47 protein-coding genes, 3 pseudogenes and 1 riboswitch (1 of these 51 running past the window's edge) are annotated in these 56,885 nt (G+C 73.0%); of the genes and pseudogenes, 24 read left to right on the forward strand and 26 right to left on the reverse strand.

What is annotated here, in order from left to right; genetic code table 11:
- Positions 1-363 precede the first annotated feature (363 nt).
- The 3 genes from ABZX96_RS20140 to ABZX96_RS20150 all read left to right on the forward strand — a co-directional run bounded on the left by ABZX96_RS20140 (position 364) and on the right by ABZX96_RS20150 (position 2,517).
- Positions 364-1,170: a hypothetical protein gene (locus ABZX96_RS20140; protein ID WP_355546223.1), complete on the forward strand. Its 807-nt coding sequence runs from the start codon at positions 364-366 to the stop codon at positions 1,168-1,170.
- A gap of 5 nt (positions 1,171-1,175) precedes the next feature.
- Complete coding sequence (locus ABZX96_RS20145; RefSeq protein ID WP_355546225.1) at positions 1,176-1,790, forward strand: hypothetical protein; 615 nt, start codon at positions 1,176-1,178, stop codon at positions 1,788-1,790.
- 310 nt (positions 1,791-2,100) lie between these two features.
- Positions 2,101-2,517, forward strand: a complete 417-nt coding sequence (locus ABZX96_RS20150; RefSeq protein WP_355546227.1) for a MerR family transcriptional regulator — start codon at positions 2,101-2,103, stop codon at positions 2,515-2,517.
- On the opposite strand, the gene proP is transcribed toward ABZX96_RS20150, so the two are convergent.
- The 3 genes and pseudogenes from proP to ABZX96_RS20165 all read right to left on the reverse strand — a co-directional run.
- Entirely contained in the window at positions 2,504-3,991 is a 1,488-nt protein-coding gene (gene proP, locus ABZX96_RS20155) for a glycine betaine/L-proline transporter ProP (RefSeq protein WP_355546229.1), read from the reverse strand. The genes ABZX96_RS20150 and proP overlap by 14 nt on opposite strands.
- Before the next feature lie 421 nt (positions 3,992-4,412).
- Positions 4,413-5,516, reverse strand: a complete 1,104-nt coding sequence (locus ABZX96_RS20160; RefSeq protein ID WP_355546231.1) for a CU044_5270 family protein — start codon at positions 5,514-5,516, stop codon at positions 4,413-4,415.
- 263 nt (positions 5,517-5,779) lie between these two features.
- Positions 5,780-6,277 (reverse strand): annotated as a pseudogene (locus tag ABZX96_RS20165) (sigma-70 family RNA polymerase sigma factor); the annotation flags it as partial.
- Positions 6,278-6,396: 119 nt separating this feature from the next.
- Between ABZX96_RS20165 and ctaD the strand changes: the two are divergent.
- Both ctaD and ABZX96_RS20175 read left to right on the forward strand, forming a co-directional pair.
- Positions 6,397-8,016, forward strand: a pseudogene (ctaD, locus tag ABZX96_RS20170) (cytochrome c oxidase subunit I); the annotation flags it as partial.
- A complete protein-coding gene (locus tag ABZX96_RS20175; protein ID WP_355546233.1) occupies positions 8,013-8,360 on the forward strand; it encodes a hypothetical protein in 348 nt (115 codons plus the stop codon). The pseudogene ctaD and the gene ABZX96_RS20175, both read left to right, overlap by 4 nt.
- A gap of 171 nt (positions 8,361-8,531) precedes the next feature.
- On the opposite strand, the gene ABZX96_RS20180 is transcribed toward ABZX96_RS20175, so the two are convergent.
- The 3 genes from ABZX96_RS20180 to ABZX96_RS20190 all read right to left on the reverse strand — a co-directional run bounded on the left by ABZX96_RS20180 (position 8,532) and on the right by ABZX96_RS20190 (position 10,816).
- On the reverse strand, positions 8,532-9,212 hold the full coding sequence (locus tag ABZX96_RS20180) for a hypothetical protein (RefSeq protein ID WP_355546235.1): 681 nt from the start codon (positions 9,210-9,212) through the stop codon (positions 8,532-8,534).
- A gap of 217 nt (positions 9,213-9,429) precedes the next feature.
- Positions 9,430-10,116 (reverse strand): DUF6114 domain-containing protein, encoded by a 687-nt coding sequence (locus ABZX96_RS20185; RefSeq protein WP_355546237.1) that lies wholly within the window; start codon positions 10,114-10,116, stop codon positions 9,430-9,432.
- Between the two features lie 79 nt (positions 10,117-10,195).
- A complete protein-coding gene (locus tag ABZX96_RS20190) occupies positions 10,196-10,816 on the reverse strand; it encodes a DUF6230 family protein (RefSeq protein WP_355546239.1) in 621 nt (206 codons plus the stop codon).
- 814 nt (positions 10,817-11,630) lie between these two features.
- Between ABZX96_RS20190 and ABZX96_RS20195 the strand changes: the two genes are divergently transcribed.
- Both ABZX96_RS20195 and ABZX96_RS20200 read left to right on the forward strand, forming a co-directional pair.
- Positions 11,631-11,807 (forward strand): hypothetical protein, encoded by a 177-nt coding sequence (locus ABZX96_RS20195; RefSeq protein WP_355546241.1) that lies wholly within the window; start codon positions 11,631-11,633, stop codon positions 11,805-11,807.
- Position 11,808: 1 nt separating this feature from the next.
- Positions 11,809-12,360, forward strand: a complete 552-nt coding sequence (locus ABZX96_RS20200; protein WP_355546243.1) for a YdeI/OmpD-associated family protein — start codon at positions 11,809-11,811, stop codon at positions 12,358-12,360.
- Positions 12,361-12,584: 224 nt separating this feature from the next.
- Here ABZX96_RS20200 and ABZX96_RS20205 read toward each other — a convergent pair whose 3' ends face one another.
- Positions 12,585-13,817: a cytochrome P450 gene (locus tag ABZX96_RS20205; RefSeq protein ID WP_355546245.1), complete on the reverse strand. Its 1,233-nt coding sequence runs from the start codon at positions 13,815-13,817 to the stop codon at positions 12,585-12,587.
- 283 nt (positions 13,818-14,100) lie between these two features.
- Between ABZX96_RS20205 and ABZX96_RS20210 the strand changes: the two genes are divergently transcribed.
- Both ABZX96_RS20210 and ABZX96_RS20215 read left to right on the forward strand, forming a co-directional pair.
- Positions 14,101-14,655, forward strand: coding sequence for a DinB family protein (locus ABZX96_RS20210; protein ID WP_355546247.1), 555 nt, complete (start codon positions 14,101-14,103; stop codon positions 14,653-14,655).
- Between the two features lie 579 nt (positions 14,656-15,234).
- The gene (locus tag ABZX96_RS20215; RefSeq protein ID WP_355546249.1) at positions 15,235-16,728 is read left to right on the forward strand and encodes an alpha/beta hydrolase; all 1,494 of its coding nucleotides are present in this window, start codon (positions 15,235-15,237) and stop codon (positions 16,726-16,728) included.
- 313 nt (positions 16,729-17,041) lie between these two features.
- Here ABZX96_RS20215 and ABZX96_RS20220 read toward each other — a convergent pair whose 3' ends face one another.
- Entirely contained in the window at positions 17,042-17,500 is a 459-nt protein-coding gene (locus tag ABZX96_RS20220; RefSeq protein WP_355546369.1) for a transglycosylase SLT domain-containing protein, read from the reverse strand.
- Between the two features lie 354 nt (positions 17,501-17,854).
- Between ABZX96_RS20220 and ABZX96_RS20225 the strand changes: the two genes are divergently transcribed.
- Positions 17,855-18,304: a GNAT family N-acetyltransferase gene (locus ABZX96_RS20225; RefSeq protein WP_355546251.1), complete on the forward strand. Its 450-nt coding sequence runs from the start codon at positions 17,855-17,857 to the stop codon at positions 18,302-18,304.
- Here the strand turns inward: ABZX96_RS20225 and ABZX96_RS20230 are convergent.
- The 5 genes from ABZX96_RS20230 to ABZX96_RS20250 are packed head-to-tail and all read right to left on the reverse strand — an operon-like array spanning position 18,264 to position 24,686.
- A complete protein-coding gene (locus tag ABZX96_RS20230; RefSeq protein ID WP_355546253.1) occupies positions 18,264-19,262 on the reverse strand; it encodes an ECF transporter S component in 999 nt (332 codons plus the stop codon). The genes ABZX96_RS20225 and ABZX96_RS20230 overlap by 41 nt on opposite strands.
- Before the next feature lie 26 nt (positions 19,263-19,288).
- Positions 19,289-21,193, reverse strand: coding sequence for an ATP-binding cassette domain-containing protein (locus tag ABZX96_RS20235; RefSeq protein WP_355546255.1), 1,905 nt, complete (start codon positions 21,191-21,193; stop codon positions 19,289-19,291).
- Positions 21,194-21,205: 12 nt separating this feature from the next.
- Positions 21,206-22,609 carry a CbiQ family ECF transporter T component gene (locus ABZX96_RS20240; RefSeq protein ID WP_355546257.1) on the reverse strand — a complete coding sequence of 468 codons (1,404 nt, stop codon included), beginning with the start codon at positions 22,607-22,609 and terminating at the stop codon, positions 21,206-21,208.
- Between the two features lie 38 nt (positions 22,610-22,647).
- Positions 22,648-23,403: an SCO2322 family protein gene (locus ABZX96_RS20245; protein WP_355546259.1), complete on the reverse strand. Its 756-nt coding sequence runs from the start codon at positions 23,401-23,403 to the stop codon at positions 22,648-22,650.
- Entirely contained in the window at positions 23,403-24,686 is a 1,284-nt protein-coding gene (locus ABZX96_RS20250; RefSeq protein ID WP_355546261.1) for a prenyltransferase/squalene oxidase repeat-containing protein, read from the reverse strand. Before ABZX96_RS20250 ends, ABZX96_RS20245 begins: the two co-directional genes overlap by 1 nt.
- Before the next feature lie 181 nt (positions 24,687-24,867).
- Positions 24,868-25,021: riboswitch (cobalamin riboswitch) on the reverse strand.
- Positions 25,022-25,761: 740 nt separating this feature from the next.
- On the opposite strand from ABZX96_RS20250, the gene ABZX96_RS20255 reads away from it, so the two are divergent.
- Complete coding sequence (locus tag ABZX96_RS20255) at positions 25,762-26,028, forward strand: ferredoxin (RefSeq protein WP_355546263.1); 267 nt, start codon at positions 25,762-25,764, stop codon at positions 26,026-26,028.
- Here the strand turns inward: ABZX96_RS20255 and ABZX96_RS20260 are convergent.
- A complete protein-coding gene (locus ABZX96_RS20260) occupies positions 25,982-26,659 on the reverse strand; it encodes a TetR family transcriptional regulator (RefSeq protein WP_355546265.1) in 678 nt (225 codons plus the stop codon). The two genes, ABZX96_RS20255 and ABZX96_RS20260, sit on opposite strands and share 47 nt — an antisense overlap.
- A gap of 374 nt (positions 26,660-27,033) precedes the next feature.
- Between ABZX96_RS20260 and ABZX96_RS20265 the strand changes: the two genes are divergently transcribed.
- The 6 genes and pseudogenes from ABZX96_RS20265 to ABZX96_RS20290 all read left to right on the forward strand — a co-directional run bounded on the left by ABZX96_RS20265 (position 27,034) and on the right by ABZX96_RS20290 (position 34,736).
- Positions 27,034-28,419, forward strand: a complete 1,386-nt coding sequence (locus ABZX96_RS20265; RefSeq protein ID WP_355546267.1) for a glycosyltransferase family 4 protein — start codon at positions 27,034-27,036, stop codon at positions 28,417-28,419.
- Between the two features lie 204 nt (positions 28,420-28,623).
- Entirely contained in the window at positions 28,624-29,556 is a 933-nt protein-coding gene (locus ABZX96_RS20270; RefSeq protein WP_355546269.1) for a class I SAM-dependent methyltransferase, read from the forward strand.
- Positions 29,553-30,623 (forward strand): prenyltransferase, encoded by a 1,071-nt coding sequence (locus tag ABZX96_RS20275; RefSeq protein ID WP_355546271.1) that lies wholly within the window; start codon positions 29,553-29,555, stop codon positions 30,621-30,623. Before ABZX96_RS20270 ends, ABZX96_RS20275 begins: the two co-directional genes overlap by 4 nt.
- 159 nt (positions 30,624-30,782) lie before the next feature.
- Positions 30,783-31,715 (forward strand): annotated as a pseudogene (locus ABZX96_RS20280) (LysR family transcriptional regulator); the annotation flags it as partial.
- A 537-nt stretch (positions 31,716-32,252) separates the two neighbouring features.
- A complete protein-coding gene (locus tag ABZX96_RS20285; RefSeq protein WP_355546273.1) occupies positions 32,253-33,626 on the forward strand; it encodes a carbohydrate-binding protein in 1,374 nt (457 codons plus the stop codon).
- A gap of 309 nt (positions 33,627-33,935) precedes the next feature.
- Positions 33,936-34,736: a maleylpyruvate isomerase family mycothiol-dependent enzyme gene (locus tag ABZX96_RS20290; protein ID WP_355546275.1), complete on the forward strand. Its 801-nt coding sequence runs from the start codon at positions 33,936-33,938 to the stop codon at positions 34,734-34,736.
- A gap of 164 nt (positions 34,737-34,900) precedes the next feature.
- Here the strand turns inward: ABZX96_RS20290 and ABZX96_RS20295 are convergent, their stop codons facing one another.
- From ABZX96_RS20295 to ABZX96_RS20305, 3 genes are all read right to left on the reverse strand, one after another.
- Positions 34,901-35,779 carry a hypothetical protein gene (locus tag ABZX96_RS20295; protein ID WP_355546277.1) on the reverse strand — a complete coding sequence of 293 codons (879 nt, stop codon included), beginning with the start codon at positions 35,777-35,779 and terminating at the stop codon, positions 34,901-34,903.
- A gap of 362 nt (positions 35,780-36,141) precedes the next feature.
- Positions 36,142-37,299: an N-acetylmuramoyl-L-alanine amidase gene (locus ABZX96_RS20300; protein ID WP_355546279.1), complete on the reverse strand. Its 1,158-nt coding sequence runs from the start codon at positions 37,297-37,299 to the stop codon at positions 36,142-36,144.
- Between the two features lie 22 nt (positions 37,300-37,321).
- Entirely contained in the window at positions 37,322-38,080 is a 759-nt protein-coding gene (locus ABZX96_RS20305) for a class I SAM-dependent methyltransferase (protein ID WP_355546281.1), read from the reverse strand.
- Positions 38,081-38,624: 544 nt separating this feature from the next.
- On the opposite strand from ABZX96_RS20305, the gene ABZX96_RS20310 reads away from it, so the two are divergent.
- Positions 38,625-40,073: an MFS transporter gene (locus tag ABZX96_RS20310; RefSeq protein ID WP_355546283.1), complete on the forward strand. Its 1,449-nt coding sequence runs from the start codon at positions 38,625-38,627 to the stop codon at positions 40,071-40,073.
- Positions 40,074-40,139: 66 nt separating this feature from the next.
- A complete protein-coding gene (gene gcvH, locus ABZX96_RS20315; protein WP_355546285.1) occupies positions 40,140-40,535 on the forward strand; it encodes a glycine cleavage system protein GcvH in 396 nt (131 codons plus the stop codon).
- Between the two features lie 3 nt (positions 40,536-40,538).
- On the opposite strand, the gene ABZX96_RS20320 is transcribed toward gcvH, so the two are convergent.
- From ABZX96_RS20320 to ABZX96_RS20340, 5 genes are all read right to left on the reverse strand, one after another.
- Positions 40,539-40,751 (reverse strand): hypothetical protein, encoded by a 213-nt coding sequence (locus ABZX96_RS20320; protein ID WP_355546287.1) that lies wholly within the window; start codon positions 40,749-40,751, stop codon positions 40,539-40,541.
- Between the two features lie 75 nt (positions 40,752-40,826).
- Positions 40,827-41,480: a response regulator transcription factor gene (locus tag ABZX96_RS20325; protein ID WP_355546289.1), complete on the reverse strand. Its 654-nt coding sequence runs from the start codon at positions 41,478-41,480 to the stop codon at positions 40,827-40,829.
- 57 nt (positions 41,481-41,537) lie between these two features.
- Positions 41,538-42,719, reverse strand: coding sequence for a histidine kinase (locus ABZX96_RS20330; RefSeq protein ID WP_355546371.1), 1,182 nt, complete (start codon positions 42,717-42,719; stop codon positions 41,538-41,540).
- Positions 42,720-43,201: 482 nt separating this feature from the next.
- Positions 43,202-43,930 carry an ABC transporter permease gene (locus tag ABZX96_RS20335; RefSeq protein ID WP_355546291.1) on the reverse strand — a complete coding sequence of 243 codons (729 nt, stop codon included), beginning with the start codon at positions 43,928-43,930 and terminating at the stop codon, positions 43,202-43,204.
- Positions 43,930-44,820, reverse strand: a complete 891-nt coding sequence (locus tag ABZX96_RS20340) for an ABC transporter ATP-binding protein (RefSeq protein ID WP_355546373.1) — start codon at positions 44,818-44,820, stop codon at positions 43,930-43,932. The genes ABZX96_RS20335 and ABZX96_RS20340 overlap by 1 nt, the downstream gene beginning before the upstream one ends.
- A 682-nt stretch (positions 44,821-45,502) precedes the next feature.
- On the opposite strand from ABZX96_RS20340, the gene ABZX96_RS20345 reads away from it, so the two are divergent.
- Positions 45,503-46,366, forward strand: a complete 864-nt coding sequence (locus ABZX96_RS20345; RefSeq protein WP_355546293.1) for a MaoC/PaaZ C-terminal domain-containing protein — start codon at positions 45,503-45,505, stop codon at positions 46,364-46,366.
- A 158-nt stretch (positions 46,367-46,524) separates the two neighbouring features.
- On the opposite strand, the gene ABZX96_RS20350 is transcribed toward ABZX96_RS20345, so the two are convergent.
- Complete coding sequence (locus tag ABZX96_RS20350) at positions 46,525-46,740, reverse strand: hypothetical protein (protein WP_355546295.1); 216 nt, start codon at positions 46,738-46,740, stop codon at positions 46,525-46,527.
- A gap of 615 nt (positions 46,741-47,355) precedes the next feature.
- On the reverse strand, positions 47,356-49,002 hold the full coding sequence (locus tag ABZX96_RS20355) for a hypothetical protein (protein WP_355546297.1): 1,647 nt from the start codon (positions 49,000-49,002) through the stop codon (positions 47,356-47,358).
- Between the two features lie 306 nt (positions 49,003-49,308).
- Here ABZX96_RS20355 and ABZX96_RS20360 point away from each other — a divergent pair, with 306 nt between their 5' ends.
- From ABZX96_RS20360 to ABZX96_RS20375, 4 genes are all read left to right on the forward strand, one after another.
- On the forward strand, positions 49,309-50,217 hold the full coding sequence (locus ABZX96_RS20360; protein ID WP_355546299.1) for a Nif3-like dinuclear metal center hexameric protein: 909 nt from the start codon (positions 49,309-49,311) through the stop codon (positions 50,215-50,217).
- The gene (locus ABZX96_RS20365; protein ID WP_355546375.1) at positions 50,214-50,957 is read left to right on the forward strand and encodes a C4-type zinc ribbon domain-containing protein; all 744 of its coding nucleotides are present in this window, start codon (positions 50,214-50,216) and stop codon (positions 50,955-50,957) included. Before ABZX96_RS20360 ends, ABZX96_RS20365 begins: the two co-directional genes overlap by 4 nt.
- Positions 50,958-50,959: 2 nt before the next feature.
- Complete coding sequence (locus tag ABZX96_RS20370) at positions 50,960-52,255, forward strand: bifunctional RNase H/acid phosphatase (RefSeq protein ID WP_355546301.1); 1,296 nt, start codon at positions 50,960-50,962, stop codon at positions 52,253-52,255.
- A gap of 596 nt (positions 52,256-52,851) precedes the next feature.
- Positions 52,852-55,188 (forward strand): NACHT domain-containing protein, encoded by a 2,337-nt coding sequence (locus ABZX96_RS20375; RefSeq protein ID WP_355546303.1) that lies wholly within the window; start codon positions 52,852-52,854, stop codon positions 55,186-55,188.
- A gap of 83 nt (positions 55,189-55,271) precedes the next feature.
- On the opposite strand, the gene eda is transcribed toward ABZX96_RS20375, so the two are convergent.
- Positions 55,272-55,922: a bifunctional 4-hydroxy-2-oxoglutarate aldolase/2-dehydro-3-deoxy-phosphogluconate aldolase gene (gene eda / locus ABZX96_RS20380; RefSeq protein ID WP_355546305.1), complete on the reverse strand. Its 651-nt coding sequence runs from the start codon at positions 55,920-55,922 to the stop codon at positions 55,272-55,274.
- A 364-nt stretch (positions 55,923-56,286) separates the two neighbouring features.
- Positions 56,287-56,885, reverse strand: the 3' portion of a protein-coding gene (gene yaaA / locus ABZX96_RS20385) for a peroxide stress protein YaaA (RefSeq protein ID WP_355546307.1). 202 nt of this gene lie beyond the right edge of the window; 599 of the gene's 801 nt are visible here — the last part of the coding sequence; its start codon lies beyond the right edge, outside the window; it ends in the stop codon at positions 56,287-56,289.

Raw genomic sequence — 56,885 nt, forward strand, 5'->3', positions numbered from 1 at the left:
GAGGCGTCCGAGAGACCGCCTCGTCCGGACGGGATCTCCGAGAGACCGCTTCCCCCGGCGGACGGCCCGGTCCTCCGCCGTCGTGTCCTCTTCGCGCACCGCGCCTCCCCCATGCCTCACCCGTGCCTCGTCCGTAACCCTCGGCTCCGACGGCGAGAGCTTATTGATCTTCGTGCGGGCGCGCCCCTCTGCCGATCGGCGGAGCCGGACCGGTGGGGAGCGCGGGGATCTGCCGATCGGCGGATGTCCGCGGCACACCGCCGCGGCGGAAGCTGATCACGGAGCCGGTCAGGGAGCTGATCGGCCGTGATCCGAACACGGCGGCGCGCCTGGAAGGCGTCGCCTCCGGAATGGGAGTTCGTCATGTCTCGATCGCCTCGTACGCGCCGTGCGGCCCTCGCCACCGTGGCCGCGACCACCGTCCTGGCGGCCCTCGGCGGGTTCACCGCCACGGCCGGTGCCGCCGACGGCGCGGTTGAACGGCCCCGTCTCTCCGCCTCGGCGCACACCCCCGCGGGAAACGGCGTGGAGACCGTACGGAGCGGGAAGGGAGGGAAAGGCGCGGCCAAGGAGTCGAGCCTGACCGGGTCCGCCAAGATGTACCGGGAGGACGGGCAGCGCGTCCGGTTCTCCTTCGACGCCCACGGCTTCGCGCCCAAGGACCCCGAGCCCGGAACCCCGCCCGGCACCTCGCGCGGCACCTTCCGCTTCAGCCACTTCACGGCGGACGGCAAGCAGGGCGCGCACTTCGAGGGCCGCATCGACTGCCTGCTCACCGGGGGCCCCGTCGCCACGGCCACCGGTGTCATCCTCCGGTCCGACCACCCCGACCGCCGCGTGATAGGCAAGCGCGTCGGATTCACCGTCTACGACAACGGCAAGCACGACCGCCTCGGTTACAGCTGGGCGGTGGACGCCATCCCCACGATGAACGTGCCGAAGTGCCTGAGCGCCGCTCCGTACGAGACGGTGGAGAGCGGTGACTTCACGGTGCGTCACGTCATGCCGACGAACGAGGATGCCGGGAAGAGCGCCGAGAAGAACGCTGGGAAGAGCGCTGGGAAGAGCGCCGGGAAGAACGCCGTCCAGGGCGAGCACGCCGCAGGTGACGAGCGCGCGGTGAAGAACGGGCGCATGCCCGCCGACGGGCTGGAAGGGCACCGGAAGTGAGCAGCGTGACGACGCGGACGGTCAGGGCCGGGCGGGTCACCCGGGAGCCAACCCCGGGGGACGCGTACGCGCGCCGGGCGAACGGGGACGGGGCGCCGCCGCGCTGGGTGGTGCGGGCGGCCCATTTGGCGGCGCTCACTCCGCTGCCGTCCAGCCTGTGGCGGATCGCCGGGGCGGTCGGCGTCCCACTCGGCTTCACCGGGGATTCCGACCTCGCCCACGTCCGGTTCGGCAGTCCGTTCTCGCTCTACATGATCGCGTTGAGTCTGCTGGCCGACGGGCTGGGGCTGCTGACGCTGGGTCTCGTACGGCGCTGGGGCGAGGTGGTGCCGCGTTGGCTGCCGCTGATCGGCGGGCGCCGCGTACCGCCGTGGGCGGCCGTGGTCCCGGCCGGGCTCGGCGCGGCGGTTCTCACTTTCATGGGCGCGGCGGGCGTCTTCGGATGGAACGACCCGGGGAACATGGGCGCCCCGACGTCGCCCACGGGCACGGCCTACTGGGTCATGACGGCCTGTTACGCCCCACTGGTGGCCTGGGGGCCACTGCTCGGGATCGTGACCGTCGCGTACGGCGTGCGGCGCCGGGCGGCCGACGGCCGGAAGCCGGCTCCGGCGTGGTGAGCCGGACACGCTGAAGGTGCCGGGTCCTCGGGAAGAGGGCCCGGCACACCGTGCGTTCGGTCCCGAGCGGTCCGGGGGGAGGGAAGATCGGCGCCCGTCGGCTCATCACGCGCGCATCCCAGAGACGGGACGCCGGGCCGGACGCGAATGGCCGGACGGGAATCGCCGGATGGGAACGGCCGGACGGGAATCGCCGGACCGGGAGGAGGCGTTGCGCTGACGCGGGGCTGGTCCGTCGCGCGGAGGTTCGTCCGTCGCCGTCACCGCCCCAGAGAACAGAACAGAAGCAACGGGATACGAGGTCGACCGCATGCGGATCGGGGAGTTGGCGGAGCGGACGGGTACGTCGCGGCGGCTGTTGCGGTACTACGAGGAGCAAGGGCTGATCGCCGCGAGTCGGTCGGCGAACGGGTACCGGGAGTACGACGAGCGGTTCGTGGACCGGGTGTTGCAGATCAGGGGGCTGCTCGATGCCGGGCTGCCCACGCGGATCATCCGGCAGATCCTGCCCTGCCTCGACAAGCCGCGGGTCATCCACTTCTCCGACGCGACGCCGGAGATGATCGCCACGCTGGAGCAGGAACGCGACCGTATGACCGAACGGGTGGAGTGCCTGATCCGCAACCGGGACGCCATCGCCGAGTACCTGGATACGGTGCGCGGCGGCCTCCGTTCGGAGACCGCCGCCGAAACACCTGCGAGACCCGCGGTGGCTATCGCTTCGTGACGCGCGTCAGTTCGCGGGCCTCCGCCTCGGTCGCCACCGCCGGGGGCGAGCCGGGGAGCGGCTTGCGGGCGCTCTCGGACATCAGGAAGACGGCGATGCCGCCGACGATAGCCGCGGCCATCATGTAGTAGGCGGGCATCATGCGGTTGCCCGTGGCGCCGATCAGCGCGGTCACCACCAGCGGGGTCGTTCCGCCGAAGATGGACACGGAGACGTTGAAGGCGATCGAAAGCGATCCGTAACGGACCTTCGTCGGGAACAGGGCGGGCAGCGTGGACGGCATGGTGGAGGTGAAGCACACCAGCAGCAGTCCGAGCGCGGCCATGCCCAGCCCGATCGCCGCCAGCGAACCCTGACGGATCAGCAGCAGCGCGGGCACCGACAGCACCAGGAAACCGGCGCAGCCGGCGGCGATGACCGGGCGGCGGCCGAAGCGGTCGCTGAGCCGGCCGGCGAAGGGCTGCACGCACATCATCAGCACCATGACCGCCAGGACGACGAGCAGGCCGTGCGTCTCGTCGTACTTCAGCTCCGAGGTCAGGTAGCTCGGCATGTACGACAGGAGCATGTAGTCGGTGACGTTGAAGACGAGCACCAGGCCGACGCACAGCAGCATCGCCCGCCACTGACCGAAGATCATCTCGCGGACGCCGATCCGCTTCTCGGCCGCGCGCCGCTCCTTCTCCTGCGTCCGCGCCTCCTTCTCCATCTGCGCGAACGCCGGGGTCTCCTCCAGGCGCATCCGCAGGTAGAGGCCGATGATGCCCATCGGGCCCGCGATCAGGAACGGGATGCGCCAGCCCCAGGAGACCAGGTCGTCCGCGCTGAGCAGCCAGGTCATCAGCGTCACCAGGCCGGCGCCGCCGACGTAACCGGCCAGCGTGCCGAACTCCAGCCAGCTCCCGAAGAAGCCGCGCTTCTTGTCCGGCGCGTACTCGGCGATGAAGGTGGACGCGCCCCCGTACTCACCACCGGTCGAGAAGCCCTGCACGAGGCGGGCGACCAGCAGGAGGACGGGCGCCCAGACGCCGATGGTGGCGTAGGAGGGGATCAGGCCGATCGCGAAGGTGCCCGCCGCCATCATGATCATCGTGATGGCGAGGATCTTCTGCCGGCCGATGCGGTCGCCGAGCGGGCCGAAGACCATGCCGCCGATGGGGCGGACCAGGAACGCCGCGGCGAAGGCGCCGAACGTCGACAGCAACTGCGCGGTGTCGTTCCCGGACGGGAAGAAGACCTTGCCGAGCGTGACCGCGATGTAGCTGTAGACACCGAAGTCGAACCACTCCATCGCGTTGCCGAGCGCCGCCGCCGACACCGCGCGCTTGGCCATCGCCGGGTCGACGACGGTGACGTCACGCCGGTCCGCTCCTGCGGCCTCGCCGGACGCTGGGGCCGGGACGGGGGTGGGTGCGGAGGATGGTGCGGGGTCGTGGGTACGGGGTCTGGGGGCAACGGTCGATGGCGTCGGCACGTGCTCGCTCGCCTGCGCTCTCTGGGACGACTACAGGGTCACCACCCGCCATGGCGCGACGGGCGAATATCGACCATAGGGGCAGACTTGGGCATTACGGACAGTGCATGACTGACCGCGCACGAGGGCTTCTACCCGCTCTCCGCTGGGCAAACGTGCTTTCGCAAATAAATCTTCGTCAGGTGTGTTTGTGATCCTTATCGCGAAGATCCACCGGAACTGGGGGGTGTTTTGTGGTGTGGGTCACGTGTGTGTGGTCTGAGTGCCCACCGTTTTCGGTGACGGGTGACGGGTGACGGGTGACGGATGACGGATGACGGGTGAGGGGTGAGGGGTGAGGGGTGATGGTGACGGGCGGCCCGGAGGCTGAAGTCCCGGAGGCTGGGGTCCCGGGGGCTGGGGGCCCGGGCCGCCCCTCGCGTCACGTCATCCACGCCTCGTACGACAGCACCTGGCCCGCCTTGATCTTGAAGTCGGGCACGTCCTTGGTGAAGGTCGTCTCCAGGCCGAGCACCCGGCCGTCGTCCGGATCGAGGATGATCATGCTGCGGGTCGCATCCCCGGCGTCGTCCGGGCCGTCGTAGACGTACGCCTGCCCCTTGCGGCCGAGGCGGTCGGTCACCGCGCCCGCCGGGCGCAGACCGTCGGCGCCGAGCAGCATCTTGACCACGGCGGCCGTCTGGCCGGGGCCCGGGGTCCAGTCCTGGAGGAAGGACGAGAGCGCCCGCAGGAGCTGGGGGGTGCGGGTGGTGTTTCCGTACAGGTCGCGCAGGAACCGGCGCAGTTCCTCGGGGTCGGACGGCGGGATCTCGCCGACCAGGCCGTGGTGACCGGAGGTGCCGGGCGGATAGTCCTGGCGGCGCAGGACCTTGCCGTCGTTGACCGTGCGCCAGGGGCCGTGGTCGTCGTTGATCACCGGGCGGCCGGGGTGCAGCGGGTCGGTGGCCACCACCATCTCCGAGCCGCTGCCGTCGGGGTTCCAGCGGCTGATCCGCTCCTCGGGGACGGTGACCGGCGCCGCCGCGTCGGGGCCCGTCTCCATGCTGAGCGACCAGGTCTGCAGATGGCTGCCCCGGTGCCCGCCGTACCGGCCGCCCTCGGCGTCGGCGATCGCCTGGGCCCGGCGGGCGACCACGTCCAGGGGGACGGCGGCGGACGCGGAGTAGGGGTGGAGCGGGGCGGGGGCGGCGATCGCCGACGTCCCGCCCGCCGGCGAGAAGACGAGGACGAGCGCCGTGGCGGCGGCGACGGTGCCGACGGCGGCGCTCAGGATGAGGCGCCGCCGCCTCTTCGGGCGCTGCTTGCCGGGCTGGCTGTGCTGCTCGCTTGGTTCGCCGTGCTGCTTGCCGGGCTTGCCGTGCAGCAGCTCGCCATGCTGCTTGCCGGGCTTGCCGTGCGGCAGCTCGCCGTGCAGCAGGTCGTTCAGCCGCCGTTCGGCGCGGGCGTCCAGCGGCCGGTCGCGCCAGGGGCCGGCGTCCGCCCGCACCGGGTCGGCCGCGCGCAGCAGGTCGAGTTCGTCGGTCATCGCCGCATCCCCTTGTCGTTGCCGGTGGTGAGGGTGGTGAGGTGGGTGGGGGAAGGGGTGGCCGTGGCGGGAATCGGGGGAGTGGGGGTGGTCCTGGTGGCGGCCCGGCGGATGGCGCGGGTGACCGGGGTGGGGGTGGGGGCGCCGGTCGGGGTGCCGGGCGGGGCGGACGCGGCGCGGGCCCGGCGGGCGGTCGGGCGCCCGGCCGCCTCGGGGGGTTCCTTCTTCCTTGTGCCTGCTTCAGGCCCCGTTCCCGTCGTCGTCCGCATCCGGTCGATCTCCGCGCGCAGGCGCTGCCGGGCGCGGTGCAGCCGCATCGCCGCCGCGCTGCGGCTGCAGCCGAGGGCGACGGCCAGCTCGTCGAGGGTCAGCTCCTCCCAGGCCGTCAGGCGCAGCGCCTCTTGGTCGGTGGGGGAGAGGCGGGCCAGCGCTTCATGCACCCAGGAGCCGGGGCGCTCCGCGTCGGGGGAGGCGACCGTGCGGGGGCCGGCGGTGGCCTCCTGGTGGCCGAGCCGGAGCAGCAGGCGGCGGTAGCGGCCCAGGCCGCGCACCGTGTTGTTCAGGCAGTTCCGGGCGACCCCGTACAGCCACGGCAGCGGGGACTCGGGCAGCTCGGCGCGGCGTCTCCAGGCTATGGAGAAGACCTCCGCGACCACTTCTTCGACCTCGTGTGCCTGGCCGTCCAGTCTGCGGGCCACGAAGCGGCTGACCGCCCAGTAGTGCGCGCGATAGGCATCGGCGAAGGCGTCGTCCGTGCTCATGACTCGTTGGTGTCCGGCATACCGGGGATCTTCACACCCCGTCGCGGTGAGGTTCGTGACAGGGCTTGCCTGTGACGTTCCGGGGCGCTCCCGGACACGTACGGGGCATGAGGCTCCCTGTGAAGTGGCTGACGACCACCGACCACAAGACGATCGGCACGCTCTATCTGGTCACCGCGTTCGGATTCTTCTGCCTGGGCGGGCTGATGGCCCTGCTGATGCGCGCCGAGCTGGCGCGCCCGGGTACGCAGATCATGTCGAACGAGCAGTTCAACCAGGCGTTCACGATGCACGGCACGATCATGCTGCTGATGTTCGCGACGCCGCTGTTCTCCGGTTTCGCGAACTGGATCATGCCGCTCCAGATCGGCGCGCCGGATGTCGCCTTTCCCCGGCTCAACATGTTCGCCTATTGGCTCTATCTCTTCGGTTCGCTGATCGCGGTCGGTGGATTCCTGACACCGCAGGGCGCGGCGAGTTTCGGCTGGTTCGCCTACGCGCCGCTTTCCGGCGCCACGTATTCGCCGAGCATCGGCGCGGATATGTGGATCATGGGTCTGGCCTTCTCCGGCTTCGGCACGATCCTCGGCGCGGTCAATTTCATCACCACCATCATCTGCATGCGCGCGCCGGGCATGACGATGTTCCGGATGCCGATCTTCACCTGGAACGTGCTGCTGACCGGTGTGCTGGTCCTGCTGGCCTTCCCCGTGCTGGCCGCCGCGCTGTTCGCGCTGGAGGTGGACCGCAAATTCGGGGCGCACATCTTCGACGCCGCCAATGGTGGCGCTTTCCTGTGGCAGCACCTGTTCTGGTTCTTCGGGCACCCAGAGGTCTACATCATCGCGCTGCCGTTCTTCGGCATCATCTCCGAGGTCATCCCGGTCTTCTCGCGCAAGCCCATGTTCGGCTACTTCGGTCTGATCGCGGCGACGATCGCGATCGCGGGCCTGTCGGTGACGGTGTGGGCGCACCACATGTACGTCACGGGCGGCGTGCTGCTGCCGTTCTTCTCCTTCATGACGTTCCTGATCGCGGTGCCGACGGGCGTGAAGTTCTTCAACTGGCTCGGCACGATGTGGAAGGGCTCACTCTCCTTCGAGACGCCGATGCTCTGGGCGGTCGGCTTCCTGATCACCTTCGTCTTCGGCGGCCTGACGGGTGTCATCCTGGCCTCGCCGCCGCTGGACTTCCACGTTTCCGACTCGTACTTCGTGGTGGCGCACTTCCACTACGTCATTTTCGGCACGGTCGTCTTCGCGATGTTCTCCGGCTTCCATTTCTGGTGGCCGAAGTTCACCGGCAAGATGCTGGACGAGCGGCTCGGCAAAATCACCTTCTGGACGCTGTTCGTCGGATTCCACGGCACCTTCCTCGTCCAGCACTGGCTGGGTGCCGAGGGAATGCAGCGGCGCATCTCCGACTACCTGGACGCCGACGGCATCACGGCCCTGAACACCGTTTCCACGATCTTCTCCTTCCTCCTCGGCCTGTCGATCCTGCCGTTCCTCTACAACGTCTGGAAGACCGCCAAATACGGTGAGAAAATCGAGGCCGACGACCCGTGGGGCTACGGCCGTTCGCTGGAGTGGGCGACCTCCTGCCCGCCGCCGCGGCACAACTTCACCTCGCTGCCGCGCATCCGCTCCGAATCCCCGGCGTTCGACCTGCACCACCCCGACATCGCGCAGGAAGTCCACGCACTGGAGCAGGACGACAAGAAGGGCGCCCTCGTATGAGCGGTGGGACGAGCACGGCCCGGGCGATCAACGAGATCGAGGGATACCTGCTGTGGGAGGCCGAGAAGGAAAAGGTCCGGGCCCGCGCCCGCGACTTCAGCTCCGGCATGCCCTGGCTCACCGACTCCCAGCGGGAGGAGGTCGAGCGCCACTACGCGCGGGACCAGCTTGAGGTGTCCCGCTCCTACCTGCGGCGCATCGCCTCCCGCAGCGGGGAACTGCGCACGGAGTACGAGGAGGTCTACCGCTTCCTGCGCCGCCGCCTGATCGCCGCGTGCCTGGGCACGGTGGCCCTCGTGGTGCTCGTCGCTACGACGGTGGCCGTCGTCCTCGGTGGTGGATGAGGATGACGGTCGCCTTTGGTGGTGGATGAGGACGACGGTCGCCCTTGGTGGTGGATGAGGACGACGGCGGGGGCCGGGTCCGGTCCGGGTGGTCTCCCCTAGGGGGCGGCCCGGACCGGACCGGGCGCGGGATCGGCTTCCGAAGTGAGCTTCTGACGTGAGCTTCCGGCATCAGCCCCCGACGGTGATCTGGGACGCCGGGTCGGTGGTGTCGACGACCTGGTAGGTCGCGTTGAAGGTGGAGGTCGTGGCGCTCGTCGGGCAACCGAAGCCGCCCACCACCTTCACCGGCACCGACACATTGGTGAACTTGAGGGTGGACGGCGCGCCGTTGGTCCACGTACCGGTCGCGGTGGACGGCGAGGCGGTCACGGTGCAGGACGCCAGACCACTGGTCTTGACGACGAACCCGCCGGGCCCGAAGGACAGGGACCCGGTGGTCGGCGCGCCGTTCTGCATGGCGACGGTCCAGGGGGAACCCGTGGTGTCAACGGTGGCGCTGACGCCCGGCATGCTCGTGGAGCAGTTGGTGTAGGTCGGCGAGCTGATGCCGTTGCTGACCGCTCCGTCCGGGTTGTGGTTGTCCGGCGCCGCTGGGACTTTCCCGGACGCCTTGGAGACGGAGCAGGTGACGGTTACGGGACCGGCCTTGAACGTGGCCTTGGTGCCGCTGACCAGCGTGGCTTCGTACGAGTGACCGGCCGGGGCCACGGTGGTGGACCCCGCGGCGGGGGCCGGGGCCGGCTGGGCGGCGGTGGCCGAACCCGGAACGGCGAGCGACAACGCCGCGATCGCCAGGACTCCCGTGCCGGTGGCGAGCAGAGCGCGCGTGCGCGAGGCAGGATGCGTCATCTCGGATCTCTCCTTCTGCGATGCGAGTGCTTCTGCGGATGCGGATGCGGGTGCTTGCGCGGATCGGTGCGGTGGAAGCGCGGCGGGTGCGGTCGCTGCGTGGGTGGGTGCGCGCGGTGAGGACGGGCGGCGGTCACCGGACGTGCGCCAGGCGCTGTGGGCCGTGGGCCGTCCGGCGTAGGCCGTGCGCCAGGGTCCGTCCGGCATCGGCCGCCGGTCAGGTGGAGGTCGCGCCGGACGTGTCCTGCACGGTCGGGCCGGCCGCCTCCGGCGTGCTGGGACGCGGCTGCCAGGCGAAGATCAGGGCGCCGCCGATGATGCCGATGACGGTGCCGAACAGGAAGCCGCCGAGGTTGGACATGACCAGGGCCGCCATGGCCAGGAGCACGGTGACGACCCCCGCCAGTCCCCGGTAGTGCGGGGCGAACCACGCGGCCAGGCCCATCACGATCATCACCACGCCCACCAGGATGGACGGGATGCCGGCGATGCCCTGCTGGAGCATGACCTTCAGCGGAGCCAGCGGGATGGCGCAGATCTCGGCCCCGGCGACGCTGGCCGCCAGCCCGCCCCAGAAGGGTCGCCCCTTGCGCCATCGCCGCCACCGGGCCCACGGGCCCAGGCGGGTCTGGTTCTCCGTGCCGGACGTGCCGGACGTATCGGGTGTGCCGAGCGTGCCGGATGTACCGGGTGTGCCGGATGTACCGGGTGTGCCGGGCCCGGGGCGGGTTTCCGGCGCGCCCACCGAGGGGTCCTCCGTGCCCGGCGACCGGCTCTCCAAGGGGAGGGTGTCCTCGGAGTCGGAGGGGACCCCCTTGGGGAAGTCGTCCCCGGGGAGTGCGGGGGCGGCGGCCAGGTGGTTGTTCGCCCGGCGGCCCGGACGGTTCTCCGTACGGCGCTTCATACGGACGTCTCCCTGGGCATCCCCACGGCTCCGTGGAGGGCTCTGCGCGTGGCGGTCCGGGTCGGCGGCGGCCGTCATGTCAGAAGCATTCCTTCTTGCCCTTGGAGATGTTCATGCTCAGCCCGGTCAGCTTGAAGGTCCCGGCGTTGGTGGCCCAGGCCGTCTGCTTGACGTTGGTGATCACCGTGTCGTCGGCCTGCTGGGAGAACATGTCCTGCATGCCCTGGGCGCTGTCGGGGCCCTTGTCCAGCGTGGAGGCGTCGCGGCCGATCTCGATGTTGTTGAAGGACGCGTTGCCGGAGAGCTGGGTGGCGTCCACGAAGAGGTTGGTGGCCTCGACGGGCTTGCCGCCCTTGCCCGCGGTGAGGTTGAGCGAGATGTCACCGAGGACGGGCAGGCTGGTCACGACGGACTGGCACAGGTTGTGCAGTTCCGCCTTCTTGAACGCGGTGATGGCGACGGGCAGCAGGTCTCCCCGGGCATTGGTGTCCACGCCGCCGTACTGGGCGAAGCCCTCGCCCACAAGCCGCGAGGTGGAGACCTTGAACTGCTGGCCCGACACCGCGAACGACGCCGCCAGGGCGCCGTTGGCCAGGGCGATGCCGAGCGCCGCCGTGCCCGCGAGCGCGGGGACGGACAGTACGGCGAACTTCCGCCAACTGACACGCCCCGTCACATGTCTTCCGTGTGCGTCCTTCATGAGTGAGTCCCCTTCGTAAGCGGTGGGTCGCGCTGTCGACATGGGTGGGGGGAGTGTGGACATGAGGTGTTGCTACGGGGTGCGGGCGCCGGCCCCGGTGCCGGGGTGCCGAGGCCGACGGATCCGCTGCGTTCAGGTGCGCGGTGCGGCGGTGCGGGTGCGCGGTGCGGCGGTGCAGGGATGCGGTGAATTGCGCGAGTGAGCGGTGCCGTGCGTGAAGGTGCGGCGAAGTGCGTGCGCGCTTGTGGGGGAAGTGTGGGGGAACGTGCGCGCAAAGTGCGACTCCGCGATGAGCGGTGTGGGACGGTGCGCGATTGTGCCGAACTGCCAAGTGTTACTGGCGAGTTGACTTTAAGTCTGCCAGTGGCTGTTGGCAAGGACGGTGAAGCAGTGGTTTTGAGACGGCCGAGTGTCGACGGTGCGGGAACAGGGTGGAAGTAGCAGGTCACAACCTTGTGGGGCGCGTCGTACGGATCACCGCGCGGGTGCGGGAGGCGCCCTGGTTCGTCCGGAGGCGAGGGCTCCGTCCGGACGCGAGGACTCCGACCGGACGCGAGGACTCCGACCGGACGGAGGGGCATTCGTTGCGGCGCAAGGCCCGATTCGGTGGCCCGTCGGACTTGCCGCCGTCTGCGGTCTGGTCGTCTGCGGCTTTGTTGTTTTCGGCCTCGTCGTCTGCGGCCTCGTCGTTGTCTGTCGCTGCCGTCGTCTGCGGCCTCGTCGCCGGGCGGTGGCGGTGGCATCGTGGAACGGGCGCTGGGACGAGCCCACGACGGGGAACTGGGACGATCCCACGGCGGGGAGGGGGCGCGCGGTGAGCCTGCGAGGTTTCGGCACGATCGGCTGCCGGGCGGACGACGTGGCCGCAGCCGGGGCCTGGTACGCGGAGTTCCTGGGCGTGGAGCCCTCCTCCGAAGGTCCGGGACCGGGCGGGTGCCTGGCTTGCGCCGAGCCCTGCCTCGAAGTCCTCGCGGCCGGCCGGCGGCCGTAGCGTGGACGTGCTGGCGTTCCGCGACGCCGCCGCATGGGAGTCCTGGCTGCGGGCGCGGCACGCGGACCGGACGGAGGCCTGGCTGCGGATCGCCAAGCGGCACACGCGGATCGCCCTGCCCACGATCGGGGAAGCGCTCGACGTCGCCCTGTGTTACGGCTGGATCGACGGACAGCGCAAGGCGTACGACGCGGACTCCTACCTCCAGCGCTATGCGCCGCGCCGCCCGGGCAGTGCGTGGTCGCGGATCAACGTGGCGAAGGCGGAGGCGCTCATGGCGGCCGGCCGGATGAGCCCGCCCGGATACGCGCAGGTCGAGGCCGCCCGCGCGGACGGCCGGTGGGACGCGGCGTACGCGCCGCAGCGCACCGCCACGGTCCCGCCCGACCTCGCCGAGGCGCTGGCCGGCGACCCCCGCGCCCGCGCGGCCTTCGAGCGCCTCGGCCGCTCCGACCGGTACGCCGTGATCCTGCCCCTCCTCCGGGCCCGGACCCCGGAGGCCCGCGCGAGGCTCCTGGCCCGGGCGATCGCCAGACTGGCGGGTGGGGAGTAGGGCGGGCGGGCGTCCGTCACGGTGCCTTTGCCGAGGGCTTCCGCTGGACGCCTACACCGCGGGGGGACGCCTTCGCGGCCACGCGCCTCGTCACCGCATGACCACGCCGACCACCAACGGCGCGCCCGACCGGCTACCCGTACCGGACCGCCAACGGCGCGTCGACCACCAACGGCGCGCCCGATCCGCTGCCCATACCGAACCCCAACGGCGCGCCCGACCCGCTATCCGTACCGGACCTGCAACTCCTTCACCCCGTTCAGCCAGGACGACCGCAGGCGGCGCGGCGGGCCGGCGAGGGAGATGTCCGGGAGGGCGTCCGCGATGGCGCCGAAGATGAGGTCGATCTCCAGGACGGCCAGGGACTTTCCGAGGCAGAAGTGCGGACCGCCGCCGCCGAAGCCGAGGTGCGGGTTGGGGTCGCGGGTGATGTCGAAGTCCTCGGGGCGGTCGAAGACCTCGGGGTCGTGGTTGGCCGAGGCGTAGAACAGGCCGACCCGGTCACCCTTGCGGATGTGCGCGCCGCCGAGCGTGGTGTCCTGGGTGGCGGTGCGCTGGAAGGACACCACGGGCGTCGCCCAGCGGACGATCTCCTCGGCTGCCGTCTTGGGCCGCTCGCGTTTGAAGAGTTCCCACTGGTCGGGGTGGGTGAGGAAGGCGTGCATGCCGTGCGTGATGGCGTTGCGGGTGGTCTCGTTGCCCGCGACGGCCAGCAGGAGGACGAAGAACCCGAACTCGTCGGGCCGCAGGTTGCCCTCGTCCTCCGCCGCGACGAGCCGGGTGACGATGTCCTGGGCGGGGCACCCCTTGCGCGCCGTGGCCAGCGACATGGCGTACGAGATCAGCTCCACGGAGGCCTCGGCGCCGGCTTCCTCGGTGAGGGCCAGTTCCGGGTCCTCGTAACCGATCATCCGGTTCGACCAGTGGAAGATACGGGCGCGGTCCTCCTGGGGGATGCCGATCAGTTCGGCGATCGCCTGGAGCGGCAGTTCGGCGGCGATATCCGTGACGAAGTTCCCGGTGCCGCCGTCCCGCGCCGCGGCCACGATCCGGGTCGCCCGCTCGCGCAGGGCGCCCTCCAGCGCACGGATCGCCCGCGGGGTGAAACCGCGCTGCACGATCTGGCGGACGCGGGTGTGCTCGGGCGGGTCCATGTTGAGCATGATCAGGCGCTGTACCTCGATCTGGTCGCGCGGTGTGCCCGGGGAGAACCGGATGATCGAGGTGTTCTGACTGGCCGAGAATATGTCGGGCTTGGTGGACACCTCCTTGACGTCCTCATGGCGGGTCACGGCCCAGTAGCCCTCGTCGTCGAACCCGGCGGCGTCGCGCGGCTGGGCGATCCAGCTGACGGGAGCCGAGCGCCGCAACTGGGCGAACTCCGGCAAGGGAACGCGGCTTTCGTAGACATCGGGGTTCGTGGGGTCGAACCCGTCCGAGAGGGCGGGGCAGGGCATCGGCGACTCCAGGTCCGGCCGGGTCCGGGGAGTGCGGGCGGTCCGGACGGCCGGTCGCGATCGGCATGACCCCTGACGCGGCATCAGGTGCGGGTACGGCGTGACCGTAATGAGAAGTGCCTCCGGAAGGCAAGGGGCCGCAGGTCGCGGGGCGTTGGGGTACGGATGGGGCGTGTCCGGCGGAGGTGGGAGCGGGAGCCCGCGCGGACGGTGGGAAGGGTGCTGACCTGGGGTGATGGGCGGGTGCCGGGGCGTTGTCAGTGGTGGCTGCCACACTCGGCGCATGAGTGAATCGACTGCTGTTCCATCGGCCAACCTGGCGCCGAAATGGCCCGGGGACACCCGGGAGGCGCTTCCCCGCGTGGGGGACGAGCGCACGATCCTGACCGGCTATCTCGACTGGCAGCGCGCCACGTTCGAGCTGAAGTGCTCCGGCCTGTCGCCCGAGCAGCTCTCGCGGCGCGCCGTCGATCCCTCCAGGATGAGCCTGCACGGCCTGATCCGCCACCTCGCCGGCGTCGAGCGGTGGTGGTTCCGCGTGCAGTTCGCAGGCGAGAAGCTGCCGCTCCTCTACTACACGGACGACGACCCCGACCAGGACTTCGAGAAGCTCGACGGGGACCCTCAGGAGGCGCTCGCGGTCTGGCGTGAGGAGTGCGCGCGGTCCCGCGAAATCGTCGCGAACGCCCCTTCGTTGGATGCCACGGGCGTGCACGCGGCATCGGGTGAGCCGATCTCGCTGCGCCGGATAGTGGTCGGCCTGATAGGGGAGTACGCCCGTCACAACGGCCACGCGGACCTGCTGCGGGAGCGGACCGATGGGGTCACGGGGTTCTGAGGGGGGATGGGGTCACGGGGTTCTGAGGGGGGATGGGGTCACGGGGTTCTGAGGAGGTGGTGGACTCGCTGACTCGTGTGGAGTTGAGGGTGGGGTGGCCGACTCGGTGATGCCCGTCCGCTGAGTCGGTGCTCGTGCCGGTGGGCCGGTGGGCCGGTGCTCGTGCCGCTGGGGAGCCGGGAGGGGGAATACCCGCGCCGCCGAGGGGGATCGGGAGCGGTGATTCCTGTGCTGCCGTTGGGGGCCGGAGGCGATGAGGGCCGTTCCGCCGCCGAAGGGTTCTCCCCCGGTTGCGGGTGCGGCTTTCCGCAGGTGGAAGCGGAGGGGATCCGCATTACGGGGCGGCGGCTCGCGTCCTACGTTTCTACAGGCGGTCACCGAGGCGGCCGAACGGCACCGGTGACGGCACTGCTGACGGCCGCGCGGCACTGTGACGCGCAGGTCGCGCGGCGCTGCGGCGCGGCACTGCGACGCGCAGGCGATCAGCGCCAGGGGGACACCGCCGAGCACCACCGGGGCGTCCGCGACGGTTGTGAGCGACGGACGTGGGCGACGGACGAGGACAGGACGAGGCGAGGCATGAACGAGCACCGGAACGAGCACCGGAACGAGCACGGGGATGAGCGCGTGGAGGGGCAGGGGGACGAGCGCGGGGACGAGCACGTGAACAGGGCGCGGCAGCAGGCGCGTGGCGAGCGCGCCCCCTCCCGGCGGAGGCGGAGGGGAAGGGGGATGCGTACGGGCATGGCCGCCACTGCCGCCGTGCTGCTGGCGGCCTTGACCGCCGCACCCGCGGTGGCGGTGGGGGCTTCGGCGACCGCTCCGGCCGTCCAAGGCGCCATACCGGCCGGCCACGGGCCCACAGTGACCAGCCACAGCGCCACACCGATCGTCCAAGGCGCCACACCGGCCGTCCACAGCGCCACAGTGACCAGCCGTGGCGCCGCGCGCGCCGACCACGGGCGCGGGACGCTGGTGTCCGTCGTACCGCTCGGTCACGTGAGTCGGGCGCGGATCGTCGAGCAGGCGCGGGAGGCCGGGTTCGACGGGGAGGCGGCGCGGCACGACGTCGCCGACTACCGGCTGACGTACCGCACCGTCACGCCCGAGGGGCGGCCGACCACCGCGTCCGGGCTGCTGGTCCTTCCGGAGGGCGGGGCCCGGCGGCTGCCCACTGTGGTGCACGCCCACGGCACGCTGTCCTATCGCGGGTACGCGCCCTCGGTCGCGGACGACAGTCCGGACCGGGCGGCGACCCAGTTGTTCGCGTCGCTGGGACGGGTGGGCGTGGCTCCCGACTACCTCGGTCTCGGTACGGGGCCGGGGCGGCACCTGTACATGGACGCGTGGTCGTCGTCGGCGGCGTCCCTGGACGTGCTGCGTGCGGCACGTTCGGCGGTCCGGGCCCTGGGCCGGTCGATGGACGGCCGGGTGGGGGTGACCGGGTTCTCGCAGGGCGGTCAGGTGGCCATGGCCCTGAGCCGCGAGCTGGCCGGAGGCGTGGACCCGCGCTTCCGGCTGCGGGCGCTGGCACCGGTCTCCGGTCCCTACGACCTGGAGGGCAGCACCCTGCCCGGGATGTTCGACGGGCGCGTCGCCCCGGACGCCGCCGTCTACTACGTGTCCTACTACCTCACCGCGCAGAACCGGCGGTACCCGCTGTACAAGGACCCGCACGACGTCTTCCGGGCCCCGTACGCCGACCGCGTCGAGACCCTCTTCGACGGCGAGCACCCGGCGGAGGACGTGGAGGGGAAGCTGCCCGGCTCGCTCAAGGAATTGCTGACCGACACCTGGCACGAGAAGCTGCGGCACCCGTCGGGGCTGTTCCGGAAGGTGATACGCGCCAGTGGCGGCACATGCGACTGGGCCCCGGAGCCGGATGTCCCCACCACGCTCTACACGGCGACGGGTGACACGCACGTCCCCGTCGCCAACACCCGGGCGTGCGTTCGCTCGCTGGCGAAGTACGGCGCCCGGGCCACGGTGATCGACCAGGGTGCGAAGACCGGCCACTTCGGCACGTGGCAGCGCTCGGTGCCGGACATAGCCCGCTCGCTCCCCGCCGGCTGAGGACCGTTCCCCGCTGCGTCTGAGGACCGTTCCCCGCTGCGGGCTGAAGGTGCCCCCGTTACCGGCTGAGGGCGGACCCCGCCTCCGGACGCGGAGACCCTCGCCGCCGGACGCGGAGAACCCCGGGGCCGGTGTTCCGTGCCCCGGGGTTCCCGGTTGCTCCCGGGTCCCTTCAGGAGAGGGACCCGCGGTGTGCGGCTTGTCCTCTGCTCGGCCGCGTGACCGACCTGCTGGTTCGGTCCTGCCGCCGGTCTGGCCTGCCGATCCGGCCTTGCTGCTTCTTCCGGCTGTCCGGCCATCCGACCCGGCCGGGTCAGTACGAGCCGTGGGCCTGCCAGAAGTTCCAGGCGGCGCAGGGGCTGCCGTAGCGGGAGTTCATGTAGTCCAGGCCCCACTTGGCCTGGGTGGTCGGGTTGGTCTTCCAGTCGGAGCCGGCCGAGGCCATCTTGCCCGCGGGCAGCGCCTGGACCAGGCCGTAGGCACCGCTGGAGGGGTTGGTGGCGGTCGGGTTCCAGCCGCTCTCATGCTCAACGATCTTGCTGAAGCACTCGAACTGCGCCGGGTCCTTGACCACCTTCCGCACCGCGGCCTTCACGTCGCCGCCCGACTTCGCGGCGGCCTGGCCGGTGCCGTGGGCCGAGGCGTGGCTCGCGGGGGCGGGCGCCGTGTGGCTCGTGGCGGCCTGGCTCGGCGTGGCGGAGAACGCCACGGCGGCGGAGGCGCTCAGCGCGACGGTGCCGGCCGCGATGACAGCCTTCTTGCCGAGGGGCATGCGGCGGGTGATCGTGGACACGCTCGTACGCACGAAGGACAGCCTTCCGTGGGGGACAAGGGAGATCGCCGGGCTGCGGAGGACACACGCTGCTCGCGGCGACGTCATCCAACATGAGCGGTGGCTCCCGGAGGCGACAAGAGCCCTCCCGCCACGCCCTCCACTAGTGGTGCTCGCACGTGGGTGATCGTCCCGTCCGAGTGATCCCCGGACAACGGGGCCGAACGCGGGGCGGAGGCTACGAAGGGGAGTCGTATGTGACGCGGGTCATGTGGGCCGCCTCACGCTTGCGTAATAGGTTTGGCCCGTTGGCGATCATTACATGACTGTCGTTGGCGGGGCAGGGAAAGCGCGATGATCAAGCGGGCTGCGGGGCGGGACGCGGGGCGTCTGACGGCGATGGTGCGGGGCTCGCGGGCGTACGAGGGCCCGTACGCGCCCATGGTGGCGGACTACCTGGTGACGGCCGACTACATAGAGCGGCACCGCGTCTTCCTGGCCACCGACGACACTGCGGATGACGGTGACCGGCTGCTCGGCTTCTACGCCCTCGTCCTGGACCCGCCGGAGCTGGACCTGATGTTCGTGGCCGACCACGCCCAGGGCTCCGGCCTGGGGCGGCGGCTGGTCGAGCACATGAAGGGGGAGGCGCGCGCGGCGGGGCTGGAGCGGGTCAAGGTGGTCTCGCACCCGCCCGTGGAGGGGTTCTACCGCAGTGTGGGCGCGGAGCGGGTGGGCACCGTCCCGGCCGTCCTGCCGAAGATCAACTGGGAGCGCCCGGAGCTGGCCTTCCCGATCCGGTAGGACCGGGGGCCGGGCCGCCTGGGCCGCCTGGGCCGCTCGTGCGGGGGCGGGCGGCGGGAGAGGAGCCGGCCACCGGCCCCGGCTTCCCGGCCACCTGCCCTGGCCCGTCAGCCGCCGTCCCCTGTCCCGGCCCCCCGGGTTCCACGAAAGACACCGGGACCTCGAAAGCGGCGCGGCGGGTGGCGCGGCGGAGGGCCTTGAGGACGGTGCCGCCGAGGGTGAGCGTGAGGACGACCGTGACGAGGGCGCGGGGGAGGTCCCAGCCCAGTGAGGTGGCGAGGCAGTAGGCGAGGAAGCGGGCCAGGTTCTCGTGCAGCGGGTCGCCGGGGACGAACGAGACGCCCGAGCCCATGCCGCCGATGTACGGCCACCCCTGGAGGTTCATGATCAGTCCGTACAGGACGGAGGACACCGCCCCGTAGGCGGCCAGCATCACCAGCTCGCGCGGGCCGCGCAGCCGCTCCGGTCCCGGCAGCAGCCCCGCCCCCATCGCCACCCAGCCCATGGACAGCATCTGGAACGGCATCCACGGCCCGACGCCCCCGGTCAGCAGCGCGGACGCGAACATCGCCACCGAGCCCAGGACGAACCCGAAGCCGGGCCCCAGCACCCGCCCCGCCAGCACCATCAGGAAGAACATCGGCTCGATACCCGCCGTGCCCGCGCCGAGCGGGCGCATCGCGGCGCCCGCGGCGGCCAGGACGCCGAGCATGGCGATGGCCTTCGCGTCCAGGCCGGTGTCCGCGACCGTCGCCACGACCACGGCCAGCAGCAGCGGCAGCAGCGCCGCGAACAGCCAGGGCGCGTCCTTGGAGTGCGCCAGCCCGGACGCGGAGTCGGCCAGCAGCGGCCACCCGAAGGCCATCACGCCGATCACCGAGACCAGGACGAGCGCGGCGACCGAGTGGGGCCCCAGCCGCACGGCGCGCACCTTGCCGCGAGGCGGGAGGTTACCCATAGCGTTTCCGCCGTCTACTCGGCCGTTCACGCCGTCTCTCCCAGGGTGCGCGCGACCTGCGGCACGGTGAGCCACGGCAGCGGCGCCAGAACCTTGGCGACCTGCGGCGCGAAGGAGGGCGACGACACCACGACCTCGGCGGTGGGGCCGTCGGCGACGACCTCGCCGTCGGCCAGGATGACGACCCGGTGGGCCAGCTCGGCGGCCAGTTCCACGTCGTGGGTGGCCAGGACGATGGCGTGGCCCTCGGCGGCCAGGCCGCGCAGCAGCTCGACGAGCCGGGCCTTGGCGGCGTAGTCCAGGCCGCGCGTGGGCTCGTCCAGAAGCAGCAGCGGCGGCCGGGCCGTGAGCACCACGGCCAGCGCCAGTGCCAGCCGCTGGCCCTCGGACAGGTCGCGCGGGTGCGTGGCGTCCGCGACGTCCGGCAGCAACGAGGTGACCAGCGTCCGGCAGCTACCGGGCGCGGCGTCCGCGTCCTGGTCGGCGGCGGCGCACTCGGCGGCGACGGTGTCCGCGTACAGCAGGTCGCGCGGCTCCTGCGGCACCAGGCCGACGTGCCTCAGGAGGGCGCGCGGGCTCGTGCGGTGCGGTGCGGCCCCGCCGACCCGCACCGCACCGGCGGCGGGTTCGTGCATGCCGACCAGCGTCGTCAGCAAGGTGGACTTGCCCGCGCCGTTGCGCCCCATGAGGGCGACGGTCTCGCCGGCCCGCACGGTCAGGTCCACGTGCCGGAGGGCGTCGATGCGGCCCCGGCGGATGGACAGCCCGGCGGCTTCCGCGACGACGGGATCGGTGGGTCCTGGCTGCCCGGCCGGGTGGGACGCTGGGCCCTCGCCCGTGCCCTTGCCCGCGCCAAGCGCGTCACCCGCGTCTCCCGCTGCGCCCCCGCGTCCCAACCACGTCCGTCGGCGTGCGCCCGTCCCCGTGCCCGTGCCCGTCCCTGTTCCCGTCCCCGGTGCGGCGGTCCGCCGACCGAACCTCCCCCTGCGGACGAAGCCCGGCTCCACTCCGTCCTCGGGCGCGGCGCCTCCGCGCCCCGCCCCCGTCTCGTCGGGACCCCGATCGCCGACCCCCCGCGCCTGGGCACCGTGTGCCGCGAGCGCGGGCCGTTCCCGCCCCGCCAGCCGCTCCCGCAGGGAGGCGGCCCGGCGCCGGGCGTCGCGGACCGTCAGGGGCAGGGGCGACCAGCCGGCCAGCTTGCCCAGGGCGACGACCGGCGGGTGCACGGGGGAGACGGCCATGATCTCGGCGGGGGTGCCGATGACGGGGGCCGCGCCGGGGGCGGGGAGCAGGATGACCTGGTCCGCGTACTGGACGACGCGCTCCAGCCGGTGTTCGGCGAGCAGGACCGTGGTTCCGAGGTCGTGTACGAGGCGCTGGAGCACCGCGAGCACCTCCTCGGCGGCGGCCGGGTCGAGCGCCGAGGTCGGCTCGTCCAGGACCAGCACCTTGGGGTGGGTGGTGAGCACCGAGCCGATCGCCACCCGCTGCCGCTGCCCGCCCGAGAGCGTGGCGATGGCACGGTCCCGCAGGTCGGCCAGGCCCAGCAGGTCGAGCGTCTCCTCGACCCGCCGCCGCATCACCTCGGGCGCCAGCCCCAGCGACTCCATGCCGTACGCGAGCTCGTCCTCGACGATGTCGGTGACGAAGTGGGCCAGCGGGTCCTGACCCACGGTGCCGACCACGTCGGCCAGCTCACGCGGCCGGTGCGTGCGGGTGTCCCGCCCGTCGACGGTGACGCGGCCGTGCAGGGTGCCCCCGGTGAAGTGCGGTACGAGGCCGCTGACGGCGTTGAGCACGGTGGATTTGCCGACACCGGACGGCCCGACGAGGAGGCACAGCTCCCCTTCGGGAACGGTCAGGTCGATGCCCCGTACGGCGGGCGCCTCGGCGTCGCCGTAGGTGACCGAGACCTGCTCGAACCGGATCACTGGGTGGCTCCTTCAGGGACGACGGAACGGGGGTTTCGGCGCGGCCGGGGGCTTCGGCGCGGACAGGGGCTCGGAGGGTGCGGCCGGGGGTTCGGAGGACGCGGCCGGGGGTTCGGAGGACGAGGCCGGGGGCTCAACGGGTGCGGCCGGGGGCTCAACGGGTGGGGCCGGGGACCTCAAGGCGGCGCCCGAGGCAGACGGGACACGCCGACGACTACCGGCCGCGCTCCTGGAACCGGCCGCGCGCCCAGGACCATCCGCCTCAGCAGCCACCGTCGTCACCGGCGCCGGCGCCACGAAGCCCGGCAGCAGCCCGAGAAGAACCGCTGCGGCCGGCCACAAAGGCAGATCCGGCGTCGTCAACGGAACGGCCGGCGGATGCAGCGCCTCGGGCGCGGACGAGGCGGCCCAGATCATCAGCGCCGCGACCCCGACACCCGAGCCCGCGATCAGCCAGGCCCGCGGCCCCCACCGGTCGGGCCGGTAGCGGGTCCGCACCGAACGCCGGCCGCCCAGCCACAGCCCGCCCAGCGCCGCCGCCAGCCCGGCGAGCAGCAGCGGCAGCCCGTAACCGGCGCCCGTCTCGGCGAGCAGCCCGTACGTACCGGCGCAGACACCGAGCAGGCCGCCCAGGGTGAGCGCCGTGGTGGTGTGCCGGACGGCGGGCGGCACCGCCGCGGTGCGCCCGTACCCGCGGGCGTCCATCGCCGCGGCCAGCGCCACCGAGCGCTCCAGCGCGCCTTCCAGCACCGGCAGGCCCACCTGGAGGAGCGCGGTGAACCCCCGGTCGCGGCGTCCCCGCAGCCGGCGCGCGGCGCGCAGCCGCTGCACGTCCGCGACCAGGTGCGGCGCGAAGGTCATGGCCACGACGACCGCGACCCCCGCCTCGTACAGGGCGCCCGGCAGCGACTTGAGCAGCCGCGCCGGGTTGGCCAGCGCGTTGGCCGCGCCGACGCAGATCAGCAGGGTGGCCAGCTTGAGCCCGTCGTACAGGGCGAAGACCAGCCCCTCGGCGGTCACCCGGCCGCCGATCCGCACGCCCTTCGCCCACTCGGGCAGCGGCACCTCCGGGAGGGTGACCAGGGTGTGTGTCCCGGGGATCGGGGAGCCGAGGAAGAAGGCGAAGACCAGCCGGATGCCGATCACCACCAGCCCCAGCTTGACGAAGGCCCCGTACGAACGGGCCCAGGGCGCGTCCGTACGGCGGGCCGCGACCACGTAACCCGCGACGCCGATGAGCAGGGCGAGCAGCAGCGGGTTGGTAGTGCGCGAGGCGGCGGTCGCCAGGCCCAGCGCCCACACCCACCACGCGCCGGCGTGCACCGCGTTGGCGCGGGTCGCCTGCGGCGCGCCGCGCGACGGGCGGGCGCCCCGCCGTGCCGTGCCGCGCGACGGGCGGGCGCCGCGCCGTGCCATGTCGCGTGACGGGCGGGCGCCCCGCCGTACCGTGCCGGTCATCCGCGGCGGCGGCGCGCCTGCCACAGGGCCGCCGCTCCCAGGACCACGACGGCGGCGATGCCGCCGATCAGACCGGCGGAGGGTCCGCCACCGTCCGCGTCCGATGTATCGCCGGACGGGGACGCGGACGTGGACGGGGCGGCCGATCCGTTCCCGGCCCCGTTCCCAGAAGCCTCCGCCTTGTCCGCGCAGCCCGTCCGGGGGTAGCCGGCGATGGCGCACAGCAGCGCGGCGGAGTTGTACCGCAGCGGTTTGGCGACCGTGGCCAGCGCGTCGGCGGCCGAGGCGTCCGGCGCCACCCGCGCGCATTCCTTACGGGCCGGAGGCGGCGTCTCGCCCTTGGGCGCGTCGACGGCCGTACCGAAGTCGAGGACGAGCGCGACCCGCTTGCGGCCCTCCTGGGCGGGCGTCCCGGCGCAGATCGCGCCGAAGTCGGCCGCGGCCCGGGGCTTGCCGGTGGCCGTCGCGTCGGCGCCCACGGTGAAGCGGAACCCGGCCACGTCACCGTCGGCCGGGCGCGCGGTGGCCGGGCCCTCGGTCGCGTACGACCAGGCGCCGTCCTTCGCGTCCCAGAAGGACCAGTAGCGGTACTCCGCCGCCTGGGCGGGCCCGGCGGCGGCCAGGCCCAGGGCCGGAACGGCCAGGGCGCCGGCCAGCGCGAGGCTGCCGAGGCGGCGGGCGCGCCGGGGAGGTGCCGTCAGCACGGGTTCGTCGTCTTCCCGTGCGTCACGGCTGGTGCTTTTTCCTGCCATCAGAGCTGGTTCTTCTTCCGGCGACCGCTCAGCAGGAAGCCCGCGCCCACGCTCGCGACAAAGAAGACGCCGACGATCCACCACGTGACCGTGCCGCTGTCGTCGTCCGTGCCGTCCTCGTCCCGCGCCTTCTCCGGGGAGTCGGTCGCGGCGGCGGGCTTCGGCCCGGTGGCGTTCAGCTTGGCCACGAGGTCGGTGCCGCCGAACGCGCGCGGGTCCGTCCCGGCGGCGTGCGCGGTCAGGACGAGCTGGGCGTACCCGGCCGGGCCGGTCTGCTGGGCCCAGGCCGCGCCGTTGTCCTGGAGCCACTTCAGCGGCTCCTGAAGGGCGGTGCGGTGGCCGCCGGCAGCGAGCGCGAGCACCGCGTCGGCGGTGTTGCCGGTGTCGGGCTGGCCCTCGGCGCCCGGCATCGCGGACATCAGGTGGTGGCCGTGCTCCTTCATGACGCGGACGAGGTGGTCCGCGGCGCCCTGTGCCGCCTGCTTCCCGTCCGGCTTGCCGCCGGGGGCCGGGCAGGTCAGGGGGGTGACCGGGGCGTCCGCGTCCTTGCCGGTCGGCGTGAGGAGGTAGCCCTTGCCGAGGGCGCCGAGCGCCGCGGCGGCGGTGGCGTCGTCGTTCGGGGCGAGCTTGCCGTCCTTGCCGGGCTGGAAGGCGAACGCGCCGCGCTCCCCGTCCTTCGCGTCACACCCGAGCTGGAGGCCGGCCAGCGCGTCGTACGGGTTCTTGCCGCCCTTCTTCGACGTGACCGCCTCCGGCTTCTCGCCCGCGGCGGCGAGCGCGCCGATCACCACGGACGTGGAGTTGGTGTCGCTGGGGGCGCCGGCCATCGAGCTCCACCCGCCGTCGTCCTGCTGCACCGACTTCAGCCAGGTCACGGCCTTCTTCACGGCGTCGTCGTGCCCGCCGATCGCGGCCAGCGCCTGCACGGCGACGGCCGTCTGGTTGGTGTCCCGCAGCGTCTTGCCGTCGCACGCCCTGACGGGCTCGGGGCGGAACGCGGTGAACGAGCCGTCGGCGCACTGCTGCCCGGTCAGCCAGTCGACGGCCGACCGCGCGGGGCGCTCCCCGACCGCGTCCTGCGCCAGCAGCGTCAGGGACTGCCGCCACACCCCGTCGTACTGCGGGTCCTTGTCGCCGTACAGGCCGTCGGGCAGCTTCGGTGACGCGGTGGCGGGCGCGGGCGAGTCGGCGGACGCGGCCGGCGCGCCGACCGCGCACAGCACGGCGGCGGTGGCCAGCGCGGCGGCGCCGCGGCGCGCCAGGGCGGCGAGGGAGGGGGCCATGGGGGCCATCGGGTCGGGTGCCTCTCGGGTGTCAGTTCACAGCGGGCGGTACGCGCCTCCGCGCTCGGTCGCCCGCCCGCGTCCCGACCCACGGGGTCGGTCACGGCGGCACCGGGCTCGGCCCCGCATACCTCGACGGTGCCGCCGCCGACCGGCCGCTTTCGCGGCACCCGGTGGCGGGAGCCTGGACCCGTGTCCCATCGGGTGCTCCGGCTCGCCCGGCCGGACGGCAACGACAAGATCGTTGGTGAACGGCCGCGCTCACGGTTGCGGGTCAGCGCCGGATTCGCACCGGCTTCCCCCGATCGGACACGGATGAAGTTGTCCACAACACCCTAACCGGACCGCTCCCCGGCGCCCCCTCCCCGGGCGGGGCCGGGCCGGAGGCGGGCCCGCCGTTTCCGGCCTGTCCGGGGTTTGTGGACGCCCCGGCGAGGGCGGGTGGCGGGAGTGTTCTGGGACCCGGTGAACGCCGGGGGCGTTGTCCTCAATCGCCGGACGGGCTTGATGGTGCCGGGTCCGCTCCCGCGCAGCCGTGACGGGTTTGATAGTGCCGGGGCCACCCCTCGTAGCCGGACGGGTGAAAGAGCGGGCTCTGTTCCGCGAGCTTGCCGCCCGCCCTCACGTGGTCGTGCTGGTGACGGCGCCGACGTTGCTTGGGATTCGCTCTGTGCCTACGTGGCTTGCCGATGGGGGGAGGCTGGAAATCAAGCCCGTCCGGCGTTTGAGGACAACGCCTCCGGCGTTCGCCGGGTTCAGAGATCGCCCGCCCCTTGCCCGTCGCGTCGGTGCTGGAAGCTGCGGGGTGTCCTCAAGCGCCGGACGGGCTGGGGACTCGGCCCGCAGCCGCAGGACCCGTAGCCCCCGGGCCGCAGCCGCAGGATCCGTAGCCGCACGGCCCGTAGCCCCCGCCGTTCAATCACCTTCAAGCGCACATAAGCTGACGCTCCATCACCCAGGCACCCGGCCGAACCCCAAGGTGGCGGCAAGGCGCCAATAGCTGATGTCGTGGAACGCGAGCAGCCGTTCCGTCCGATGAGGGCGTAAGAACGCATGGGCACAAGGACGTGAGGACATGACAGGCACGACCGATCACCAGCACACCGCGCCGGACGACCGCTGGCGCGTGGAGGTGGATCGCGGCGTCTGCGTCGGGTCCGGGATGTGCGTCGCCACCGCCCCCGACCGTTTCCGGCTGGACGCGGCGCGTCAGTCGCGTCCGACGGAGCCCGAGGCGGACGCGGGGGAGGCGCTGCTGGCGGCGGCCGAGAGTTGCCCGGTGGAGGCGATCTCTCTTACGCGCGCGAAGACGGGGGAGCCGGTGTTCCCGCCGGAGTCGTGAGGCCGACCAGCCGGCAAGCCGTCTCGATATCGATCTGCACCTGAGTGATGGACGCCCGCCCCGACAGCCACGTGATCAGCGCCGAGTGCCAGGTGTGCTCGATGACGCGGACGGCGGAGAGCTGCTCGGGCGTCGGCGGGGCGTCGAGGGCCATCGCGTCCAGGATGATCGCCGTGGTCAGCCGGGACACCGTGTCGACTTCGGGGCTCACCGAGCGGTCGGCGAAGGTGAGGGCGCGCACCATCGCGTCCGCGAGCTGCGGTTCGCGCTGGAGGGCGCGGAAGGCGCGCATCAGGGTCTGGGCGACGCGGGCGCCGGGGTCCTTCTCGGTGGGCGGGCGCTTGCGCAGCGTTTCGTGCAGGTGCTGGAGCTGGTCCTGCATGGTCGCGACGAGCAGGTGCACCTTGGAGGGGAAGTAGCGGTAGAGGGTGCCGAGGGCGACGTTGGAGGATTCGGCGACCTCGCGCATCTGGACGGCGTCGAAGCCGCCGCGGCCGGCGAGCCGGGCGCTGGCGTGCAGGATGCGGCGGCGGCGGGCTTCCTGACGGGCGGTCAGCGGCGGACTGTCGGGAAGGGTTGGGGGCGGACTGGCGGGGAGCGTCGGGGGTGTCGCCTGAGGTTCCGTAGTCATATGTCCCGTTCCGTGGCAGTCAGCCCGCTTCACGATGGTCAATCCGCTTCACGATGGTCGGCCCGGTTGGCGGTGGTCAACCCGGTTCGCGGTGGCCGACCCGCTTCGTGGCGCGTACCAGTGGTCGTACCGGTGGTCTGAGCGCGCACAGCATGGCAGGGGGCCGGGTGGTGGCGCGAATCACCTGGTGTGGCCGACGACGTGCGGTTTCCGGCCGGTAGATTCGAAGCTCCCCGAACTGATCAGTAGCTTGTTCCCGAGCGCGTTCCTGGTCGGTCGGTCGCGGACCGGTCCTCGATCGGTTACTGAAACTTGTTCTAGATTAGCGCCGGCGGCTACGCTCCGGCGGAAGTCCAGTGAGAAGGGGGCCGAGAGTGTCCGCCGAGGCCGTACAGGCAGCCGCGCCTCGCCCCGCCGAGGCCCCCGCGGGCTCGGCGCCGGCGAACGGTGACCGCCCACTGCGCATCGCGCTGCTGACGTACAAAGGGAACCCGTTCTGCGGCGGCCAGGGCGTCTACGTCCGCCACCTCTCCCGGGAACTCGCCCGCCTGGGACACCACGTCGAGGTCATCGGCGCCCAGCCGTACCCCGTCCTGGACGAGGGCGTGACGCTCACCGAGCTCCCCAGCCTGGACCTCTACCGGCAGCCCGACCCCTTCCGCACGCCCAAGCGGGACGAGTACCGCGACTGGGTGGACGCGCTGGAGGTCGCCACCATGTGGACGGGCGGCTTCCCCGAACCGCTCACCTTCTCGCTGCGGGCCCGCCGCCACCTCGCCGCCCGGCGCGGCCGGTTCGACGTCGTGCACGACAACCAGACGCTCGGCTACGGCCTGCTGGCCGACCTGGGCGCACCGCTCGTCACCACGATCCACCACCCCATCACCGTCGACCGCCGGCTCGACCTGGACGCCGCCGACACCTGGCAGCGCCGAGCCTCCGTACGCCGCTGGTACGGCTTCACGCGGATGCAGAAGCGGGTGGCGCGCCGCCTGCCGTCCGTCCTGACCGTCTCCGGCTCCTCGCGGCAGGAGATCGTGGAGCACCTGGGCGTGCCCGCGCGGCGCGTGCACGTCGTCCCCATCGGCGCGGACACCGAACTGTTCGCGCCCGATCCGGCCGTCCCCGAGGTCCCGGGGCGCATCGTCACCACCTCCAGTGCCGACGTGCCGCTCAAGGGCCTCATCTACCTGATCGAGGCGCTGGCGAAGGTGCGTACGGAGAACCCGGCGGCGCACCTGGTGGTGGTCGGCAAGCGGGCCGACGACGGGCCGGTGGCCGCCGCCATCGAGCGGTACGGGCTCGGTGACGCCGTGGAGTTCGTCAAGGGCATCAGCGACGCCGAGCTGGTGGACCTCATCCGGGGCGCGCAGGTGGCCTGTGTGCCGTCCCTGTACGAGGGGTTCTCGCTGCCCGCGGCCGAGGCGATGGCCACCGGGACGCCGCTGCTGGCCACCACAGGCGGGGCGATCCCCGAGGTCGCCGGCCCGGACGGGGAGACCTGCCTCGCGGTGCCGCCGGGCGACGCGGGCGCGCTGGCCGCCGGGCTGCTGCGGCTGCTGGGTGACGAACCGCTGCGCCGCCGCCTGGGCGCGGCCGGCCGGGAACGGGTGCTGGCCCGCTTCACCTGGCGCCAGGCCGCCATCGGCACCGCCGAGCACTACCGCGCGGCGATCGAGGCCCGGGCCCGCGCGGCACGCCCCACGGGGCTCCGGACGCCGCCCCCGGCCAGGTCCCGGACGCCCGCCGGACGCCGCTGATGGGCGGCGCGGACGGCATCGGCCGGTGTGCGCCGGGCGGTGCGCCCGGCAGCGTCGGCGACCGCCCGCGCCCCGTCCACGACGCCGTACGAAGTCCCGCACTCCCACCGGGGTGAGCCCCCCGACCGTTCCTCCCGCATCCCCACCCGCACCGATCCGGCGCCGGACCCGGCGCGGAGCCCTCCCGGACGAAAGCAGAGAGACGTGCTGACCGTCGACTTTTCCCGATTCCCGCTGGCGCCGGGCGACCGCGTGCTCGACCTCGGCTGCGGCGCGGGCCGGCACGCCTTCGAGTGTTACCGGCGCGGCGCCCAGGTGGTCGCGCTGGACCGGAACGGCGAGGAGATCCGCGAGGTCGCCAAGTGGTTCGCGGCGATGAAGGAGGCGGGGGAGGCGCCCGCGGGTGCCACCGCCACCGCCATGGAGGGCGACGCGCTGGCGCTGCCGTTCCCGGACGACAGCTTCGACGTCGTGATCATCTCCGAGGTCATGGAGCACATTCCGGACGACAAGGGCGTCCTCGCCGAGATGGTGCGCGTGCTGCGGCCCGGCGGCCGGATCGCGGTGACGGTGCCCCGCTACGGCCCGGAGAAGGTCTGCTGGGCGCTGAGCGACGCGTACCACGAGGTCGAGGGCGGCCACATCCGCATCTACAAGGCCGACGAGCTGCTCGCCAAGATGCGCGCCGCGGGCCTGAGGCCGTACGGCAGCCACCACGCGCACGCCCTGCACAGCCCCTACTGGTGGCTCAAGTGCGCCTTCGGCGTCGACAACGACAAGGTGCTGCCGGTCCGCGCGTACCACAAGCTGCTGGTCTGGGACATCATGAAGAAGCCGCTGGCGACCCGGCTCGCCGAGCGGGCGCTGAACCCGCTGATCGGCAAGAGCTTCGTCGCGTACGCCACCAAGCCGCACCTGCCGACCGCGTCCGCCGCCCCCGCCTCCGTGGAAGCCGCCGCCTCCGGTGCGTCCGACACCACGGCTCCCGCTGCCTCCGGTGCGTCCGGCGTCACGGCTCCCGCCGCCTCCGGTGCGTCCGGCGCCACGGCTCCCACCGGCTCCGGTGCGTCCGGCACCGCGGCTCCCGCCGCCTCCGAAGCTCCCGCCGTCTCCGAAGCTCCCGGAGCCGCCAAGTGACGAGCCCGGGACGTACCGAACGCCTGGTCCTGCCCGGAGTGCTCACCGCCGAACAGGCGGCCCGTACGGTCGCGGGCATCGCGGCGACCCAGCGGGCGGACGGCGCGATCCCCTGGTTCCGCGGCCACCACCTCGACCCCTGGGACCACACCGAGGCCGCCATGGCGCTGGACGCGGCGGGCGAGCACGAGCGCGCCGAGGCCGCGTACGCGTGGCTGGCGCGGCACCAGAACGCCGACGGCTCCTGGTACGCCGCCTACGCCGACGGGGACGCCGCCGCGCCCACGGACCGCAACCGCGAGACCAACTTCTGCGCGTACCTCGCCGTCGGCGTGTGGCACCACTACCTCTCCACCGGGGACGACGCCTTCGTCGACCGGATGTGGCCCACCGTGTTCGCCGCGATCGAATTCGTGCTGGAGCTCCAGCAGCCCGGCGGCGAGATCGGCTGGAAGCGCGAGGACGACGGGACGCCGGTCACCGACGCCCTGCTGACCGGCTCCTCCTCCATCCACCACGCGCTGCGCTGCGCGCTGGCGCTGGCCGAGCACCGGAGCGACCCGCAGCCGGAATGGGAACTGGCGCTGGGCCGCCTGGGCCACGCCATCCGCCGTCACCCCGAGCGGTTCCTGGACAAGTCGCGCTACTCGATGGACTGGTACTACCCGGTGCTCGGCGGTGCGCTGCGCGGCCCGGAGGCCAAGGCGCGCATCGAGGAGGGCTGGGACCGCTTCGTGGTGCCGGGCCTCGGCGTGCGCTGCGTGCTGCCCAACCCCTGGGTCACCGGCGGCGAGAGCGCCGAACTGGCGCTGGCGCTGTGGGCGATGGGGGAGTCCGACCGGGCGGTGCGGATACTGAAGTGGATCGGTCACCTGCGGGCCGAGGACGGCATGTACTGGACCGGTTACGTCTTCGAGGACGACGCCATATGGCCGCGCGAGCGCACGTCCTGGACGGCCGGGTCGGTGCTGCTGGCCGTCGCCGCGCTGGGCGGGGACGAGGCGACGACGGCGGTGTTCGGCGGGGAGCGGCTGCCGGTGGGGCTGGACCCGGACTGCTGCCGGTAGCGGGGCCCGCGTGGAGGGGCGGCCGTCGCCGGGCGGGACCCGCGACGACGGGGCCGGTGGCGCCGGGGCCCGCGACGGCGGAACCCCCGCCGCGACCGGTCCAGACCTTTGCCGTACGGAGTCTTGCTCCGTCCGGGCCCCGGCGGCCAAGCTCACAGGATGGATCTGGAGCTGCGCCACCTCAAGACGATCCGGGCCATAGCCGACGCGGGCAGTCTCACCAAGGCCGCCTCCGTCCTCGGCCTGGCCCAACCCGCCCTGAGCGCGCAGCTCAAACGCATCGAACGCATCCTGGGCGGCAGACTCTTCGAGCGGGGGCGGTACGGGGTGCGGCCCACCGCGCTCGGCGAACTCGTCCTGGGGCGGGCGCAGATCGTGCTGCCGGCGGTCAGCGAACTCCAGGAGGAGGCCGTACGGTTCGCCCGCGCCTGGGAGGAAGTACCGCGCTTCCGGCTCGGCGGCACCCACGGCCCGCTCCTGGGCGGCCTGGTGGACCGGCTCGCCGCCGCGCACCCCGGCGTCCCGCTGACCACCCGCACCTCCTGGTCCGAACGCGAACTCGCTGCCCTCGTCACCGAAGGACTGCTGGACTTCGCGTTGATCGGCACCTGCGGGGAGGGCCCGGCGCCTGAGGCCGAGCGGCTGGTGTGGCGGGAGATCGCGGTCGACCCCGTCTTCGTCATGCTCGCCGACGACCACCCGCTGGTGGACGAGCCGGAGATCGACCTCGCCGACCTGGCGACGGAGGCGTGGGCGGTCGTGCCGGGGGACGGCTGCTTCGGCGACTGCTTCACCCTCGCCTGCGCCCAGGCCGGCTTCACCCCGGCGTCCGTCTACGAGACCGACATCGCCTCCTGCACCCACCTCGCGCAGGTCGGCCGCGCCGTCGGGCTCTGCCGGGCCACCCTGCCCGACACCCCCGGCCTGGTGACCCGGCCGATCGCCGGCACGCCGCTGACCTGGCGGCATCTGCTGGGCTGGCACCCGGCCGCGCGCGCCGCCGACGCCGCCCCGGCGGTGATCACGCAGGCGCGCGCCGCCCACGAGGCCGCCGTGGCCCGCAGCGGCAGCTACTCGGCTTGGCGGGCGGCCCGCGGCGGCGCGAGCGGTCCCCGTACGGACGGGCCCCTTGCGGACGGGCCCCGCACGGCCGGGGCACCCCATGAGCACGGGAGGCCGCACCATGAGGAGCAACCGCACCATGACGGGGCGCCGTACGGTGACGGCGCCGCGTACGGCGGGGACTGGGCGCCCTTCTCCGAAGTCCGCCACCGGCCGTTCGTGACCTGGGGCGGGAGCGGCGGGAGCGGGTGGGTGGGGCACCCGTAGGGCGGGCGGGGGGCCGGGGACTCATAGGGCGGGATGCCGGGGGACCCATAGGGCGGGATGCCGAGGTGCCTGTAGGGCGGGGTGCCGGAGTGCCTATAGGGCGGCGTGCCGGGGGCGCACCTCTGACGCGGGGCTCACGACGCGATCCAACGCGGGCCGCCCGCGACGCGGAACTCCGCGATCCGGACCCATAACGCGAGGCCAGGGGAACAGCAGGCATCTTCTGGGAACAGGCGTGCGCCACCTACGGTTTCGGCACCTCCCCCATCGAGAGACCCGAGAGACCGAGGAGACTTCCCCATGCGCCTCAGACACGCGAAGGGAGCGTGTGCCGTCATCGCCGCAGCCGGCGCACTGGTACTGGGCGGGCTGCCAGGATCCGCCGCGGCCCAGCAGGACGCACCGGCCGCCCCCCGAACGGCCGCCGAGACGCTCGCGGTCGGCGCGACGTCCCCCGAAGTGCTCACCGCCATGCAGCGCGACCTGGGCCTGACCAAGACGCAGGCCGAACGGCGCCTGGCGAACGAGGCCGAGGCGGGCGCCGTCGCGGGACGGCTGCGCAACGCCCTGGGCGGCGCGTTCGCCGGCGCCTGGGTGAACGGCGCCGAGTCCGGCACCCTCACCGTGGCGACCAGTGACGCCAAGCGCGCCGCCGAGATCACCGACGCCGGGGCCCGCGCGAAGGTCGTCCGGCACTCGCTCGCCGCGCTCGACGCGGCCAAGGCCAAGCTGGACCGCCAGGCAGGCCGGTCCGCCGCGCCCGAGGCGTCCACCTGGTACGTCGACGTGAAGACCAACACGGTGACGCTGCGCGCCGCCAAGGAGTCCGCGGCCAAGGCGTTCGTGGCGGCCAGCGGCGCCGACCGCGGCCTGGTGAGCGTCGGGACGACGGCCGAGCGCCCGCGCCCGCTGTACGACATCCGCGGCGGGGACGCGTACTACATGGGCGGCGGACGCTGCTCCGTGGGCTTCGCGATCAAGCGCGGCACCACGAACGGCTTCGCCACCGCCGGGCACTGCGGCCGGGCCGGCACCTCCACGACCGGCTACAACCAGGTGGCGCAGGGCTCCTTCCAGGCGTCCACCTTCCCGGGCCGGGACACCGCCTGGGTCGCCACCAACAGCCAGTGGACCTCGACGCCTTACGTCAAGGGGTCGGGCGGCCAGAACGTGCGGGTCGCCGGCTCCACGCAGGCCGCCGTGGGCGCCTCGATCTGCCGCTCCGGCTCCACCACGGGCTGGCACTGCGGCACCGTCCAGCAGCACAACACCAGCGTCACCTACCAGGAGGGCACCGTCAGCGGCGTGACCCGGACCTCGGTCTGCGCCGAGCCGGGCGACTCGGGCGGCTCCTTCATCTCCGGGAGCCAGGCGCAGGGCGTGACCTCCGGCGGCTCGGGCAACTGCCGTTCCGGTGGCACGACCTACTACCAGCCCATCAACCCGCTCCTCCAGGGGTACGGCCTGACCCTGACCACCAACACCGGTGGCGAGGAGCCGGGCCCGGGCGAGCCGGGACCGGGTGAGCCCAGCGGCACGTGGGCCGCCGGGACCGTCTACCAGCCGGGCGACCAGGTGACCTACAACGGCGGAACCTACCGCTGCCTCCAGGGCCACCAGGCCCTGCCGGGCTGGGAGCCGCCGAACACCCCGTCGCTCTGGGAAAGCGCCTGACGCTCACCCTGAGCACCTGAGACCGGTGTGACAACGGGCCGGCCGGTACGCGCGGGCGTACCGGCCGGCCTCATGCGTGGGTGCGCGCCCGCGCCGCCCTATGCGTGGGTGCGTGCCCGTGCCGCCTCATGTGTGGGTGCGTGCCCGTGCCGCCCCCTGCGTGGGTGCGTGCCCGTGCCGTTGTCCGTGGTCAGTCGCGGCTCGTCCGCAACAGGCGTATGACCTCCCGGAATTCGGGTAATCCGGGTCCCGGCGGAATTCATGGAACCCGACCGCTGCGGCACCGGCTCCGCTGACTACGCTGCGGCCATGAAACTCATCGGATCGCTCACACACGATCGTTACTGCGATGAAATCCTCGCCCAGACGGACCTGTTCCGGCAGCATCTGCGCGGTGTCGACCTGACGGCGACCGTGCCGACCTGTCCCGAGTGGACCGTGGACCAACTGGCCCGCCATCTCGGCGGCGCGCACCGCTGGGTCGGCGCCATCGTCGGCACCAGGGCGAAGGACAACATTCCGCCGGAGGAGGTGCCCGGCGGCGCCGGACCCGAGGAGGGCGGCCTCGAAGCGCTGGACGCCTGGCTGGAAGAGGGCGTGCGGACGCTCGTGGAGACGCTGCGCGAGGCGGGGCCGGACGCCGAGGTGTGGGGGTGGATGCCGGGTCAGGCCGCCGGTTTCTGGGCCCGCAGGATGGCCCACGAGACCGTCGTCCACCGCGCGGACGCGGCGATCACCGCGGGCGTGGACTTCGAGGTCGCCCCGGAGGTGGCAGCGGACACGATCGAGGAATGGCTCCAGATGCTCGCCAGCCCGGTGGCCAAGGAGTTCAACCCCGCGCTGTCCGGAGTGCTCGGCCCCGGGCGCACCATCCACCTCCATGCGACCGACGCCCCCGCCGAGTTGAACGCCGAATGGCTGATCGACCTGACCGGGGAGTGGATCGCGTACCGGCGCGGCCACGAGAAGGCCGCCGTCGTCCTGCGCGGCCCGCTCACCGACGTCCTGCGCGTCTTCTACCGGCGGCAGTCCGCGGACACCGAACGGGTCGAGATCCTTGGGGACCGGAAGATCCTGGACCACTGGCTGGAGCTGGCCAGCTTCGGCTGAGCCGGTGGGGGCCCGGGGCCGGTTTCGTCTCCGCCCGTGCCCGTCGGTCGCCGCGGGGCTGGTAACGGCCCTCCGGCCGGGCACGCGGGGAGTCGGCGAGGCAAGGCGACGGCCCCGTGTCCGTACGTACGGACACGGGGCCGAGGCCGGTGCGCGGGGTGCGGTCAGCCGCGCTGGATGCCCGTGGTGTCCTGGAGGACGCCGCGTCGGCCGTCCTGCGTCTGCGCGATCAGCGCCGAACCGCGCTGCTCCACCGCGAGGTACCACGTGCCGGGCGTCAGCTCGCCGACCTGCGCCGCGGAGCCGTCCTCGCCGTACAGCGGACGGGTGACCGGTACCGCGAACCAGAAGGGCGCGAACTCCGCCGCGCCCCCGGCCGCCGGAGCGGCCTGCGGGGCCCCGGCCGCCTCGACGCCCTGGGGAGCGCCCTGCGGACCTCCCTGGGGGCCGCCCTGAGCGGGCTGGCCACCGTAGGGCTGCTGTCCGGGCTGCTGCCCGTACGGCTGGGCCCCCGGGTAGCCGTAGCCCTGGCCCGGCTGCTGCTGCGCGCCCGGGTACCCGTAACCGGCGTTCGGCGCCCCGTACGGAGTCGGGGCCTGCGGGCGCGGGGCGCTCAGCAACGGGGCCTTCAGCGCGGGGACCAGCGGCGTGGCCACCGCCGCGCCCGCCAGCACGAGCGCCGCGAGCAGTCCGATGACGAGGCCGACGGCGGTGCCGGTGCTGTCGATGATGGCCCACACGGCGGTCCAGGCGGCGAAGACGGCGAACGCGACACCGAACTGGCCCAGCTCGATCCCGGCGACCCGGCGCGGCTGGGGCAGCATGCGGGCCACGACGATCAGCGCCGCCGCGATGACGCCGGCCAGGTACATGCTCATGAGGATGGGCAGTGAGTCCCAGGCGTTCGCGGAGATCGGCTGCGGGCAGAACCTCCCGGTGCAGTTGCCGCCGACCGAGTAAAGATCGAGGAACGAGGCGATGAACAGCAACACCGCTGCTCCGATCACCACGCCGTCGCCTCTGCTGAGGGAGCGGATGTTCACGTAAAAGTCCTTTGTCGGTTCCGGTGTTCTGGACGTCGCTGTCGCTGGTGGACGCGCGGCGCGGGGCACGGGGTGGTTCCCCATCGTAAAGGGGAACCTACCGCCGGTTCCTGTGGGTCACCCGGTCGGTAACGGGACGGTATCCGCCTGATATCGACGATGTTCCGGAGGGGGGCCGATTCGGTATCGCGAACGGTCCGGCGGAGATACCGGACCGGTAACGGCGATGCTTTGGCATGGACGCCCCCTCGATATCCGGGCCGTCGGGGGCCTGGGTTATCCGCCCTCCGCCCTCCATCCTCCGCCCTCCGGCCTTCCAGCAGGCGGGAGTCCCGCGCGGTGGCGGGCCGGACCGTTCCGGGCTACCCCGTCAAGAAGTCCGTGATGCCCTCTGTGATCCCGCGCGCCGCCTTTTGCCGCCATTCGGGATCGGTGAATTGTGCGGCGTCCCGCGGGTCCCGCATATTGCCGCACTCGATGAAGACCTTGGGAATGGTGGAGAGGTTGAGACCACCGAGATCGGCGCGCACGTCGAGTCCGGTGCCGCCGCCGATGTAGTTGGACCGCGCGCTGCCGGTCGCCGCGGCGAACCGGTCGGCGAGACGTTCGCCCAGCTCACGCGAGGGTTTGACGATCGGCGAGGTGTCGGCGGCGCCCGCGGTGACGCGGGCCGGGAGGATGACGTGGAAACCGCGGTGGCCTGCGCCCGATCCGTCGGCGTGGATGGATACGGCGGCGTCGGCGCCCGTTTTGTGCTCGGTGTGTGCTGTGTTTGCGGCGCCTGTCTTGTTCTCGGTGCCTGCCGTGTTTCCGGCGCTCGCTGTGCTTGCGGTGTCTGTCTTGTTCTCGGGGGCTGCTGTGTTTCCGTCGCTCGCCTTGTTCGCGGCGCCCGCCGTGTTTGCGGTGTCTGTCTTGTTCCCGGCGCCTGCCGTGTTTCCGGCGGCGGCGCGTTCGTTGACGCACGGGCCGTACGGGCGGTCGGCGTCCTGGGTGAACACCACTGTCGCGCCCAGTTCCCGCAGCAACGTGCGGGCACGGCGTGCGACGTCGAGGGTGAACGCCGCTTCCGAATATCCGGCGTTGGTGGCCGTGCCGGTGGTGTCACACTCCTTGCGGCCATTTCCGACATCCACCGACCGGGAGATCTCCCGGGGGTGTTCGCGATTGCCCGGGTTATGCCCGGGATCGAGCAGAACGACCTTTCCTTTGAGAAGTGTGGCGCGGTTTCCTTTTAGGTCGGCGTCGTCGCTTGTCTTTTCCGGCCGATCACCGCCGGTCGTCGGGGATTTTCCGTCGCCCGTCCCCGCGCCGCCCGCTTCGGCGTCGCTTCTTCGTTGGGACGGACCGGGTGCGGATGGCGCGGGCGCGGCTTTCGGGGCCCCGTCTTTCGCGGGTCCGTCACCGCGCGAGGAGCCCCAGGCCCACCAGCCCGCGGAACAGACGGCCAGCAACGCCGCCAGGGCCAGGGCGAGCCGGACGCCGAGGCGGCGATGCGGAGGGAATGTACTGCCGTTCGACACAGCGCGATCGTAGTGGGGCGGCTCAGTCATCCTGGCCCGTACGGCCATCCTGGGCTGTGCGGTTGTCCTGGGGCGTGTGGACGTCCTGGGCTGTGCGGTTGTCCTGGGGCGTGTGGTCGTTGCGGTTCGTAGGGTCGTTCTGGGCCGTGCGGCGCAGAACGCGCAGCGAACGGTGGGCGGAGGCCTCGGAGAACGCGCCGGACTCCAGCGCCCGCCGGTAGATCCGGTACGGAGCCTGGCCGCCGTCCGCCGGGTCGGGGAACACGTCGTGGATGACCAGCAGCCCGCCGGGCGCGACGTGCGGCGCCCAGCCCTCGTAATCCGCGGTCGCGTGCTCGTCCGTGTGCCCGCCGTCGATGAAGACCAGACCGACCGGCGACCGCCACAGCGCGGCGGCCAGCGGGGAGCGCCCCACCAGCGCCACGACGTGGTCCTCCAGTCCGGCGGCGTGCAGCGTGCGGCGGAAGGCGGGGAGGGTGTCCATCAGGCCGACCTCTGGGTCCACGAGGGACGGGTCGTGGTACTCCCAGCCCGGCTGCTGCTCCTCGCTTCCGCGGTGGTGGTCCACGGTGACGGCTACCACGCCTGCCCTTCGGGCCGCGTCCGCGAGCAGGATGGTGGACCGGCCGCAGTACGTGCCGACCTCAAGGAGCGGCAGCCCCAGCCCCGCCGCCTCGGTGGCGGCCTCGTACAGGGCCAGGCCCTCGTCCACGGGCATGAAGCCCTTCGCCGCCTCGAACGCGGCGAGCGTCGTGGGGGCGGGGGTCTTGGGCGTGGGCATCGGGGTTCTCCTGGGCGTTGGTGTGTGTTGGCTGGTCGGTGGCCGGTGCAAGGGGTTTGGGGAGTGTACGTGGTGGGGTTTTCGCCCTTTGGCGGGGTGCCTTGTGGTTTGTGGGCTGCGCCTTTGGTGGGTGGGGGTGTTTCGCCTTCGGCGGGGTGGGGTGTGTGGGGCGGGCGCTTCGTTGTTTTTGGGGTCGGGGCCGCCCCGGGGTACCTCCTCGCGGCAGTTGCGCTTACCCGACGCTATGTAGGTCACCGGCCGCCGCGCCCCAGTCCGCTGCGGGGGCACCCCGGGACGTCCCCTTCCGTCGGTTGTGCGTCCGCCCCTTGTGGGGGGTGGAAAAGACCTATGGGGTGGCCCGTTCCTGATCGGTGCTGTTTGTGGGGTGGAGGGTCGTCGTTGCGAGTGGCTCCGGGTGCCGGGCCAGTCGTTGCGTCAGCCCCCGAATGGCGGAATGGGCCGATCCTCTCCCGCCCGGGACGCCGCACCTCCCCCGGACGGCGGAACCATATCCCGATGCAGTGTTCGAGAACCCGATGCGACCATGGGGTTTATGCCACCGACTTCTGCCCCCGCAGCCCCGCCCGCAACGGAACGCCGTGCTTCGTCACCCGCCTGGCTGGTGATGGTGCTCGTGTGCGCGGGGCAGTTCCTGGTCGTTCTGGACGTTTCCGTGGTGAACGTGGCCCTGCCCGCCATGCGGACCGGGCTGGGGCTGAGTGAGCTCGGTCTCCAGTGGATCGTGAACGCCTACGTGATCACGTTCGCGGGCTTCATGCTGCTCGGTGGACGGGCGGCCGACCTCTTCGGTCGCAAGCGCATATTCGCCGTGGGGCTGACGCTCTTCACGATCGCCAGCCTCGGGGGCGGCCTCGCCCAGGAGCCCTGGCAGCTCATCGCGGCCCGCACCGTTCAGGGCGTGGGGGCCGCCGTGCTGTCCCCGGCCACGCTCACCATCCTCACCACGTCGTTCCCGGCGGGCGCGGCCCGCACCCGCGCCATCGCCACCTGGACGGCGGTCGGCGCCGGCGGCGGTGCCGTCGGTGGTCTGGTGGGCGGCGTGCTGACCGAGTACCTGTCCTGGCGATGGGTGCTGCTGATCAACGTCCCGGTGGGTGCGCTGGTACTCGTCGGCGCGATGGTGTGGCTGACGGAGAGCAGCCGCGGCGACAGCCGGCGGCTGGACATCCCGGGTGCCCTGCTGGTGACCGCCGGGCTGGCACTCGTCGCGTTCGGCATCGTGCGGACGGAGACGGTCGGCTGGGCGGCGGCCTCCGCGCTCGTGCCGCTGCTCGCCGGGCTGCTCGTGCTCGCCGTCTTCGTGGCCGTCGAGGCCCGGACGAAGGCGCCCCTCATGCCGCTGAACCTCTTCCGCCTGCGTTCGGTGTCCTCGGCGAACGGGGCGATGGTGCTGGCGGGTGCCGCGATGTTCTCGATGTGGTACTTCCTCTCGCTCTACATGCAGAACGTCTTGCACTACACGCCGCTGGAGGCCGGGCTCGCCTTCATCCCGCACTCGACCAGCATCGTTCTCGGATCCAAGATCGCCCCACGGCTGATGCACCACGTCGGCGCCAAGACGCTGGCCGTCGCCGGCGCGCTGATATCCGCCGCCGGGATGCTCTGGCAGGGCGCGATGGGCGCCGACGGCACATATGTGGGCACGCTGCTGGGCCCCGGCATCCTGATGGCCCTCGGCGCGGGCCTGACCGCTACGCCGGTCGCCTCCGTGGCCACGTCCGGCGCCGCCCCCTCGGAACAGGGACTCGTCTCCGGCCTGATCAACACCTCCCGCCAGATGGGCGGGGCGCTCGGCCTGTCCATCCTCTCCACCGTGGCCGCAGCCCGCATCGGCGGCGACCGCGGCGCCTCGGCCATGGCGAGCGGCTACGGCATGGCCTTCCGCGTGGGCTCCGCCATCCTGCTGGTCGCCATCCTGCTCATGCTCTTCGCGATGCCGCGGCGCCGGGAGGACACCACGGCACACGGGTGAGGCGGCGGGCCGGTCCTCCGCCGGAGCCCTTCCCTCCTCCATGCGGCGGTGGCAGCGTCCGCACACATGGCGAACATCCCCGAGGATCTTTCGTACTCCAAGGACCACGAGTGGGTCCGGATCAACGGTGACCAGGCCACCATCGGCATCACCGACCACGCCCAGCGGCAGCTCGGAGACATCGTCTACGTCGAACTCCCCAAGGAGGGCGACCGGTTCGATGCCTCCGAGCCCTTCGCCTCCGTCGAGTCCGTCAAGGCCGTGAGCGAGGTCTACATGCCGGTGACCGGCCCCGTCATCGCCTGCAACAGCGTCCTCAACGACACCCCGGAGAACCTCAACGACGATCCGTACGGCGACGGCTGGCTGATCGTTGTCCGCGTCGCGGATCGGAGGGAACTCGACGGGCTGCTTTCCGCGGAGGGGTACGCGGAGTACATCCGTGAGGAGTCGGGGGAGTAGGGATCATGGTTGTTCGGGTGGGCGGGCCCGGTGCAGTCGGTCGCGCAGGACGTCGATTTCCTCTTGGGTGACGGGCCCGTGCTCGGCCTCCGCCGCCTGGATCAGTTCGTCGAGGCTGTTCCGTTCGACTTGGCGGGTGATGGCCGCGGAGGGGCGGGCCTGGGCGCCGGCCGTTCCGTGGACGGCAGACGGGGTGGGATGCGGACGCTCACGCACGTGACCATCCTCCCGCAGAGGCGGCGGGCGGACGGACGGACGATCGTGTCACCGCACTTCTCGCCCGCTCGCCGGCTACAGCCAACCGTTCTGCCGTGCCTCCCGCACCGCTTCCATGCGGTTGCGGGCGCCCGTCTTGCCGATGGCCGCCGAGAGGTAATTGCGCACGGTGGCCTGTGAGAGGTGCAGCTTGCCCGCGATGTCGGCGACGGTCGCGCCGTCCACGGCCGCCGTCAGGACGTCGCGCTCGCGCTGGGTGAGCGGGTTGGGACCGGCGCTCAGCGCCGCCGCGGCCAGCCCGGGATCGATCACCCGCTCGCCGGCCAGCACCCGCCGGATCGCCGCCGCCAGGTCCTCCACCGGCCCGTCCTTCACCAGGAACCCGGACGCCCCGGCCTCCATGGCCCGCCGCAGGTAGCCGGGGCGGCCGAAGGTCGTCACGATCAGGACTTTGCAGGACGGCAGCCGCTGCCGCAGTTCGGCGGCGGCGTCCAGCCCGCTCAACCCGGGCAACTCGATGTCCAGCAACGCGATGTCGGGCCGTGCCTCCAGGGCGGTCCCCACCACCTCGTCCCCCGCGGCGACCTGCGCGACCACCTCCATGTCCGCCTCCAGGTTCAGCAGCAGCGCCAGCGCGCCCCGCATCATCCCCTGGTCCTCGGCGAGCAGGACCTTCGTGACCTTCACGGGGTCGGGGCGATCGGAACGATCGGTGACGGATTCAGACATGTGCTCAGCGTACGCAGCGTCAGTGCAGGGGCCGTGGGGGCCGCGGGCCATCCCCGCTCACCCGCCCGCCCGCGCGCCCCCCACCGGCTCCTCCGCGTCCACCGGCAGTTCGGCCACGACGCGGAAGCCGTGGCGGCCGTCCGGGCCGGCGTCCAGGGTGCCGCCGGCGGAGGAGAGGCGTTCGGTGAGGCCCTTGAGGCCGGTGCCGGGGGTGGTGGGGGTGCCGGGGGTCTTGCCGGGGGCCGGGGCCGGGCCTCGGCCGTCGTCGGTGATGGTCAGGCGGGCGCGGTCGCCTTCGGGGGTGACGCGGACCTCGATCTCGCAGCGGGTGGCGCCGCTGTGCCGGACGGCGTTGGTGACGCCCTCGCGGACGACCCAGCCGAGCAGCGCCCCGGCCTGCGGGGAGAGTGCCGGGCCGTGCTGCCGTACGACCGGTTCGATTCCGGCGGCTTCCAGGGCCGAGCGGGCCCGGTCGAGTTCGGTGGTCAGGCTGCCCTCGCGGTAGCCGGTGACGGCCTCGCGGATCTCGGTGAGGGCCTGGCGGCCCACCGCTTCGATGTCGGCGACCTGGCCCAGGGCCGCGTCCAGGTCGCGCGGGGCCAGGCGGCGGGCGGCCTCGGCCTTCACCACGACGACCGACAGCGTGTGGCCCAGGAGGTCGTGCAGGTCGCGGGAGAAGCGCAGGCGTTCCTTCTCGACGGCGGCGCGGGCGAGTTCCTGGCGGGTGGCGCGCAGTTCCCGGACGGTGTCGGACAGGCTCAGGACGGCGGCGGTGACGGTCCCCGACAGGAAGGTGCCGTAGCCGATGCCCATGCCGTCCCACCCATCGCCGTCCCAGCCCGCCAGGTAACCGGCCGACCCGCTCAGGAAGACCAGCCAGATCGTCAGCGGCTTGCCGCGCAGCGGGCGGACGGCGCCGGAGGCCAGGGAGAGCAGCGGGAAGAACTGCAGCCAGCTCCCGCCATAGCCGATGGCTATCGTGTAGGTGATCACCGCGAGGCCGGCCAGCGCGTAGAGGGGGCGGCGGGTGTCCCGCAGGCGGGGGTTGAAGGCCAGGATGACGACGCTGATGTAGAGCGAGTTGAAGGCGAGCAGCCCCGCGCCGGCCAGCCACGGGTTGCCCGCCTCGCCCTGGATGAGATTGGACAGGGCGCCCACGCCCATCAGCAGCCAGGGCAGCAGGGTGTAGCTCCTGGGACCCCGGTCCTTCGGGTCGCGCGGGTGGACGGGTCCGCCCATCGGGTCGGCCGCCCGCCCGTGGCCCACGCACCCGAAGGGCGTGTCGCCGAACGGGTCGCGGTCGAGCCGGCGGCGCAGACGGTCGCGGGGTGACAGGTCGTCACCGGCTGAGCGCTCGCCGCCGAACCGGTGGAGGAGGGGCGTCCGCTTCGGCACTGCTGCTTCCTCTGCTTTCTTCGCCCTTGGTGGTGGTGAGGGATGTTGCGGGGTGGTGCGGGGTGGTGTGGCGTGATGTGGCTTGATGTCGGGTGGTTGGGATGTTGTTGGGGGGTGCGTGCGGGTACGCGGGGTTGTGCGTGGGCGTGCATCGTACGTGCGTTCCGGTCATGGGCCCTACTGGACGGGGACGGTGGCGGCGATGTCGGCAAGTGCGGGGGGCGGGGTGCCTGCCTTGGCCCGTCCGCCGTTCGCCGCCCGCCGCCCCGACACCGTCCGCGTACCGCGTCCCCACCCCGTCCGCGTACCGCGTCCCGGCCCCGGAATCACACCGTCCGTGCCGCCCGCCGGTACGCGTACACCGCGTAGCCGCCGAACACGATCACCCAGACCAGCAGGACGGCCACCGTGGACAGGCCCGGCGCGTGGCCGTCCGTCACGCTGCGGCCCAGGTCGGCGAAGCGGTTGCTCGGCGTCCACCGGGACAGCGAGCGCAGCCAGCCGGGGAACGCCTCGACCGGGAACCACAGGCCGCCGAGGATGGACAGGCCCAGCATGCACCCCGTGTTGGCCAGGCCGGTGGACTGGCCGGAGAGCCGGTAGCCGTTGCCCAGGCCGAGCAGCGTGAACGGCGCGGTGCCCGCCCACAGCAGCACCACCAGCGCACCCCACTGCCAGGCGTCCAGCCGCACGCCGTTGAGGAGCGCGCCGACCAGCAGCACCGCCACGATCGCAGGCAGCACCGTCACCGAACCCGTCAGCCCGCGCCCCACGACGACCCGCCCCGGGCTCATCGGCGTGCACCGCAACTGCCGCAGCCACCCCAGGCCCTTGTCCTCGGCGACCCCGGAACCCGTACCGATGGCCGCGCTGAGCGCCCCGTACGCGGCCATGCCGACCATCGAGGCGACCTTCCAGTCCATCGAGGCGGCGTCGGAGTCCGACTGGAGGTTGGTCAGCAGGACGTACATGACCACCGGCATGCCGATGCCGAAGACGACGAAGGTCTTGTCGCGCAGTGTGCGGCGGATCTCCAGTTGGATGTAGCCGAGCATCAGCGGGCTCCTTCGAGGATGGTGGCGGCGCCGGTGAGGGAGAGGAAGGCGTCCTCCAGGCTGGCGGGGGTCACGCTCAGGCCCCTTACGAGACCGCGTTCGGCCAGGGCGAGGACCGTTGCGTCGGAGTCCGCGCAGCGCAGGAGCGCGCGGTCGCCGCGTATCTCCAGGGAGGTCACGCCGGGCAGTTCCACCAGCCCCTCACTGGGCGCCCCGGCCAGGTCGAAGGCGACCAGCGTCCCGCCCACCGCCCGCTTGATCGCCTCGCCGCTGCCGTCGGCGGCCACCCGCCCCCGGTCGATGACCACGATGCGGTCGGCGTTGTCGTCCGCCTCCTCCAGGTAGTGCGTGGAGAACAGGACGGTGTTGCCGCGCCGCGCGTACGCCCGCATCGAGCGCCAGAAGGCGCGGCGCGCCTCCACGTCGAGGGCGGCGGTCGGCTCGTCCAGCACCAGCAGCTCCGGATTCCCGGCCAGTGCGACCGCGAACCGCACCCGCTGCGCCTGGCCGCCGGACAGCCGGTCCACCCGCCGCCCGCCCAACTCGCCCAGCCCCGCCAGCTCCAGGGCGTCCCGCACCGCCATCGGACGCGGATACGTCGAGGCGACGAAGGCGAGCAGCTCGCGGACCGTCACGCGGGGGATCGGCTTGCCGTCCTGGAGCATCGCGCCCACCTTGCCCGCGCGCACCGCCTCCTCGGGCGTGCCGCCGAACAGCCGCACCGTGCCGGATGTGGGCGGGAGCAGGCCCAGCAGCATGCTGATGGTGGTGGACTTGCCCGCGCCGTTGCGGCCGAGCAGCGCGGCCGTCTCGCCGCGCCGGATCTCCAGGTCCAGCCCGTCCACGGCGCGGACGGCTCCGTAGGTCCGGACGGTTCCGCTGAACGCCACCGCGGCCGGCCCGGCCCCGCCGGGCGCCGCCGCCGTGGTGGCCGCCGCCAGCCCATGGGCCGGGATGTTGCCGGTTGTCGTCGTCGTCATGGTGACGACGGTATGGAGAACGGGCTTGAGCTGGGCAGATGCGAATGTGGGCGGCTGACAGGGACAAATGTCATGGGTGGGGGGCGGGGGAGGTGGTTTGTGCGCTGTGGCTCGTCCTGGTGTGGCGTGGTGTGGCGTGACGCGTCTGGGTCGTCGGTTGTCGTCCGCTCTGGCGTGGCGTGGCGGGGCCGTCGGTTGTCGTCCGCTCTGGCGTGCCGTGGCGGGGCCGTGCGCTGTTGTCCGTCCTCCCGCCGTTCCGTCCTCCCGTCCTTCCGCCGTTCGGTCCTCTGGCCATCCCGCCGCCCCGCCATCGCGTCCGGAGGTCTTCCCGGGGGTGGGGGGATCGGCTATACATGGGAGCCCTCGGCTGCGAGTAGAACGAGTTCTAGAGGCCGTTTCCAGGTGCCGTTTTCAGAGGTGAGCCCGTCGCCGCGTTCGTCCGTCCGTGATGTACCGCCGCGAACGCGCGCATGGGCCTCTGATCCCGGTTCCTGTGACGGTCGCGGCCGACCCTGATACGACCCCGGCGCGGACGACGGTGCGGACGGCCGGGCCGGGGTCTTCACACCGCGGTGAAGGAGCGACGCGCCCGATGCCCATCGATCCCGACAAGGCCCTCTCCGCGGAGCCACGGACCACCGAACTCGTCTGGCACCACAAGGACGTCCAGCTCTACCACCTCGGCATCGGCGCGGGCGTCCCCGCCACCGACCCCCGCGAACTGCGCTACACCCTGGAGGACCGACTGCACGTCCTGCCCAGCTTCGCGACCGTGGCCGGCGGCGGCATGGCGATGCTCGGCGGGCTCTCCGCGCCGGGCGTCGACGTGGATCTGGCCGCCGTGCTGCACGGCGCACAGTCCGTCACCGTGCACCGCCCCCTCCCGGCCGACGGCCGCGCCGTGCAGACCGCCACCGTCCCCGCCGTGTACGACAAGGGGAAGGCCGCCGTCATCGTGCTCCGTACGGAGGCCGCCGACGCCGACGGGCCGCTGTGGACCTGCGAGAGCCAGGTCTTCGTCCGCGGCGAGGGCGGCTTCGGCGGCGAACGCGGCCCCTCGCAACGGCTCGCCCTCCCCGAACGGGACCCCGACGCGATCGCCGAGCGCCGCCTCCGCGAGGACCAGGCGCTGCTGTACCGCCTGTCCGGAGACTGGAACCCGTTGCACGCCGATCCGGAGTTCGCCGCCCTGGCCGGGTTCGACCGGCCGATCCTGCACGGGCTGTGCACGTACGGCGTCACGCTCAAGGCCGTCGTGGACACGCTGCTGGACGGCGACGTCGGACGGGTGCGCGCCTACACGACGCGGTTCGCGGGCGTCGCCTACCCCGGGGAAACGCTCCGGGTGCGCATGTGGCGGGACGCCCCGGAACCGGGCCGCATTCAGGTGTCGGTCACGGCGGCCGAGCGGGAGGACGCGGTGGTGCTGGGGGAGACGGTGGTGGAGCACGGGTAGGGGCGGTGCCTCCGCCGTGCGGGGCACCTGGCCGTCGTCCTCCGGTCCCGCCCTACGCGAAAGAAAGAGGGCCGAGTACGCGAAAGAAAAAAAGAGGGCCGAGCGAACGTGCTCGACCCTCGTGGTGACGGTCCGCCGGGCGGCGAACCGGACCGGGCTCAGACGCCCTGGGGCTGTATCTCCCGCTCCGACGCCCGGCGGTGCCGGCCGCTCGGGGACGTGGCGGCGTCGTCCGTGGAGGCCGGGCCGCGGTGCCTGCCCGAGCCCGTGTCGGCGCCGGGGCCCGGGGCGGAGGAGGAGCCCGGGGCCGCGGCGGCCTGGGCGGTCGCCTGCTGCGGGCGCGCCTGGGTCGGTTCGGTACGGGCTTGGGACATAGGAACAGTCACTCCGTCAGATCGGTGGGAACGCTTGCCGCTTCTACCGCTCGGCGCTGGTCGCCTACGCGTCGGGGCCGTCACGTCACCGCTGTTGGCGGACGGTCGGACCGGCCGCGCGGCCCCGGGCGGAAGAGTCTAACGGGGTGCGAAATCTTGTTCTACCGGGCTCCTGACGAGCTGCTGACGGGCTCCTGCCGGGCTTCTGTTCCTGGTTCCGGCTACCGGTTCCGCCGGATTGCTTCCGGGCTACTGTTCCTGGTTCCGACGGATTCCTGTCCGGCTCCGGCTACCGGCTCCGCCGGATTCCTGCCGGACCATCCGCAGGGCCTTTCATCGGGTGGTCCGCGGAGTTCGGGCGGGCCCTGTTGCCGTGTGGGGGAGGGGATTTGTGGGTGCGTGCCGGTGTCGGGCCCCCGCCTGTGTGGCTCACCGGCGAGCGGGGACGCGGTGGGGGAGTCCGGGGTTAATGGTGGAGGTGCCGAGCCTTACGGGGTCGGCCACCGGTCTTCGTGCGGAGTGGGCGGGCGGTCCTCGTACGAATCCGGGCCGACGGCCCTCGTACAGGGTGGTCGGCCCCCGTACAAGACGGTCACCGGCCCCCGTACAGGCCGGTCACCGGTCCTCGTGCGTCCGCAGCCCATCGAGGGGAGGAGCCCAGCGGGGCTCGCGGTCCGGGAGCGGTGCCTGTTGGAGCGGTACCGGTCTGTACGGCGCGGACTGGGGCGTGACGCCGCCGGGTTCGCGACCCGTGGTGGCGACCGGCGGAGGGGGCTGGTGCATGGCCGCCCGGGTGACCAGCCGGACGGTACGCAGCCGCCGCGGCCCGGCACTCGGCGTCGCAGTGGGTGAGGACGGGGAGGGGGACGGGGAGGGGGAGGGGGAGGGGGAGGGGGACGAGGGCCCGGCGGCGGTCGGCGCCCCGACAGGCGCCCCAGAACGCCCGGCAGGTGGCACAGGACGCGCGGAAGGGACCGGGACGGCCCCGGCCGAAGCCACGGAAGCGCCCCCACCCGGCGCCGCAGACGAGGACGAGGACGAGGACACAGACGAGAACGCGGACGCGGACGAGGGCGGGGACACGGACGCGGACGAGGACGCCGCCGCCCCCGGCACCCCGGCCCCCGGCGTCTCCACCCTCTCCACCCCCTCCGCCCCTTCCGCTCCCCGCCGATCCCCCGGCCGCACCGGCGACGTCACCGGAACGAAGCGGGGCTCGCGTGCCGGGGGCGGGCCGGGCGGCCGGTCGCCCGAGGCGGTGGCGGCGGGCATCCGGGCCACGCCGCACGGCACCACCGTCGTGGCGAACGGCAGCCGCAGCTCGCCGCCCGTCGTCCACAGTCCGGCCCCGGCCAGCCAGCCGGGCGGCGCGGGGAACTGGCGCAGTCCGCGCTGCGCGGGCCGCCACACGCCCAGCCACGTCCCGGACGCCGCGTCGACGCGGAACGCCACCGCGCAGCTCTCCGGCATCAGCGTCTGCCCCGGCTGGACGGCGAACGGCAGCAGCGCCGCGTCCGCGAGCCGCAGGCACTCGGGGAAGCGCACCGGCAGTGTGCTGCCGAGTACGCCCCAGCCCAGTCGTTCGTGGCCGGGGGCGTCGGAGCGGACGAGGAGGAGGCCGCTGTCGGGGTCGGCGAGCAGCAGCCGGTCGTCGCTCTCCGCGGTGATCTCCAGCAGAGGGCTGACCTCGCCGCCGCGTCCCAGGTCGACCACGACCGTCTTCGTCCGGCCCGCCAGCTCCCGGTCCAGCGCGAGCAGGCGGCCGGAGCGGTCCAGCCAGGCGCCGCCGGTGCAGTGTCCGGGCACCTCGGCCGCCTTCTCCGGCCCGTGGCTCCCGCCGTGCACCCGCCAGACGGCCGTCGAGTGGGCACCCGGCGCGAGCGCGTACGCGAGCGCGCCGTCCGGCGCGGGCGGCAGCAGCGTCAGGTCGGGGCAGGGCACGGCCCCCAGGGACAACTCGCCGGTGCCGGGGCCGGTGGGGTAGAGCAGGGCGAGCGTGCAGCGGTCGGCGACCCGGCGCAGGATCAGCACCCGCCCGTCGGCGAGCGCCAGCAGCCGGCTGTCCGGCTCCTCGGGCCGGTCGCCGGGAAGCGGGACGGCGTACGGCTCGGGGCCGCCGAGCGTCCAGCGCTCCGGGAACCAGTGCCCGGTCTCCTCATGACGGACGAGCCGGGCGGCGTACGAGCCGTCGGCGGCGATCGTGAGCCCCGCGTGGTGCGAGCCGGCGAGTGGTGCGGCGTACTCGTTGGCACAGACAGTCATCGAGTGGTCACCTCCAGTTACCGACCGAAGCTAGTTTTCGCACTTCCAGTCGATCAATGAAGGTTGCGGCACTGTACTCGGAAGAGTGATGGTTGTCCGATTCCGCTGCGATATCGAGGGCGCTTGTGCTGCTCCGTTCGGGCGTACTCGGGGTAAGGCGTGCCTCACTTCCTCGGGCCGGGCCCCTGTTCATGGAGGAGGCGGGCTCCTGTGGAGAAGGAGGCCGACGGCCTGAAGGAGGGCGCTCGCGCCCCCGTCGCCCCGCGCCCCGGCACCCCGGTACGGCTGGGAGGTAACCTTCCACCCGTGCCCGCACTGTCTGAAGTCCTCGCCGCGCTCGACGCCCTCTGGCCCCCGGAGCGGGCCGAGCAGTGGGACGCCGTCGGCACCGTCTGCGGCGATCCGCGGGCCGGGGTCGAGCGCGTGCTGTTCGCCGTCGACCCGGTCCAGGAGGTCGTCGAGGAAGCCGTACGCCTGGGAGCGGACCTCCTCGTCACGCACCACCCGCTCTATCTGCGCGGGACGACGACGGTCGCGGCGGACACCTTCAAGGGCCGGGTCGTGCACACCCTGATCAAGCACGACATCGCGCTGCACGTCGCGCACACCAACGCGGACACCGCCGACCCCGGCGTGTCGGACGCGCTGGCCGGCGCGCTGGACCTGCGGGTCCTGGGGCCGCTGGTCCCGGACCCGGGCGACCCGGCGGGGCGCCGCGGCCTGGGGCGGGTGTGTGAACTCGTCCACCCCATGACGCTCGCCGAATTCGGCCGGTACGCCGCCAAGCGGCTGCCCGCCACCGCGCAGGGTCTGCGCATCGCCGGCGACCCGGAGCGCGAGGTGCGCCGCGTCGCCGTCTCCGGCGGCTCGGGCGACAGCCTCTTCGACGACGTGCGGGCGGCCGGCGTGGACGTGTTCCTGACCGCCGACCTGCGCCACCACCCCGCCTCGGAGGCGACCCAGCGCACCCCGCTGGCCCTGGTCGACGCCGCGCACTGGGCCACCGAGTGGCCCTGGTGCGAGCAGGCCGCGGCGCAGCTCGACGAGATCTCCGACCGGCACGGCTGGAACCTGCGCACGCACGTCTCCCGCACGGTCACCGACCCCTGGACCGCCCACGCGGCCTCGGACACCTCCGGCGCCACCACGGATGGCGCCTTCGCGGCGTCCGCCACCGACCACACCCCGACGAACACCACAGGAGCCCCCCGCTGAACGCCGCGCCCGCCGACCAGATCCGCCTCCTGGACGTCCAGTCCCTGGACGTCCGGCTCACGCAGCTCGCGCACAAGCGCAAGAACCTGCCCGAGCTCGCCGAGATCCAGACCCTGGAGGCCGACCTCGCCCAGCAGCGCGACCTGCTGGTCGCCGCGCAGACCGAGGAGAGCGACACCGCCCGCGAGCAGTCCAAGGCCGAGACGGACGTGGACCAGGTGCGCCAGCGCGCCGCCCGCGACCAGAAGCGCCTGGACTCCGGTGCCGTCACCTCCCCCAAGGACCTGGAGAACCTCCAGCGCGAGATCGCCTCGCTCGCCAAGCGGCAGGGCGACCTGGAGGACGTCGTCCTGGAGGTCATGGAGCGCCGCGAGTCCGCCCAGGAGCGGGTCGCGGAGCTGACCGAGCGGGTCGCGGCGATCCAGGCCAAGGTGGACGACGCCGTCGCGCGCCGGGACGCCGCCTACGCCGAGATTGACGCCGAGGCCGAGACGGTCACCAAGGAGCGCGGCCTCACGGTCTCCGACATCCCGGCCGACCTGCTCAAGCTCTACGACAAGCTGCGCGCCCAGCAGGGCGGCATCGGCGCCGCCCGGCTCTACCAGCGCCGCTGCGAGGGCTGCCGCCTGGAGCTGAACATCACCGAGCTCAACGACGTCCGCTCGGCGCCCGCCGACAAGGTCGTCCGCTGCGAGAACTGCGGGCGCATCCTCGTCCGCACGCCGGACTCGGGCCTGTAAGCGTGGCGCGCACGTTCATCGTCGAGGCCGACGGGGGCTCCCGGGGCAACCCGGGGCCCGCCGGCTACGGCTCCGTCGTCATCGACCCGGTGACGGGCGAGACGCTGGCCGAGGCCGCCGCCTACATCGGCACCGCGACCAACAACGTCGCCGAGTACATGGGCCTGGTGGCCGGCCTGCGGGCCGCCCACGAACTGGACCCGGAGGCGAGCATCCGGGTCCGGATGGACTCCAAGCTCGTCGTCGAGCAGATGTCGGGCCGCTGGAAGATCAAGCACGCCAGCATGCGCCCGCTCGCCGCCGAGGCCAAGGCCGTCTTCCCGCCCGGCCAGGTCACCTACGAGTGGATCCCGCGCGAGAAGAACAAGCACGCGGACCGGCTCGCCAACGAGGCCATGGACGCGGGCAAGGCCGGCCGCCAGTGGGAGCCGCGCTCCTCGCGCGCCGCCCTGGACGCCGGGTCCCGGACGGCGGAGGCCGACGGTGAGCGGATGTCCCTCGGCGGCGCCACGGCGCGTGACGAGGAGCGGATGACGCTCGGCGGCGCCTCGGCGCTCGCCACCGCCCCGCCGCGCAGCGCCGCGGCGCGCGCCGCCGACGAGGCCGCGGAGGCCGCCGAGACGGTGGTGGGCGGCGCGACGCCGCCGGTCGGCTGGGCCGCCCCCGCCGACCTCGGCACGCCCGCCACCTTCGTCCTGCTGCGGCACGGCGAGACCGCCCTGACCCCTCAGAAGCGGTTCTCCGGCAGCGGTGGCGAGGACCCGGAGCTGTCGCCCGCCGGGCACCGGCAGGCCGCCGCCACGGCCGCGGCGCTCGCCGCCCGCGGCACCGTCCAGGCCATCGTCAGCTCGCCGCTCAAGCGGTGCCGGCAGACCGCCGAGGCCGTCGCGTCCCGGCTCGGTCTGGAGGTGCGGATCGAGGACGGCCTGCGGGAGACCGACTTCGGCGCCTGGGAGGGCCTGACCTTCGCCGAGGCCCGCGACCGGTACCCGGACGAGCTCAACGCCTGGCTCACCTCCACCAAGGCGGCGCCTCCCGGCGGCGGCGAGTCCTTCGCCGCGGTCGCCCGCCGGGTCGCGGTGGCCCGCGACAAGCTCCTGACCCGCTACGCGGGCAAGACGGTCCTGCTGGTCACCCACGTCACCCCCATCAAGACCCTGGTCCGCCTGGCCCTGGGCGCCCCGCCCGAGTCCCTGTTCCGCATGGAACTCGCCGCCGCGTCCCTGTCGGCCGTGGCGTACTACGCGGACGGCAACGCGTCACTGCGGCTGCTGAACGACACGGGGCATCTGCGGTAGGTGCGTGCTTCTGGGCGGCGGGGAGGCTGTGGCCTTTCCGCCGCCGAGGGGTGCGTGGGCGCCTGCCCTGACGCGCCCGACCCGGCGGTTGCGCTTGCGCGTCGTCGCGGGCGGTGGACGAATCCGCTTCTTCGGGTCCGCTTCTTCGGGTCCGTGTGACGGTCGCGTTCGCTGTTTTCTGGGCGGGCGGTGGATGAACTCGCTTCTTCGGGTCCGTCCGGCGGTTGCGCTTGCCCGTTATCGCGGGCGGACGGTCGAGAGCCGGTCTTTCCCAGTCCGTCCGGCGATTGAGGACAACGCCCCGGCGTTCACCGGCACCGGAAACCCACCCGAGCCCCACCCACCGGCCCAGCCCCGCGCGGCCCTGCGTACGCCCGGGCATGCCCGCGCACGGCCGCGCAGGGGGAGCGCCGAGGTCTCCGCCCCACCCGCCGTCCTCCGACCGGGCGCCCATTCGGTGACCTGTTCGTACGAACCTCGTTGACCCGTACGGATGGCGGAACGGGAGGCGAGGGGCTGAGATGCGGTCATGGCGGCGGTGGAGGCGGCGATGGGTCCTGACGTGGCTGTTGTGCGGGGGACTGACCGTCGCGCTGGTGACCGTGTGGAAGGTGGGGGACCGGGACGACGCCGGGGCCGTCGGCACGCTGGTCGCGACCGTGGTCGGCCTGTTCGCCGGGCTGGCGGCATGGGCCGAGCGCCGCAATCCGCGCGCCGCGCGCTCGCGCCCGGCGCAGCTGGCGGAGGCGGCGGAGGTACTGGCGCGGCTGGTGCGCCGGCAGTGGCAGGACGAGGCGGCCCTGCGGCAGTTGTACGACCCGGCGCCCCTGTCCGTCCTGTGGACGGACAGCGCGCTCCCCGGCGTCAGCGACCACCGGGAGCTCATCGGCATCCCGATCACCTGCCGGGCCGACTCGCCGGAGGCGCTGGCCACCGCCTTCCGCGGGCTGAACCGCCGCCGGCTGGCGGTCCTCGGTCCGGCCGGTTCCGGCAAGACCACCTTCGTCGTCCTGCTCACCCTCGCCCTCCTGCACGACCGCGGGGAGGGGGACGCGGAGGAGCCCGTACCGGTCCTGCTCTCCCTGGCCTCGTTCGATCCCGCGCGGGAGACCCTGGTGGAGTGGCTGCGGCACCGGATCGCCACCGACTACCCGGTGCTCGGCGACGTCGGCGCCTACGGGCCGAGCGTGATCGACGACCTGCTCTCCGAGCAGCGCCTCCTGCCCGTCCTGGACGGCCTGGACGAGCGACCCGAAGAGGGCCGCGCCGCCGTCCTCACGGCCCTCAACGAGACCTACGACCCGTACGCCCCCATGGTGCTCACCTCCCGCACCGCGGACTACACCGCCGCCGTGGCCGAAGCGGGTGTCCTGTCAGGCGCCGCGGTCATCACCCCCCACCCCGTCCGTCCGGACGACGCGCTCGCCCTCCTGCGCCTGGCCACTCCGCCCGGCCCCCGCCAGCAGCGCTGGAACGCGCTGGCCGACCACCTCTCCGCCGACCCCGAGGCCCCGGCCGCCCGCGTGCTCGCCAGCCCGCTCATGGTGGCGCTGGCCCGCGCGGTGTACGTGGACGCGCCCGGCGACCCCGCCGAACTCGCCGACACCACCCGCTTCACCACCCCCGCCGCCGTGGAACACCACCTGCTGGACGCCCTCGTCCCCACGCTGTACGGGCGGGCCAGGCTGCGCTACCGGACCGGTCGGCGCTGGGACCCGGAACGCGCCCGGCGCACCCTGTCCCACCTCGCGGCGGGGCTCCACCTCCGGGGCACCTACGACCTGTCCTGGTGGCAGCTCTACCGGACGGTGCCCGTCCTGACCTCCAAGTGGGTCCGCGCGGCCCTGTGGACGGCCGCGGCGGCCCTGCTGGTCTGCCTGGCCGGCGCGGTCGCCCGGAGCCGGCCCTGGGGCTACGACCCGGTGGAGGCGAGCGGGGGCACGCTGAACTGGATCTTCCTGAACGTTCCGACGCCGGCCGCGGTCATCGTGGCGGGGGCGCTGTTCGCGCGGGCCCGGCTGCCCTGGATCCGCGTCACGCGGGTACCGGTCACCGCCGTGCTCGCCGCCCTGTGCGGCGCCGCCGTGGGCGTCTGCGTCAGCGTGTCGTTCGACCTCGTGACGTCCTACGGGGAGGTGGGCCCGCTCCACCAGGCGCAGACGGCGCTGGGGCGGCTGGGCAACAACATGGTCCACTTCGTCCTCGTGCTGCTGGTGGCCGGGCTGCCCCGGCCGCCCGACACGCCCAACCGCGCCGATTTCAGCCTGCACCGCTGGCGCCACCGGCTGCCCCGCGCCCTGGCGCTCGTCCTGACGACGGCCCTCATCGGCGCTTCGATCGCCTGCGCCTCCACTCTGGGGCTCGGCGACCTGAAGACCTCCGTCAACGCCTCGGTGCTCGGGCTGGCGTGCGGCGCGGCCGTCGGGTCGGGGCTCGCGGTGCTGCGGTGGGTGAAGGGTTCCAGCGACCGGCGCGACGTGCTGACCCCGTCGCACGCCATCCGCGCCGACCGCTCGTTCGCGTTCCTGACCTGCGCCGTCGCGGTCACCATGCCGGTGCTGGTGACGGAGCTGCCGCCCCAGTTCGGCAACCTCGTCTACTTCGGCGGCACCGACTGGGTGTCCATCACCGAGTGGCAGCTCGTCGCCCAGTGCCTGAACACCTGGGCGTTCAGCCTCGTCGTGGCCCTGAACGCGTCGGCCTGGACCCACTACAGCGCCGCCCGCCTGTGGCTGGCCGCCCGCCGCCGGGTCCCGTGGCGCCTCCAGACGTTCCTCCGCGACGCCCACCGCCTGGGCATCCTCCGCCGCGTCGGCCCGGTCTACCAGTTCCGGCACGCCCGCCTCCAGCACCACCTGGCCGTCCGCCAGGCCGCCTCCTTGCCGGGCCCGCGCCGGCCCGACGTGTCGTCGGGGTACCCGAGCCGGGGGTGAGGACGGACTGCCTCGCCGGGCGGCTTCGCCGGTCCACCGGCGGGGCCCGGCGGGGTCCGGCGGGCCTCCGGCTTCCGGCCGCGTCAGCCCGCCAGTGCCGCGGCCTCCCGGGCCAGTTCCTCCACCCGCTTCCAGTCCTTGGCCCGGAGGGCGTCGGCCGGCAGCATCCACGTGCCGCCCACGCACCCGACGTTCGGCAGCGCCAGGTAGTCCGGCGCCGACGCCGCCCCGATCCCGCCCGTCGGGCAGAACCGGGCCCGCGGCAACGGCGAGGCCAGCGACTTCAGGTACGCCGTCCCCCCGGCGGCCTCCGCCGGGAAGAACTTCATCTCCGTGATCCCCGCCTCCAGCAGCGTCACGACCTCCGAAACGGTCGACACCCCCGGCAGGAAGGGCACCCCGGACGCCCGCATGGCCGCCAGCAGCGCCGGCGACCACCCCGGACTCACGAGGAACCGCGCCCCGGCGGCGACCGCCTCCGTCACCTGCCCGGCACTGAGGACCGTCCCCGCGCCGACCACCGCGTCCGGCACCTCGTCGGCCACGGCGCGGATGGCGTCCAGGGCGGCGGGCGTGCGCAGGGTGATCTCGATCGCGGGCAGCCCGCCGGAGACCAGGGCGCGGGCCAGCGGCACGGCGTCGGCGGCGTCATCGAGGACAACGACGGGAATGACGGGGGCCAGCTCCAAGAGGGAGGGGCCGGGGGACGCGGGGGAGGGGGCAGGCGTAGTCACGGTGCCATGGTGCGGGGTGAGGTGCGTTCTTCGCAATGGCCGTTGCGCATACTGCAACGACCTTGGCTGTCGTAGGGGAACGCTGCGGCCAGCTGTCGTAGGGGAACGCTGCCGCCACGAGAACCCCGCCCGCGCGGGGCGATCAGGCACCGACGACGCACTGATCCAGCCACTCGGGTCACTCCCGCACGGGCGGGTCGGACGGCCGGGCGGCGCGCGGTTTCCCGTTCCGGCCGGGCCCGCCCCCACGGGCCCGGTACGCCGCCACCTGCTCGCCTATACGCACACGGTTATACGCACAGGGCGGCCATCCCGTTCAGCCGGACGCAAACGGCCGCGGTGGGCCCACCGCCACGGCGAGCTCTCAGAGCTCCCGCACCACCACATCGAGCCCCCACGGCTTGCGGTCCCCCGCACCCCGTTCCGCGACCTCCACCACGTACCCCAGCCCCCGCAACGCGTCCACCAGCTCGCCCGGATCCGAAGGCTGAGCCCCGGCCGTCAGCAGGTCCCGGACCATCCGCCCCTTCGTCGCCTTGTTGAAGTGGCTGACGACGGTGCGCTTCTCGACCCCGTTCACGATCTTCGACTGAAGAACGCGCACCGTCGCCGTACGCGCCGCGACCTCCCCCTTCGGGCGCCAGGCCGTCGCGTACGCCGACGACCGCAGGTCCAGCACCAGCCCGTCACCCGCCGCCTCGGGCATGACCTCCGCCATCGGAGCCCGCCAGTACGCGCCCAGAGCGCCCAGACCGGGCAGCTTGACGCCCATCGAGCAGCGGTAGGAGGGAATCCGGTCGCCGATCCGCACGGCCCCCCACAGCCCCGAGAAGACCAGCAGCGTGGACTCCGCCAGCCGCCGCGCCTTCGCGTCCAGGGCGGCCAGGCCCAGCGCGTCGTACAGCACACCGGTGTAGATCTCGCCGGCCGGGCGCGTGCCGGCCTTCCGAAGGGCGGCGTTCT

The sequence above is a fragment of the Streptomyces sp. NPDC003077 genome, assembly GCF_040611095.1.
In the GTDB taxonomy this organism is placed as follows: Bacteria; Actinomycetota; Actinomycetes; order Streptomycetales; family Streptomycetaceae; genus Streptomyces.

Coding starts and splice junctions, on each gene's coding strand:
- ABZX96_RS20140 (WP_355546223.1), top strand. CDS start 364: ATGTCTCGATCGCCTCGTACGCGCCGTGCGGCCCTCGCCACCGTGGCC.
- ABZX96_RS20150 (WP_355546227.1), top strand. CDS start 2,101: ATGCGGATCGGGGAGTTGGCGGAGCGGACGGGTACGTCGCGGCGGCTG.
- ABZX96_RS20160 (WP_355546231.1), bottom strand. CDS start 5,516: ATGACCGACGAACTCGACCTGCTGCGCGCGGCCGACCCGGTGCGGGCG.
- ABZX96_RS20175 (WP_355546233.1), top strand. CDS start 8,013: ATGAGCGGTGGGACGAGCACGGCCCGGGCGATCAACGAGATCGAGGGA.
- ABZX96_RS20180 (WP_355546235.1), bottom strand. CDS start 9,212: ATGACGCATCCTGCCTCGCGCACGCGCGCTCTGCTCGCCACCGGCACG.
- ABZX96_RS20185 (WP_355546237.1), bottom strand. CDS start 10,116: ATGAAGCGCCGTACGGAGAACCGTCCGGGCCGCCGGGCGAACAACCAC.
- ABZX96_RS20190 (WP_355546239.1), bottom strand. CDS start 10,816: ATGAAGGACGCACACGGAAGACATGTGACGGGGCGTGTCAGTTGGCGG.
- ABZX96_RS20205 (WP_355546245.1), bottom strand. CDS start 13,817: ATGCCCTGCCCCGCCCTCTCGGACGGGTTCGACCCCACGAACCCCGAT.
- ABZX96_RS20210 (WP_355546247.1), top strand. CDS start 14,101: ATGAGTGAATCGACTGCTGTTCCATCGGCCAACCTGGCGCCGAAATGG.
- ABZX96_RS20215 (WP_355546249.1), top strand. CDS start 15,235: ATGAACGAGCACCGGAACGAGCACCGGAACGAGCACGGGGATGAGCGC.
- ABZX96_RS20220 (WP_355546369.1), bottom strand. CDS start 17,500: ATGCCCCTCGGCAAGAAGGCTGTCATCGCGGCCGGCACCGTCGCGCTG.
- ABZX96_RS20225 (WP_355546251.1), top strand. CDS start 17,855: ATGATCAAGCGGGCTGCGGGGCGGGACGCGGGGCGTCTGACGGCGATG.
- ABZX96_RS20230 (WP_355546253.1), bottom strand. CDS start 19,262: ATGGGTAACCTCCCGCCTCGCGGCAAGGTGCGCGCCGTGCGGCTGGGG.
- ABZX96_RS20240 (WP_355546257.1), bottom strand. CDS start 22,609: ATGGCACGGCGCGGCGCCCGCCCGTCGCGCGGCACGGCACGGCGGGGC.
- ABZX96_RS20245 (WP_355546259.1), bottom strand. CDS start 23,403: ATGGCAGGAAAAAGCACCAGCCGTGACGCACGGGAAGACGACGAACCC.
- ABZX96_RS20250 (WP_355546261.1), bottom strand. CDS start 24,686: ATGGCCCCCTCCCTCGCCGCCCTGGCGCGCCGCGGCGCCGCCGCGCTG.
- ABZX96_RS20255 (WP_355546263.1), top strand. CDS start 25,762: ATGACAGGCACGACCGATCACCAGCACACCGCGCCGGACGACCGCTGG.
- ABZX96_RS20260 (WP_355546265.1), bottom strand. CDS start 26,659: ATGACTACGGAACCTCAGGCGACACCCCCGACGCTCCCCGCCAGTCCG.
- ABZX96_RS20285 (WP_355546273.1), top strand. CDS start 32,253: ATGCGCCTCAGACACGCGAAGGGAGCGTGTGCCGTCATCGCCGCAGCC.
- ABZX96_RS20290 (WP_355546275.1), top strand. CDS start 33,936: ATGAAACTCATCGGATCGCTCACACACGATCGTTACTGCGATGAAATC.
- ABZX96_RS20305 (WP_355546281.1), bottom strand. CDS start 38,080: ATGCCCACGCCCAAGACCCCCGCCCCCACGACGCTCGCCGCGTTCGAG.
- ABZX96_RS20310 (WP_355546283.1), top strand. CDS start 38,625: ATGGGGTTTATGCCACCGACTTCTGCCCCCGCAGCCCCGCCCGCAACG.
- gcvH (WP_355546285.1), top strand. CDS start 40,140: ATGGCGAACATCCCCGAGGATCTTTCGTACTCCAAGGACCACGAGTGG.
- ABZX96_RS20325 (WP_355546289.1), bottom strand. CDS start 41,480: ATGTCTGAATCCGTCACCGATCGTTCCGATCGCCCCGACCCCGTGAAG.
- ABZX96_RS20330 (WP_355546371.1), bottom strand. CDS start 42,719: ATGGGCGGACCCGTCCACCCGCGCGACCCGAAGGACCGGGGTCCCAGG.
- ABZX96_RS20335 (WP_355546291.1), bottom strand. CDS start 43,930: ATGCTCGGCTACATCCAACTGGAGATCCGCCGCACACTGCGCGACAAG.
- ABZX96_RS20345 (WP_355546293.1), top strand. CDS start 45,503: ATGCCCATCGATCCCGACAAGGCCCTCTCCGCGGAGCCACGGACCACC.
- ABZX96_RS20350 (WP_355546295.1), bottom strand. CDS start 46,740: ATGTCCCAAGCCCGTACCGAACCGACCCAGGCGCGCCCGCAGCAGGCG.
- ABZX96_RS20355 (WP_355546297.1), bottom strand. CDS start 49,002: ATGACTGTCTGTGCCAACGAGTACGCCGCACCACTCGCCGGCTCGCAC.